This window comes from Streptococcus urinalis 2285-97 (assembly GCF_000188055.2).
Taxonomy (GTDB): domain Bacteria; phylum Bacillota; class Bacilli; order Lactobacillales; family Streptococcaceae; genus Streptococcus; species Streptococcus urinalis.
Map to the genome: position 1 here is coordinate 2,067,501 of NZ_AEUZ02000001.1, position 57,671 is coordinate 2,125,171.

At 36.8% G+C, this 57,671-nt stretch carries 62 protein-coding genes, 1 tRNA gene, 2 rRNA genes and 5 pseudogenes (2 of these 70 cut by a window edge); 9 read left to right on the forward strand and 61 right to left on the reverse strand.

Annotated features, from left to right (window positions below; genetic code table 11):
• From STRUR_RS10630 to STRUR_RS10905, 58 genes and pseudogenes are all read right to left on the reverse strand, one after another.
• Positions 1-341, reverse strand: a 23S ribosomal RNA gene (locus STRUR_RS10630); it reaches 2,563 nt to the left of the window's first position.
• A 153-nt stretch (positions 342-494) separates the two neighbouring features.
• Positions 495-567 (reverse strand) — tRNA-Ala (locus STRUR_RS10635).
• Between the two features lie 52 nt (positions 568-619).
• Positions 620-2,168, reverse strand: a 16S ribosomal RNA gene (locus STRUR_RS10640).
• The 16S and 23S rRNA genes sit together here with 1 tRNA gene alongside, the layout of an rRNA operon.
• A 489-nt stretch (positions 2,169-2,657) precedes the next feature.
• Complete coding sequence (rplQ, locus tag STRUR_RS10645) at positions 2,658-3,044, reverse strand: 50S ribosomal protein L17 (RefSeq protein WP_006739877.1); 387 nt, start codon at positions 3,042-3,044, stop codon at positions 2,658-2,660.
• A 14-nt stretch (positions 3,045-3,058) separates the two neighbouring features.
• A complete protein-coding gene (locus tag STRUR_RS10650; protein WP_006740189.1) occupies positions 3,059-3,997 on the reverse strand; it encodes a DNA-directed RNA polymerase subunit alpha in 939 nt (312 codons plus the stop codon).
• A gap of 44 nt (positions 3,998-4,041) precedes the next feature.
• Positions 4,042-4,425 (reverse strand): 30S ribosomal protein S11, encoded by a 384-nt coding sequence (rpsK, locus tag STRUR_RS10655; RefSeq protein WP_001118387.1) that lies wholly within the window; start codon positions 4,423-4,425, stop codon positions 4,042-4,044.
• Positions 4,418-4,815 (reverse strand): annotated as a pseudogene (rpsM, locus tag STRUR_RS10660) (30S ribosomal protein S13). Before rpsM ends, rpsK begins: the two are co-directional and overlap by 8 nt.
• 19 nt (positions 4,816-4,834) lie before the next feature.
• Positions 4,835-4,951 (reverse strand): 50S ribosomal protein L36, encoded by a 117-nt coding sequence (gene rpmJ, locus STRUR_RS11415; RefSeq protein ID WP_000868345.1) that lies wholly within the window; start codon positions 4,949-4,951, stop codon positions 4,835-4,837.
• A gap of 25 nt (positions 4,952-4,976) precedes the next feature.
• Entirely contained in the window at positions 4,977-5,195 is a 219-nt protein-coding gene (gene infA, locus STRUR_RS10665) for a translation initiation factor IF-1 (RefSeq protein ID WP_001040189.1), read from the reverse strand.
• A gap of 115 nt (positions 5,196-5,310) precedes the next feature.
• The gene (locus STRUR_RS10670; RefSeq protein ID WP_006739631.1) at positions 5,311-5,952 is read right to left on the reverse strand and encodes an adenylate kinase; all 642 of its coding nucleotides are present in this window, start codon (positions 5,950-5,952) and stop codon (positions 5,311-5,313) included.
• A gap of 150 nt (positions 5,953-6,102) precedes the next feature.
• On the reverse strand, positions 6,103-7,407 hold the full coding sequence (gene secY / locus STRUR_RS10675) for a preprotein translocase subunit SecY (RefSeq protein WP_006740302.1): 1,305 nt from the start codon (positions 7,405-7,407) through the stop codon (positions 6,103-6,105).
• A 16-nt stretch (positions 7,408-7,423) separates the two neighbouring features.
• Positions 7,424-7,864 carry a 50S ribosomal protein L15 gene (gene rplO / locus STRUR_RS10680; protein ID WP_006739622.1) on the reverse strand — a complete coding sequence of 147 codons (441 nt, stop codon included), beginning with the start codon at positions 7,862-7,864 and terminating at the stop codon, positions 7,424-7,426.
• Between the two features lie 133 nt (positions 7,865-7,997).
• Complete coding sequence (gene rpmD / locus STRUR_RS10685) at positions 7,998-8,180, reverse strand: 50S ribosomal protein L30 (RefSeq protein ID WP_006740198.1); 183 nt, start codon at positions 8,178-8,180, stop codon at positions 7,998-8,000.
• A gap of 14 nt (positions 8,181-8,194) precedes the next feature.
• A complete protein-coding gene (gene rpsE / locus STRUR_RS10690) occupies positions 8,195-8,689 on the reverse strand; it encodes a 30S ribosomal protein S5 (RefSeq protein ID WP_006738414.1) in 495 nt (164 codons plus the stop codon).
• A gap of 18 nt (positions 8,690-8,707) precedes the next feature.
• Positions 8,708-9,064 carry a 50S ribosomal protein L18 gene (gene rplR, locus STRUR_RS10695; RefSeq protein WP_006738988.1) on the reverse strand — a complete coding sequence of 119 codons (357 nt, stop codon included), beginning with the start codon at positions 9,062-9,064 and terminating at the stop codon, positions 8,708-8,710.
• Positions 9,065-9,156: 92 nt separating this feature from the next.
• The gene (rplF, locus tag STRUR_RS10700) at positions 9,157-9,693 is read right to left on the reverse strand and encodes a 50S ribosomal protein L6 (RefSeq protein ID WP_006739270.1); all 537 of its coding nucleotides are present in this window, start codon (positions 9,691-9,693) and stop codon (positions 9,157-9,159) included.
• Between the two features lie 115 nt (positions 9,694-9,808).
• Entirely contained in the window at positions 9,809-10,207 is a 399-nt protein-coding gene (gene rpsH / locus STRUR_RS10705; protein ID WP_006740330.1) for a 30S ribosomal protein S8, read from the reverse strand.
• 85 nt (positions 10,208-10,292) lie between these two features.
• Positions 10,293-10,562, reverse strand: coding sequence for a 30S ribosomal protein S14 (gene rpsN / locus STRUR_RS10710; RefSeq protein WP_006738440.1), 270 nt, complete (start codon positions 10,560-10,562; stop codon positions 10,293-10,295).
• A gap of 15 nt (positions 10,563-10,577) precedes the next feature.
• Entirely contained in the window at positions 10,578-11,120 is a 543-nt protein-coding gene (gene rplE, locus STRUR_RS10715; RefSeq protein ID WP_006738786.1) for a 50S ribosomal protein L5, read from the reverse strand.
• A gap of 23 nt (positions 11,121-11,143) precedes the next feature.
• Positions 11,144-11,449 carry a 50S ribosomal protein L24 gene (rplX, locus tag STRUR_RS10720; protein ID WP_006739645.1) on the reverse strand — a complete coding sequence of 102 codons (306 nt, stop codon included), beginning with the start codon at positions 11,447-11,449 and terminating at the stop codon, positions 11,144-11,146.
• Between the two features lie 79 nt (positions 11,450-11,528).
• Positions 11,529-11,897 carry a 50S ribosomal protein L14 gene (gene rplN, locus STRUR_RS10725; protein WP_006740246.1) on the reverse strand — a complete coding sequence of 123 codons (369 nt, stop codon included), beginning with the start codon at positions 11,895-11,897 and terminating at the stop codon, positions 11,529-11,531.
• A 24-nt stretch (positions 11,898-11,921) separates the two neighbouring features.
• On the reverse strand, positions 11,922-12,182 hold the full coding sequence (rpsQ, locus tag STRUR_RS10730) for a 30S ribosomal protein S17 (RefSeq protein ID WP_006738952.1): 261 nt from the start codon (positions 12,180-12,182) through the stop codon (positions 11,922-11,924).
• A 27-nt stretch (positions 12,183-12,209) separates the two neighbouring features.
• A complete protein-coding gene (gene rpmC / locus STRUR_RS10735; protein WP_006739716.1) occupies positions 12,210-12,416 on the reverse strand; it encodes a 50S ribosomal protein L29 in 207 nt (68 codons plus the stop codon).
• 9 nt (positions 12,417-12,425) lie between these two features.
• The gene (gene rplP / locus STRUR_RS10740) at positions 12,426-12,839 is read right to left on the reverse strand and encodes a 50S ribosomal protein L16 (protein ID WP_006740412.1); all 414 of its coding nucleotides are present in this window, start codon (positions 12,837-12,839) and stop codon (positions 12,426-12,428) included.
• Positions 12,840-12,842: 3 nt separating this feature from the next.
• Positions 12,843-13,496, reverse strand: coding sequence for a 30S ribosomal protein S3 (gene rpsC / locus STRUR_RS10745; protein ID WP_006738502.1), 654 nt, complete (start codon positions 13,494-13,496; stop codon positions 12,843-12,845).
• A 12-nt stretch (positions 13,497-13,508) separates the two neighbouring features.
• On the reverse strand, positions 13,509-13,853 hold the full coding sequence (gene rplV, locus STRUR_RS10750) for a 50S ribosomal protein L22 (protein ID WP_002986651.1): 345 nt from the start codon (positions 13,851-13,853) through the stop codon (positions 13,509-13,511).
• Between the two features lie 15 nt (positions 13,854-13,868).
• A complete protein-coding gene (gene rpsS, locus STRUR_RS10755) occupies positions 13,869-14,147 on the reverse strand; it encodes a 30S ribosomal protein S19 (protein ID WP_006740384.1) in 279 nt (92 codons plus the stop codon).
• An 81-nt stretch (positions 14,148-14,228) separates the two neighbouring features.
• On the reverse strand, positions 14,229-15,062 hold the full coding sequence (gene rplB / locus STRUR_RS10760) for a 50S ribosomal protein L2 (RefSeq protein WP_006740413.1): 834 nt from the start codon (positions 15,060-15,062) through the stop codon (positions 14,229-14,231).
• Positions 15,063-15,079: 17 nt separating this feature from the next.
• The gene (locus STRUR_RS10765; RefSeq protein WP_006739217.1) at positions 15,080-15,376 is read right to left on the reverse strand and encodes a 50S ribosomal protein L23; all 297 of its coding nucleotides are present in this window, start codon (positions 15,374-15,376) and stop codon (positions 15,080-15,082) included.
• Positions 15,376-15,999, reverse strand: coding sequence for a 50S ribosomal protein L4 (gene rplD, locus STRUR_RS10770; protein ID WP_006738616.1), 624 nt, complete (start codon positions 15,997-15,999; stop codon positions 15,376-15,378). Before rplD ends, STRUR_RS10765 begins: the two co-directional genes overlap by 1 nt.
• A 23-nt stretch (positions 16,000-16,022) precedes the next feature.
• A complete protein-coding gene (rplC, locus tag STRUR_RS10775; protein ID WP_006740138.1) occupies positions 16,023-16,649 on the reverse strand; it encodes a 50S ribosomal protein L3 in 627 nt (208 codons plus the stop codon).
• Between the two features lie 106 nt (positions 16,650-16,755).
• On the reverse strand, positions 16,756-17,064 hold the full coding sequence (gene rpsJ / locus STRUR_RS10780) for a 30S ribosomal protein S10 (RefSeq protein WP_006740369.1): 309 nt from the start codon (positions 17,062-17,064) through the stop codon (positions 16,756-16,758).
• A gap of 200 nt (positions 17,065-17,264) precedes the next feature.
• Positions 17,265-18,494 (reverse strand): MATE family efflux transporter, encoded by a 1,230-nt coding sequence (locus tag STRUR_RS10785; protein ID WP_050934197.1) that lies wholly within the window; start codon positions 18,492-18,494, stop codon positions 17,265-17,267.
• 55 nt (positions 18,495-18,549) lie between these two features.
• Positions 18,550-20,043 carry a threonine synthase gene (thrC, locus tag STRUR_RS10790; RefSeq protein WP_006739166.1) on the reverse strand — a complete coding sequence of 498 codons (1,494 nt, stop codon included), beginning with the start codon at positions 20,041-20,043 and terminating at the stop codon, positions 18,550-18,552.
• A gap of 87 nt (positions 20,044-20,130) precedes the next feature.
• Positions 20,131-20,853: a hypothetical protein gene (locus STRUR_RS10795; RefSeq protein ID WP_006739484.1), complete on the reverse strand. Its 723-nt coding sequence runs from the start codon at positions 20,851-20,853 to the stop codon at positions 20,131-20,133.
• Between the two features lie 300 nt (positions 20,854-21,153).
• Positions 21,154-22,171, reverse strand: a pseudogene (gene adhP / locus STRUR_RS10800) (alcohol dehydrogenase AdhP).
• Positions 22,172-22,352: 181 nt separating this feature from the next.
• On the reverse strand, positions 22,353-25,001 hold the full coding sequence (gene adhE, locus STRUR_RS10805) for a bifunctional acetaldehyde-CoA/alcohol dehydrogenase (RefSeq protein WP_006739640.1): 2,649 nt from the start codon (positions 24,999-25,001) through the stop codon (positions 22,353-22,355).
• 159 nt (positions 25,002-25,160) lie between these two features.
• On the reverse strand, positions 25,161-26,939 hold the full coding sequence (locus STRUR_RS10810; protein ID WP_006739776.1) for an acyltransferase family protein: 1,779 nt from the start codon (positions 26,937-26,939) through the stop codon (positions 25,161-25,163).
• Entirely contained in the window at positions 26,936-27,316 is a 381-nt protein-coding gene (locus tag STRUR_RS10815) for an MORN repeat-containing protein (protein WP_196792584.1), read from the reverse strand. The genes STRUR_RS10810 and STRUR_RS10815 overlap by 4 nt, the downstream gene beginning before the upstream one ends.
• 17 nt (positions 27,317-27,333) lie before the next feature.
• Positions 27,334-27,783 (reverse strand): low molecular weight protein-tyrosine-phosphatase, encoded by a 450-nt coding sequence (locus STRUR_RS10820; RefSeq protein ID WP_006738715.1) that lies wholly within the window; start codon positions 27,781-27,783, stop codon positions 27,334-27,336.
• Between the two features lie 257 nt (positions 27,784-28,040).
• Positions 28,041-29,039 carry a Holliday junction branch migration DNA helicase RuvB gene (ruvB, locus tag STRUR_RS10825; RefSeq protein WP_006740129.1) on the reverse strand — a complete coding sequence of 333 codons (999 nt, stop codon included), beginning with the start codon at positions 29,037-29,039 and terminating at the stop codon, positions 28,041-28,043.
• A gap of 29 nt (positions 29,040-29,068) precedes the next feature.
• Complete coding sequence (locus STRUR_RS12145) at positions 29,069-29,167, reverse strand: quorum-sensing system DWW-type pheromone (RefSeq protein ID WP_006740706.1); 99 nt, start codon at positions 29,165-29,167, stop codon at positions 29,069-29,071.
• Positions 29,168-29,281: 114 nt separating this feature from the next.
• Positions 29,282-30,211, reverse strand: a pseudogene (locus tag STRUR_RS10830) (helix-turn-helix domain-containing protein).
• A gap of 116 nt (positions 30,212-30,327) precedes the next feature.
• Complete coding sequence (gene purB, locus STRUR_RS10835) at positions 30,328-31,623, reverse strand: adenylosuccinate lyase (RefSeq protein ID WP_006740705.1); 1,296 nt, start codon at positions 31,621-31,623, stop codon at positions 30,328-30,330.
• A gap of 208 nt (positions 31,624-31,831) precedes the next feature.
• Positions 31,832-32,437: a hypothetical protein gene (locus STRUR_RS10840; protein WP_006739379.1), complete on the reverse strand. Its 606-nt coding sequence runs from the start codon at positions 32,435-32,437 to the stop codon at positions 31,832-31,834.
• Between the two features lie 20 nt (positions 32,438-32,457).
• Positions 32,458-33,531, reverse strand: a complete 1,074-nt coding sequence (gene purK / locus STRUR_RS10845) for a 5-(carboxyamino)imidazole ribonucleotide synthase (protein ID WP_006740048.1) — start codon at positions 33,529-33,531, stop codon at positions 32,458-32,460.
• Positions 33,518-34,006, reverse strand: a complete 489-nt coding sequence (gene purE, locus STRUR_RS10850) for a 5-(carboxyamino)imidazole ribonucleotide mutase (protein ID WP_006738645.1) — start codon at positions 34,004-34,006, stop codon at positions 33,518-33,520. Before purE ends, purK begins: the two co-directional genes overlap by 14 nt.
• 214 nt (positions 34,007-34,220) lie before the next feature.
• A complete protein-coding gene (gene purD / locus STRUR_RS10855; RefSeq protein ID WP_006740050.1) occupies positions 34,221-35,483 on the reverse strand; it encodes a phosphoribosylamine--glycine ligase in 1,263 nt (420 codons plus the stop codon).
• 603 nt (positions 35,484-36,086) lie between these two features.
• Positions 36,087-37,634: a bifunctional phosphoribosylaminoimidazolecarboxamide formyltransferase/IMP cyclohydrolase gene (gene purH, locus STRUR_RS10860; RefSeq protein WP_006738641.1), complete on the reverse strand. Its 1,548-nt coding sequence runs from the start codon at positions 37,632-37,634 to the stop codon at positions 36,087-36,089.
• Positions 37,635-37,754: 120 nt separating this feature from the next.
• On the reverse strand, positions 37,755-38,324 hold the full coding sequence (purN, locus tag STRUR_RS10865; RefSeq protein WP_006739106.1) for a phosphoribosylglycinamide formyltransferase: 570 nt from the start codon (positions 38,322-38,324) through the stop codon (positions 37,755-37,757).
• Entirely contained in the window at positions 38,321-39,343 is a 1,023-nt protein-coding gene (gene purM / locus STRUR_RS10870; protein WP_006739851.1) for a phosphoribosylformylglycinamidine cyclo-ligase, read from the reverse strand. The genes purN and purM overlap by 4 nt, the downstream gene beginning before the upstream one ends.
• Before the next feature lie 27 nt (positions 39,344-39,370).
• Positions 39,371-40,825 (reverse strand): amidophosphoribosyltransferase, encoded by a 1,455-nt coding sequence (purF, locus tag STRUR_RS10875; protein WP_006740334.1) that lies wholly within the window; start codon positions 40,823-40,825, stop codon positions 39,371-39,373.
• Positions 40,826-41,003: 178 nt separating this feature from the next.
• Positions 41,004-44,729: a phosphoribosylformylglycinamidine synthase gene (locus STRUR_RS10880; protein WP_006738908.1), complete on the reverse strand. Its 3,726-nt coding sequence runs from the start codon at positions 44,727-44,729 to the stop codon at positions 41,004-41,006.
• A 31-nt stretch (positions 44,730-44,760) separates the two neighbouring features.
• Positions 44,761-45,468, reverse strand: a complete 708-nt coding sequence (gene purC, locus STRUR_RS10885) for a phosphoribosylaminoimidazolesuccinocarboxamide synthase (RefSeq protein ID WP_006739520.1) — start codon at positions 45,466-45,468, stop codon at positions 44,761-44,763.
• 123 nt (positions 45,469-45,591) lie between these two features.
• Entirely contained in the window at positions 45,592-45,837 is a 246-nt protein-coding gene (locus tag STRUR_RS10890) for an acyl carrier protein (RefSeq protein ID WP_006740001.1), read from the reverse strand.
• Positions 45,830-46,837: a phosphate acyltransferase PlsX gene (gene plsX, locus STRUR_RS10895; RefSeq protein ID WP_006738979.1), complete on the reverse strand. Its 1,008-nt coding sequence runs from the start codon at positions 46,835-46,837 to the stop codon at positions 45,830-45,832. Before plsX ends, STRUR_RS10890 begins: the two co-directional genes overlap by 8 nt.
• Before the next feature lie 130 nt (positions 46,838-46,967).
• Complete coding sequence (locus STRUR_RS10900) at positions 46,968-48,107, reverse strand: site-specific integrase (RefSeq protein WP_006740386.1); 1,140 nt, start codon at positions 48,105-48,107, stop codon at positions 46,968-46,970.
• A 122-nt stretch (positions 48,108-48,229) separates the two neighbouring features.
• A complete protein-coding gene (locus STRUR_RS10905) occupies positions 48,230-48,748 on the reverse strand; it encodes a helix-turn-helix domain-containing protein (RefSeq protein ID WP_006738569.1) in 519 nt (172 codons plus the stop codon).
• Positions 48,749-48,865: 117 nt separating this feature from the next.
• On the opposite strand from STRUR_RS10905, the pseudogene STRUR_RS12065 reads away from it, so the two are divergent.
• The 9 genes and pseudogenes from STRUR_RS12065 (at position 48,866) to STRUR_RS10955 (ending at position 55,397) form a co-directional block, all read left to right on the forward strand.
• Positions 48,866-49,051: pseudogene (locus STRUR_RS12065) on the forward strand (hypothetical protein).
• An 85-nt stretch (positions 49,052-49,136) separates the two neighbouring features.
• Positions 49,137-49,316, forward strand: a complete 180-nt coding sequence (locus STRUR_RS10910) for a hypothetical protein (protein ID WP_006739495.1) — start codon at positions 49,137-49,139, stop codon at positions 49,314-49,316.
• Between the two features lie 206 nt (positions 49,317-49,522).
• Positions 49,523-49,750 carry a hypothetical protein gene (locus STRUR_RS10915; RefSeq protein ID WP_006739193.1) on the forward strand — a complete coding sequence of 76 codons (228 nt, stop codon included), beginning with the start codon at positions 49,523-49,525 and terminating at the stop codon, positions 49,748-49,750.
• Between the two features lie 199 nt (positions 49,751-49,949).
• Positions 49,950-50,387, forward strand: coding sequence for an HTH domain-containing protein (locus STRUR_RS10925; RefSeq protein ID WP_006739513.1), 438 nt, complete (start codon positions 49,950-49,952; stop codon positions 50,385-50,387).
• Positions 50,380-50,655 (forward strand): hypothetical protein, encoded by a 276-nt coding sequence (locus STRUR_RS10930; RefSeq protein WP_006739416.1) that lies wholly within the window; start codon positions 50,380-50,382, stop codon positions 50,653-50,655. Before STRUR_RS10925 ends, STRUR_RS10930 begins: the two co-directional genes overlap by 8 nt.
• 112 nt (positions 50,656-50,767) lie before the next feature.
• A pseudogene (locus STRUR_RS10935) lies at positions 50,768-51,618 on the forward strand (primase alpha helix C-terminal domain-containing protein).
• A 64-nt stretch (positions 51,619-51,682) separates the two neighbouring features.
• The gene (locus tag STRUR_RS10945; protein WP_006740132.1) at positions 51,683-53,140 is read left to right on the forward strand and encodes a DNA primase family protein; all 1,458 of its coding nucleotides are present in this window, start codon (positions 51,683-51,685) and stop codon (positions 53,138-53,140) included.
• Positions 53,141-53,351: 211 nt separating this feature from the next.
• Entirely contained in the window at positions 53,352-54,125 is a 774-nt protein-coding gene (locus STRUR_RS10950) for a hypothetical protein (protein WP_006739657.1), read from the forward strand.
• 966 nt (positions 54,126-55,091) lie between these two features.
• Positions 55,092-55,397, forward strand: coding sequence for a DUF4298 domain-containing protein (locus STRUR_RS10955; protein WP_006738932.1), 306 nt, complete (start codon positions 55,092-55,094; stop codon positions 55,395-55,397).
• 227 nt (positions 55,398-55,624) lie between these two features.
• On the opposite strand, the gene recO is transcribed toward STRUR_RS10955, so the two are convergent.
• The 3 genes from recO to STRUR_RS10970 all read right to left on the reverse strand — a co-directional run.
• Entirely contained in the window at positions 55,625-56,380 is a 756-nt protein-coding gene (gene recO, locus STRUR_RS10960; RefSeq protein WP_006738489.1) for a DNA repair protein RecO, read from the reverse strand.
• The gene (locus STRUR_RS10965) at positions 56,370-57,548 is read right to left on the reverse strand and encodes a pyridoxal phosphate-dependent aminotransferase (protein ID WP_006740441.1); all 1,179 of its coding nucleotides are present in this window, start codon (positions 57,546-57,548) and stop codon (positions 56,370-56,372) included. Before STRUR_RS10965 ends, recO begins: the two co-directional genes overlap by 11 nt.
• A gap of 111 nt (positions 57,549-57,659) precedes the next feature.
• A protein-coding gene (locus STRUR_RS10970; protein WP_006739983.1) for a ribose-phosphate diphosphokinase crosses the window boundary here: on the reverse strand, positions 57,660-57,671 show its 3' end. 957 nt of this gene lie beyond the right edge of the window; the window shows 12 of its 969 coding nt (coding positions 958-969); its start codon lies beyond the right edge, outside the window; its stop codon occupies positions 57,660-57,662.

The window sequence follows — 57,671 nt, forward strand, 5'->3', positions numbered from 1 at the left end:
CTTCCCAGGTAATTCTTCTATAATCATTAATCCTATATCGCAGTCCTACAACCCCGAGGAGTAAACTCCTCGGTTTGCCCTCCTGCCGTTTCGCTCGCCGCTACTCAGGCAATCGCGTTTGCTTTCTCTTCCTGCAGCTACTTAGATGTTTCAGTTCACTGCGTCTTCCTTCTCATAACCTTAACAGTTATGGATGACAACCATTAGTTGCCGGGTTCCCCCATTCGGACATCTCTGGATCAGCGCTTACTTACAGCTCCCCAAAGCATTTCGTCGTTAGTCACGTCCTTCTTCGGCTTCTAGTGCCAAGGCATCCACCGTGCGCCCTTATTAACTTAACCTTATTAACCTAGTTTCTTTAAACTAGAAAACTCATTAATTCACAGCGTTTTCGGTTTATTTTCTTGTTACTTTTCTACAATCTTTTTCAAGATCGTGGAATTTGATATAGATATTCAATTGTCAATGGACTATCCTAGAGTATCGCTACTCTATGGAGCCTAGCGGGATCGAACCGCTGACCTCCTGCGTGCAAAGCAGGCGCTCTCCCAGCTGAGCTAAGGCCCCCACAAGACCTCTCAAAACTAAATAAGACGACCAATCGTTTCCATTTCCTTAGAAAGGAGGTGATCCAGCCGCACCTTCCGATACGGCTACCTTGTTACGACTTCACCCCAATCATCTATCCCACCTTAGGCGGCTGGCTCCTAAAAGGTTACCTCACCGACTTCGGGTGTTACAAACTCTCGTGGTGTGACGGGCGGTGTGTACAAGGCCCGGGAACGTATTCACCGCGGCGTGCTGATCCGCGATTACTAGCGATTCCGACTTCATGTAGGCGAGTTGCAGCCTACAATCCGAACTGAGATTGGCTTTAAGAGATTAGCTTGTCGTCACCGACTTGCGACTCGTTGTACCAACCATTGTAGCACGTGTGTAGCCCAGGTCATAAGGGGCATGATGATTTGACGTCATCCCCACCTTCCTCCGGTTTATTACCGGCAGTCTTGCTAGAGTGCCCAACTGAATGATGGCAACTAACAATAGGGGTTGCGCTCGTTGCGGGACTTAACCCAACATCTCACGACACGAGCTGACGACAACCATGCACCACCTGTCTCCGATGTACCGAAGTAAAACTCTATCTCTAGAGCGGGCATCGGGATGTCAAGACCTGGTAAGGTTCTTCGCGTTGCTTCGAATTAAACCACATGCTCCACCGCTTGTGCGGGCCCCCGTCAATTCCTTTGAGTTTCAACCTTGCGGTCGTACTCCCCAGGCGGAGTGCTTAATGCGTTAGCTGCGGCACTAAGCCCCGGAAAGGGCCTAACACCTAGCACTCATCGTTTACGGCGTGGACTACCAGGGTATCTAATCCTGTTTGCTCCCCACGCTTTCGAGCCTCAGCGTCAGTTACAGACCAGAGAGCCGCTTTCGCCACCGGTGTTCCTCCATATATCTACGCATTTCACCGCTACACATGGAATTCCACTCTCCCCTTCTGCACTCAAGTTCTACAGTTTCCAAAGCGAACAATGGTTGAGCCACTGCCTTTAACTTCAGACTTATAGAACCGCCTGCGCTCGCTTTACGCCCAATAAATCCGGACAACGCTCGGGACCTACGTATTACCGCGGCTGCTGGCACGTAGTTAGCCGTCCCTTTCTGGTTAGTTACCGTCACGAAGTAGACTTTCCACTCCTACTTCCATTCTTCTCTAACAACAGAGCTTTACGATCCGAAAACCTTCTTCACTCACGCGGCGTTGCTCGGTCAGGGTTGCCCCCATTGCCGAAGATTCCCTACTGCTGCCTCCCGTAGGAGTCTGGGCCGTGTCTCAGTCCCAGTGTGGCCGATCACCCTCTCAGGTCGGCTATGTATCGTCGCCTTGGTGAGCCGTTACCTCACCAACTAGCTAATACAACGCAGGTCCATCTCATAGTGAAGCAGTTGCTCCTTTTAAGTTCCTAACATGTGTTAAAAACTCTCATGCGGTATTAGCTATCGTTTCCAATAGTTATCCCCCGCTATGAGGCAGGTTACCTACGCGTTACTCACCCGTTCGCAACTCCTTGGTCTTGTGCAAGCACATGACCTCAGCGTTCTACTTGCATGTATTAGGCACGCCGCCAGCGTTCGTCCTGAGCCAGGATCAAACTCTCATTAAAAGTTTGAGTATTCCTACTCTTTTCTTTCTGTCGCTGACAGATTTATTTCGTCTTTGACGGGTAATATGTCTCCATATCACCCTCACGTTTGGTTCGTCTTATTCAGTTCTCAAAGGTCTTTCGCCTCTTTCGAGACAACTATTTTATTCTATCAAATCATCACAAGCTTGTCAAGAACTTTCTTTACCTTTTCTTAACTGTCACTCGCCCGCTTCAACAGCCTATTTAGTATACTAAATCTACTTTACCATTGTCAAGGGATTTTTAACATTTTTTCAATTTTTTTATTATAAAAAAGAATTAGTTGACCAAAAACGCCTGCTTACGAAATGATGTTATATAATAATGTCATTTCGTAAACAAGCGTTAGTCATTTTTACACATGATGAGTGTTCCCGCTAGAGAAAATTCTCTAGCGGTAGACCAGAGCTAGACTAAGACTAATTTACATTAATCCACCATCATAACACTCAACAAAATTGATAAAAATTAAACTAATTCAATAATTGCCATTGGAGCTGAATCTCCACGGCGTGGTTCTGTTTTAAGAATACGAGTGTATCCACCATTACGTTCAGCATAGCGAGGTGCAATTTCTGAGAAAAGTTTTTGAAGTGCAGATGTAGAAGTGTATTTATCTGTAGCTTCATCATAGTTTTCATATGCAATTTCGTTACGTACATAAGCAGCTGCTTGACGACGAGCATGCAAATCACCGCGTTTACCTAAAGTAATCATTTTTTCAACTGTTTTACGGATTTCTTTAGCACGTGCTTCAGTTGTTACAATACTTTCGTTAATAAGAAGATCTGTAGTCAAATCACGAAGCATTGCTTTACGTTGTGAGCTAGTACGCCCTAATTTACGGTAAGCCATTCTATCCTCCTCTATTATTTATCGTTTTTTAAACCAAGTCCTAAGTCAGCAAGCTTTACCTTAACTTCTTCTAGACTCTTACGTCCTAAGTTACGGACTTTCATCATTTCAGGCTCAGATTTTTCTGTTAAATCAAATACAGTATTAATTCCTGCACGTTTTAAGCAGTTATATGAGCGAACAGAAAGGTCTAATTCCTCAATAGTACGATCAAGTACTTTTTCATCGTTAACTTTTTCAGTTTCTTTCATAACTTCAGTTGCTTTTGCTACTTCTGTTAAGTCAGTGAATAAGTTAAGATGTTCAATCAATACTCTAGCAGATAATCCTAAAGCATCTTCTGGAATTATAGTTCCATTTGTCATGATTTCAATTGTTAATTTATCAAATCCATCATTACTACCAACACGAGCTGGTTCGACTTGATAATTAACTTTTTTAACTGGTGTGTAAATAGAATCTACAGCCAGTGTTCCCACAGGTGCATCATCTTTTTTATTACCTTCTGCGGGCACATATCCACGGTCTTTGGCAACAGTCATCGTTGCTTTTAGAGAGTGTCCCTCAGCAATTGTAAATAGATAATGATCTGGATTAACAATTTCGATATCGCTATCCGTTAAAATATCTCCAGCTGTAATCTCAGCAGGACCTTCAACATCAAGTTCGACAACTTTTTCGTCATCTACGTAAGATTTTACAGCAAGCCCTTTAACATTAAGGATAATTTGCATAACATCTTCACGTACACCTGGGATAGTATCAAATTCGTGTAGTACTCCATCAATTTTAATTGATGTTACTGCTGCACCTGGAAGTGAAGACAAGAGCACGCGACGAAGAGAATTACCAAGAGTTGTACCATAACCACGTTCTAGTGGTTCAATTACAAATCTACCGTAATCTTTATTTTCATCAATTTTTGTTATTATTGGTTTTTCAAACTCAATCATTTTTTCACCCCTCGAAACGAATCTTGTGTACTATTGTTATTCGATTATACACGACGACGTTTTGGAGGACGAGCACCATTATGTGGCACTGGAGTCACATCACGAATCGCAGTTACTTCTAGACCTGCAGCAGCAAGTGCACGAATTGCAGATTCACGTCCTGAACCAGGACCTTTGACAGTTACTTCAACAGTTTTAAGACCGTGTTCTTGTGCAGATTTTGCAGCAGCTTCAGCAGCCATTTGTGCAGCAAATGGTGTAGACTTACGTGAACCTTTGAAACCAAGGGCACCAGCTGAAGACCATGCAAGAGCATTACCATGCACATCTGTAATCATAACAATAGTGTTATTAAATGTTGCGTGAATATGAGCGACACCAGATTCGATGTTCTTTTTCACACGACGTTTACGTGTTGGTTTAGCCAATTTCTTTACCTCCTATTTTATTTTTTATTTTTTCTTACCTGCAATCGCAACTGCTTTACCTTTGCGAGTACGGGCGTTATTTTTAGTGTTTTGTCCACGGACAGGAAGTCCACGACGGTGACGGATACCACGGTATGATCCGATTTCCATCAAACGTTTGATGTTTAAGTTTACTTCACGACGAAGATCACCTTCAACTTTAATTGCATCAACTTCACGACGAATTGCATCTTCTTGATCCATAGTTAAGTCTTTAACACGGATATCTTCAGATACACCAGCAGCTTCAAGAATTTTCTTAGATGTTGCAAGTCCGATACCATATACGTATGTTAGTGAAACAACTACACGTTTGTCGTTTGGAATATCAACTCCAGCAATACGAGCCATTTTTTCTCCTTTCTAACTATTATCCTTGACGTTGTTTGTGTTTTGGATTTGTTGGACAAATAACCATAACACGACCGTTACGACGAATTACTTTACAGTATTCGCAAATTGGTTTAACCGATGGTCTTACCTTCATTTTTTAATCCCTCCAATTATTTCGATTATTTAAAGCGGTATGTGATACGTCCGCGAGTTAAATCATATGGACTCATTTCAACAGTAACACGATCACCAACTAAAATACGAATGTAATTTTTGCGGATTTTTCCTGAAACAGTTGCAAGAATTTGGTGCCCATTTTCTAATTCAACCGTAAACATTGCATTAGGCATAGTTTCAACAACTTTACCTTCAATTTCAATCACGTCTTCTTTTGCCACGCAAAAGTACCCCCTAAATTTCGATTTGATGTCCTCTGAATACAGAGGTAACAATTATAAGTCAGACTAGTCTAGTATATCATTACTTAAAATATTTGACAAGTACAATAAACAATTATTTTAATCCAGAAATCACTTTTTTAACATCTTCAAAAACAATGTCAATTTCTTGATTACCATTTACATTATTTACTAAACCTTTTTCACTATAATGGTCTAAAATTGGTTGACCTTGTGCAATGTTTACATCAAGGCGACGTTTTACAGTTTCAGGTTTATCATCTTCTCTTTGGTAGAAATCATTTTCGTCGTAATCACCAACTGGTGGATTGAAAACTTTATGGAATGTTTCACCTGTTTTACGGTTGATGATACGACCACTTAAACGTTCAACTAAAGAAGATGGATCGACATCAATATTTACCACACCATCTAAGGTTAAATTTAGCTCTTTTAATGTTTCATCAAGTGCATACGCTTGTTCAATTGTACGTGGATAACCATCCAATAGAAAGCCTTTTTCAGCTATGTCTTGTTTGGCTAAACGTTCTTTAACAATTCCATTCGTCACTTCATCAGGAACTAACTCACCTTTATCAATATATGATTTTGCAAGTTTTCCCATGTCAGTTTGATTAGACATTGCTTCTCTAAACATATCTCCTGTTGAAATATGAGCAACACCAAATTCTTCAACAATTTTAGCGGCTTGAGTCCCTTTACCAGCACCTGGAAGACCCATAATTAAAAGATTCATTATTAACTCCTTTTATAATGACATTAGCTCTATAATTGAGATTATTTTATTCTCAAATAAATCTGTCATTTTTGACAAATTTATTTAAAAACAAAATAGAAGAACAGAGCCTAGATGTCTCTGATCCTCAAATTTGTTTTTTCTACAATCTTATTTTGTAGTGTTCATAAATCCAACATATTGCCTCTTCAATAAGTAACCCTCAAGTTGTTTCATTCCTTCGATACCAGTTGATATTAAGATCAATAAGCTTGTACCACCTAGTGCAATACTAGAAGAAAGATTCAAAGCTTGTTGAGCTACGATTGGTGTCAAAGAAATAAAGGCAAGAAAAACAGAACCTACAGTTGCTAATTTCTTCAATAATGAAGACATATACTGTTCAGTTTCTCGTCCGGGTCTAACACTTGGAATATAAGACGAGTTTTTCTGTAGATTTTCAGCTGTTTTTTCAGGATTAACTTGCACAAACGTATAAAAGAATGAGAATAAAATGATTAATATAGCATAAAATACCATTCCTGTTGGCGTTTGATAATTTAATAGAGATTGCAAAGTTGTTAACCAAGGAATATTCTTTCCATTCTGCAAGAAAGGTAATAGAGTACTTGGAATTGTTGTTATCGAGCTAGCAAAGATAACGGGAATAACGCCAGCTGGATTTACCTTTAATGGAAGGTAAGAACTTGTTGGAGCACCTTGCATTAATTTTGTATATTGAATTGGAATTTTATATTCTGCTTGTTGAACAAATGTTGTAAAGAAAACAATTGCAAGAACAGCGATAATTAGCAAACCTACCACAATATAAGAGTGATTGATGTCTGAAGACTTAATATTAACAAAATAATCTTCTCTAACCGTCGCAATAGCATTTGGTATTGATGAAATGATACCTGCGAAGATAATCATTGAAACACCATTACCAAATCCTTTATCTGTAATTTGTTCTCCTAACCAAGTTACAATAACACTTCCAGTTGTTAATAAAGTACCTATTAATATATAGGTTTTAACATTAGGACTTGAAACTAGGCCTACATTTGATAAGGTATTAAAGGCTGCCGTAATACCAATTGATTGGATAAACGCAAGAACTAAAGAAATGTACCTAGTTGCTTGATTTAATTTACGACGGCCGACTTCACCTTGTTTACCCCATTCAACAAATTTAGGTAAGATATCCATTTGTAACAACTGCACAATAATTGAAGCTGTAATGTATGGACTAACACCCATTGAGAAAACCGAAAAGTTTCTCATGGCATTACCACTTACCAAATTTAACATGTTAAGAAAAGGGAGATCACTTAATTGTTCAAGACTTTTAGCATTAATTCCTGGAACAGTGATGTGTGTACCGATACGAAAGACCAGAATAATGAATAAGGTATAGAAAATTTTATGCCTTACATTTTTGATCTTTAATGCATCTTTTAATATCTTAAAGAACATAATGAGTTACCCCTCATTAGATGACTTCAACAGAACCACCTTTGGCAGTAATTGCTTCTTCAGCAGATTTTGAGAATTTAGCTGCTTTAACAGTCAATTTTTTAGTTAACTCACCATTAGCAAGGATTTTAACACCTGATTTTTCACCATTGATGATACCAGCATTTTTTAATACTGATGGTGATACTTCAGTACCGTCTTCAAAGACGTTTAATTGGTCTAAATTAACAAGTGCGTATTCTTTAGAATTGATGTTTGAGAATCCACGTTTTGGCATGCGACGGAACAATGGTGTTTGTCCACCTTCAAAACCTAAACGAACTCCTCCACCGCTACGTGCTTTTTGTCCTTTTTGACCACGTCCAGAAGTTTTACCATTACCTGATGATGTTCCACGTCCAACACGGTTACGTACTTTACGTGAACCTTCAGCAGCTTTTAATTCATGAAGTTTCATTATTTTATTTCTCCTTATTTGTAAAATGCTAGCGCCTCAATAGAGGGAAAGGACTCTCTATAGAAACTCGCCTATACTATTTTTATTTAATCGACTTTAAGTCGCAAAGAAATCCTTGCGACTTAAGAATCAATTATTTAACATCTTCAACAGTAACTAAGTGTGAAACTGATGTAATCATTCCACGAATAGCTTTGTTATCTTCTTTGATAACAGAACTGTTTAACTTACCAAGTCCAAGAGCAACAACTGTTTTACGTTGAGCTGGAATACGTCCGATTGGAGACTTAGTCAAAGTAATTTTAATTTGAGCCATGATAATCTCCTTTCTTAAGCTAAATCAGAAACTGAAACCCCACGTAGGGCAGCAACTTCATCAGCACGTTTCAATTGTTTCAGACCTTCAACAGTTGCACGAACAATGTTGATTGGTGTATTTGAACCTAGTGATTTTGAAGTAATATCAGCAACACCAGCTAATTCAATGACGGCACGAACAGCTCCACCAGCTGATACCCCAGAACCTTCAACGGCAGGTTTCAACAATACTTTAGCTCCACCAAAGTTTGAAAATACTTCATGTGGAATTGTAGTCCCAACCATTGGTACTTCAATCATGTCCTTTTTAGCAGCTTCAACTGCTTTACGAATAGCTTCTGGTACTTCTTGAGCTTTACCAGTTCCGAATCCAACGTGACCATTTCCATCACCAACAACTACTAAAGCAGCAAAACGTAGACGACGTCCACCTTTAACAACTTTAGTAACACGGTTGATAGCAACTACACGTTCTTCGAGTTCAACTGCATTATCTTTAAATGCCATTATTTTGTGTCCTCCCTATTAGAATTTCAATCCGTTTTCACGAGCTGCATCAGCCAAAGCTTTTACACGGCCGTGATATAGATATCCACCGCGGTCAAACACCACTTCAGAAATACCTTTAGCTACTGCGCGTTCAGCAACAAGTTTGCCGACAACAACGGCTTGTTCTGTTTTAGTTCCTTTAGAAACTTCTTTATCAAGAGTTGATGCACTTGCGAGCGTTACACCCGCTACGTCATCAATAACTTGAGCGTAGATGCCTGTATTAGAACGGAAAATGTTCAAACGTGGGCGTTCTGCAGTTCCAGAGAGTTTTCCGCGAACACGACGATGGCGTTTTTGGCGGATTTTGTTTTTATCTGGTTTCGAAATCACAATTTTCACCTCTTAATTTATTAATTGTATTATACTTTCGTATAACATGATCTATCGTTATGCACACTATAAAAGTATTACAAACAATAGTATTATTTACCTGTTTTACCTTCTTTACGGCGAACAAATTCACCAACGTAGCGAATACCTTTACCTTTATATGGTTCTGGTGAACGTAAGCTACGGATATAAGCAGCAGTTTGGCCAACCACTTCTTTGTTAATACCTTCAACTGTAATTGAAGTTGGGTTAGCAACAGTGAATGCAATTCCTTCTGGTGCTTCTACTTCATCTTGGTGTGATTTACCGACTGAAAGTACAAGTTTTGAACCTTGAAGTTGAGCACGGTAACCAACACCACGCATTTCAAGTTCTTTTTTAAATCCTTCAGAAACACCTACAACCATGTTATTCAAGTTAGCACGAGTAGTTCCGTGGATTGTTTTCATTTCTTTTGAGTCATTTGGACGAGCAACAGTAACTTCAGTTCCATCAACAGAAATTGACATATTTTTGTTGAATTCACGAGTTAATTCACCTTTAGGTCCTTTGACTGTAACAACGTTACCATTTTGGCTAATTTCTACACCAGCAGGTAAAGTAATTACTTTATTACCAATACGTGACATTATAATTCTCCTGTTAAATTGTCAAGCTGCTTAAACAGCTAGTTTTCACGGGGTGGCTAATTCTAGCCTTTTAGTGGATTGATGATTTTATGATGCTTATAAAAGCAACATAAAATTACCAAACATACGCGATAACTTCACCACCAACGCTCTTTTGACGAGCTTCTTTATCTGTCAAAAGACCTTCTGATGTTGAAATAATTGCAACTCCTAAACCATTAAGCACTTTAGGAATGTCATCACGTTTAGAGTAAACACGTAATCCTGGTTTAGAAATACGTTTTAAATTTGTGATAACACGTTCACCGTTTTGTCCATATTTTAAGAAAACACGGATAATGCCTTGTTTATCATCTTCGATAACTTCAACATTTTTCACAAAACCTTCACGTTTAAGGATGTCAGCAATCCCTTTTTTAATATTTGATGCAGGAACTTCAAGTACTTCATGTTTTGCTTGGTTAGCATTACGAATACGTGTTAGAAAGTCTGCAATTGGGTCAGTCATAACCATTTTTTATTTTCTCCTCTTATTAGCAGTTTGAACAATATCACTTGCTAATTAATGAGTCCTTACGGACATTAAAACTATGTTTATATTACCAAGATGCTTTAGTAACACCTGGAATTTGACCTTTATGAGCTAATTCACGGAATGTGATACGGCTCAAGCCAAATTTGCCCATATAGGCATGTGGACGTCCAGTTACACGACAACGATTATGTAGACGTGTAGGTGAAGCATTACGAGGTAATTTAGCTAAACCTTCATAATCTCCAGCAGCTTTTAAAGCAGCACGTTTTTCTGCATAACGATCAACAACTTGTTGGCGTTTAGCTTCACGAGCGACCATTGATTTCTTTGCCATTAGTTTACCTCCTAATTATTTTGCGAAAGGCATTCCAAGCCCTTTTAACAACTCACGAGATTCTTCATCAGTGTTTGCAGTTGTTACGATAACGATATCAAGTCCGCGAGTTTTTTCAACATCATCGAAGTTGATTTCTGGGAAAATTAATTGTTCTTTCACACCAAGTGTGTAGTTACCACGTCCATCAAAAGATTTTGTTGGAACACCATGGAAGTCACGAACACGTGGAAGTGAAACATTCACTAATTTATCTAGGAATTCATACATACGTTCGCCACGAAGAGTTACTTTCGCACCGATCGCTACACCTTCACGAAGACGGAAGCCGGCGATTGATTTTTTAGCTTTAGTAATAAGTGGTTTTTGACCTGAAATCAAAGCTAACTCTGCAGCAGCTTTTTCAAGGTTTTTAGTATTTGAAACTGCGTCCCCAACACCCATATTAAGAACAATTTTGTCAACTTTAGGCACAGCCATAACTGATGTGTAGTTGAATTGTTCTGTCAAGGCAGGAACAACTTCTTTGTTATATTTTTCTTTTAAGCGATTTGCCATTATACTTCTCCTTTCCTTCGTGATTAATCAAGAACTTCGCCTGATTTTTTGTTGTAACGTACTTTTTTGCCATCTACAACTTTATAACCAACACGACCTGCTACTCCATTTTTATCTAACACTTGAACGTTAGACACATGGATTGGTGCTTCTTTTTCAACGATTGCACCTTGAGGGTTTTCTGTGTTAGGTTTTTGGTGTTTTTTAATCATTCCAACACCTTCAACAACAACTTTGTTTACTTTTGGAAGTGCTTTAAGAACAACAGCTTCTACACCTTTGTCCTTACCAGCAATAACGCGAACTTTGTCGCCTTTTTTTACAAACATTTGGTTTTTTCTCCTAATTAATTTCTTACGCCCGAGGGGCACCCTAGATAAAGGAATCTAGGGGACTAGTTTGCTTAAATTATAGTACTTCTGGTGCCAATGAAACAATCTTCATATATCCACCTTCACGTAATTCACGTGCTACTGGACCGAAGATACGAGTTCCGCGAGGCGTTTTATCGTCACGAATGATTACAGCGGCATTTTCGTCAAATTTGATGTAAGAACCGTCAGGACGACGTGCACCAGTTTTTGTACGAACGATAACAGCTTTAACCACGTCACCTTTTTTAACTGCTCCACCAGGAGTAGCTTGTTTTACAGAAGCAACGATTACGTCACCGATGTTAGCGAATTTACGTCCTGAACCACCAAGAACTTTGATAGTCAAGATCTCACGAGCACCGCTATTATCAGCAACTTTCAAGCGAGTTTCTTGTTGAATCATTTCAATTTTCTCCTTTTAGTTTGATTAGATAATAACAGCTTCTTCCACAACTGCTACCAAACGGAAACGTTTAGTTGCTGAAAGTGGACGAGTTTCCATGATACGAACGATATCGCCTTCTTTAGCTACGTTGTTTTCATCATGTGCTTTGTATTTTTTAGAATAGTTGATACGTTTACCATAGACTGGGTGGTTACGTTTAGTTTCAACTACAACTGTGATAGTTTTATCCATTTTGTCAGATACTACGCGTCCAACAAGGCTTTTACGTTGATTACGTTCCATAATAAGAATTTCTCCTTTCCCAATCTATTATTTAGCTTCAGATTGCACAGTTTTAATACGTGCAATTTGTTTTTTAACTTCGTTCAAACGAGCAGTTTGATCAAGTTGACCTGCAGCAGCTTGGAAACGAAGATCAAAAAGTTCTTTTTTGAGTTCGTTTTCTTTTTTAGCAAGTTCTTCTTGAGACAATCCACGAAGCTCTTTAACAAAATCTTGAATTTCTTTAAGTTTCATGTCTTCTCCTTATTCTGCTTCACGTTTTACGAATTTAGTTTTAACTGGTAATTTGTGGCTAGCAAGACGAAGCGCTTCACGAGCTGTTTCTTCAGAAACACCTGCGATTTCGAACATGATTTTACCACGTTTAACTGGTGCTACCCAACCTTCAGGAGCACCTTTACCAGAACCCATACGAACCCCGATAGCTTTAGCAGTATATGATTTGTGAGGGAAAATTTTAATCCAAACTTTACCACCACGTTTCATATAACGAGTCATAGCAATACGAGCAGCTTCGATTTGACGGTTTGTAATCCATGAGCTAGTTGTAGCTTGAAGACCATATTCACCAAATGATACTTCTTTTCCGCCTTTAGCTTCACCGCGCATTTTTCCACGGAATTCACGACGGTGTTTAACACGTTTAGGTACTAACATTTGTTATTTGCCTCCTTTAGTGTTTTTACGAGCTGGAAGAACTTCTCCACGGTAAATCCAAACTTTAACGCCAAGTTTACCATAAGTAGTATCTGCTTCTTCCCAAGCGTAATCGATATCCGCACGTAATGTATGAAGTGGAACTGTTCCTTCTGAATATCCTTCAGAACGAGCAATATCAGCACCATTCAAACGACCAGAAACTTGAGTTTTAATACCTTTTGCTCCTGCACGCATAGTACGTTGGATTGCTTGTTTTTGAGCACGACGGAAAGCAACACGTTGCTCTAATTGACGAGCAATATTTTGACCAACAAGATGAGCATCAAGATCTGGTGATTTAATTTCAATAATGTTGATATGTACTTGTTTTCCAGTTAATTTGTTGAGTTTTGCACGTAGTGCATCAACATTTGCTCCACCTTTACCAATAACCATACCAGGTTTAGCAGTATGTAATGAAACAATAACTTTATTTACAGCGCGTTCAATTTCAATTTGTGAAACAGATGCATCTGCTAACTCTTTATTAATGAATTTACGGATTGAAAGATCTTCATGAAGGTAATCCGCGTATTCTTTATCAGCATACCATTTCGCATCCCAATCACGGATGATTCCGACACGCATACCAATTGGATGTACTTTTTGACCCACGATTTTACCTCCTTATTTTTCTGATACAACTACAGTTACGTGAGTTGTACGTTTGTTGATTGGTGAAGCTGAACCTTTCGCACGTGGACGGAAACGTTTCATTGTTGGTCCTTCGTTTGCAAATGTTTCAGATACTACCAAATTAGCTTTTTCCAATCCAAAGTTGTTTTCAGCATTTGCGATTGCAGAATTGAGAGTTTTTTCAATAACTCTAGCAGCTTTGTTTGGAGTGAATTTTAAGATTGCGATTGCATCAGCAACTTTCTTACCACGGATAAGATCTAATACAAGACGTGTTTTACGAGGTGAAACACGCACTGTACGAGCCATTGCTTTAGCTGAAGTAATTTCTGCCATTGTGTCCTCCTCCTATTAACGGCGTGTTCTCTTATCGTCTGCAGCGTGACCTTTGTAAGTACGAGTTGGTGCAAATTCACCAAGTTTGTGACCTACCATGTCTTCTTGAATGTAAACTGGTACATGTTTACGTCCATCATAAACTGCGATTGTATAACCGATGAAACTTGGGAAAATCGTTGAACGACGTGACCAAGTTTTAATTACTTTTTTCTTTTCGTCATTAGCTTGTGCTTCTACTTTTTTCATTAGATGCGCATCGACGAAAGGTCCTTTTTTAAGACTACGTCCCATTTTGTAGTTTTCTCCTTTAAATAATGTACCACAGCGGCTTGTAAATAAATACTACCGAGTTGGCGGAATTAAGCTAAGTGATTATTTTTCGTTACGACGACGAATAATAAGTTTATCTGATTTAGCTTTTTTGTTACGAGTTTTAAGACCAAGCGCAGGTTTACCCCATGGAGTAGATGGCGCTTTACGTCCAACCGGTGCTTTACCTTCACCACCACCGTGTGGGTGATCGTTAGGGTTCATAACAGAACCACGAACTGTTGGGCGGATACCTTTCCAACGGCTACGGCCAGCTTTACCAATGTTAACTAGTGATTGTTGTTCATTACCAACAGTACCAATTGTAGCACGGCAAGTTCCTAGAATCATACGAACTTCACCAGATTGCAAACGTACAAGTACGTATTTACCTTCTTGTCCAAGTACTTGTGCAGATGCACCAGCAGCGCGAACAAGTTCAGCACCTTTACCTGGTTTTAATTCGATATTATGAATAACAGTACCAACTGGAATATTTGCAAGTGGTAATGCATTACCAACTTTAATATCAGCTTCAGGACCAGATACAATGCGTTGTCCTACTTCAAGACCTTTAGGTGCAATGATGTAAGCTTTAACACCGTCTGTATAATTTACAAGTGCGATATTAGCAGTACGGTTTGGATCATATTCAATTGATTTAACAACAGCTTCAACGTTGTCTTTGTTACGTTTGAAGTCAATTACACGATAATGACGTTTGTGTCCGCCACCTTGATGACGAACAGTAATACGACCATTGTTGTTACGACCAGCTTTGTTTTTTAGTGAAACAAGCAATGATTTCTCAGGTGTGCTTGTTGTGATTTCAGCGAAATCCAAAGAAGTCATATTACGACGGCCATTTGTCGTTGGTTTATAAACTTTAATACCCACGTTATTTCCTCCTTAGATTATTCAGCTTCTGCTGCGAACAACTCGATTGCTTTTGAATCAGCTGTAAGAGTAACGATAGCTTTTTTAGTTTTTGAAGTGAAACCTGTGTAACGACCAACGCGTTTTGCTTTTGGTTTTACATTAACAGTGTTTACACTTGCAACTTTAACTCCGTCAAACGCTGCTTCAATAGCTTGTTTGATTAAGAGTTTATGTGCACGAGTGTCAACTTCAAATGTGTATTTCCCTTCTTCAAGGGCATACATTGATTTTTCAGTGATCACTGGTTTTTTGATTACGTCGTACAAATTCATTATGCAAGAACCTCCTCGATTGCAGAGATTGCTTCTTTAGTAACAAGAAGTTTGTCGCTATTTACGATGTCAAGAACACTTGCAGTTGTTGCTGTTGCAACTTTAACGTTTGGAAGGTTACGCGCAGATAATGCTGCAAATTCATTTCCTTCTTCAACAATAACAAGTACTTTTGAATCAATGCTAAGTGCTGAAAGAACTTTCGCAAATTCAGCAGTTTTTGGTGCTGCGAATGAAAGGCTTTCTACAGCTACAAATTTTTCTTCAGCAACTTTTGCTGAATAAACTGATTTCAAAGCAAGGCGACGAACTTTTTGTGGAAGTTTGTATCCATATGAACGTGGAGTTGGTCCGAAGACTACACCACCACCACGCCATTGTGGTGAACGGATTGAACCTTGACGAGCACGACCAGTACCTTTTTGACGCCATGGTTTGCGACCACCACCAGACACTGCTGAACGGTTTTTAACCGCATGAGTTCCTTGGCGAAGGCTAGCACGTTGGCTAATAACAACATCAAAAACAACTGATTCGTTTGGTTCGATACCGAAGATAGCGTCGTTTAACTCAACAGAGCTAACTTCTTTACCAGTTTGGTCAAATAGTTTAACGTTTGCCATTTTAACTGTTTTCTCCTTTCTTATTATTTAGCAGCTTTAACTGCTGATTTGATAGTGATAAGAGATTTCTTAGCACCTGGTACGTTACCTTTAATAAGGACAACGTTTTTCTCTGGGATTACTTGTACAACTTCAAGATTTTGAATTGTTACACGGTTGCCACCCATACGTCCTGCCAAGTGTTTGTTTTTGAAAACACGGTTTGGTGCAACAGGTCCCATTGAACCTGGACGACGATGGTAACGAGAACCGTGAGCCATTGGTCCACGTGATTGACCATGGCGTTTAATAACACCTTGGAAACCTTTACCTTTAGTTGTACCAGTAACATCAATTACATCACCAGCTTCGAATTGTTCAACAGTAAGTTCTGCACCAACTTCTAAGCCTTCAATGTTTTTGAATTCACGAATGAAGCGCTTAGGAGCAGTGTTAGCTTTAGCTACATGGCCTTTGGCAGGTTTGTTACTCAATACTTCGCGCTTGTCATCAAAACCAACTTGAACTGCTTCATAACCATCTGTTTCAACAGTTTTAACTTGAAGCACAACATTTGGAGTTGCTTCGATGACAGTTACAGGGATAAATTCACCAGCTTCAGTGAAGATTTGAGTCATTCCCACTTTTTTCCCTAAGATTCCTTTTGTCATGAGAAAATATTTCCTTTACTTTATTTATTTGAAAAAGTTTTTAATGAGCGTTTTTTGTGCTCAAAAAAGTTTTTTACGAGCGTTTTTTGTGCTCAGAAGATCAATCTTAAAGCTTGATTTCTACGTTTACACCACTTGGAAGATCCAATTTCATAAGAGCGTCAACAGTCTTTTGAGTTGGGTTCACAATGTCGATAAGACGTTTGTGTGTACGCATTTCAAATTGCTCGCGAGAATCTTTATATTTGTGAGTCGCACGAATAATTGTGTAAAGACTACGTTCTGTTGGAAGTGGAACCGGTCCTGCTACAGTAGCGCCTGTACGAGTTACAGTTTCAACGATTTTTTCTGCCGCTGTGTCAAGCGTACGATGTTCGTATGCTTTCAAACGGATACGGATTTTTTTGTTTGCCATCTTTTCTCCTCTCGTCTATTTACGATAATAGGCTAGCTCCTCAAGAAAACCGATACGCTTTTGCGTGGCAATGCAACCGAGCGTGTCGCAACCTCTTGTATCATAGCTAAAGCTGCTTTTTTTACAGCACCATAATATAATAACAGAAGTTCACTATCTTTTCAAGTCTTTTTTACTAGAAATTAAAAAAAGTTATGAGCTCATAACTTTTTTTGTTTGTAATAGTATTTCAAGATGAACCATCTAGATGTGTTATCCAAAACGGTTGCAATCCACACGCCACTTAATCCTAATTTCAGTGGTATACTCAATAGATAACCAAAACCAATACGAATAACCCACATACCAAATGAAGTTGTGTAAAGTGGTATTTTTGGTCTTCCTAGTCCCTGCCACACTGCAGTATAAATCAAAGTACCTGAAGTTGAAAAACTACCTATTAACGAGAATAAAATAACGATCATACTACTATTTATGACAACAGTATCTGATGTAAATTGTCCACTTAATAGTTTGCCAAATATATAGACAACAAAAGCAATAGCTAACATCATACTACTTGATAACCATAAGATCTGTTTGATTAGTTTTTTCTGTTCACTTCTGTTTTCTAACTCACTTCTGGCTACTAAAATAATCGTAGCTGTCGCCATCGCTAAGCCTGGCATATAGTTGAATTGTGTTATACTTTCACCAATTGCATTTCCAGCTACTGTCTTAGTTCCTAACTTAACCACAATAATTATAGTGACAACATCTCCCAATCTCATCAATAATCGTTCCATCGCTGTTGGAAAAGATAAGTAGAGCAACTCTTTTGATGGCTTAAAGTTAAATTCACTAATTACTCTTTTAATAGGAAGAAAACGAATTAATATCAAACAAGCAATTACTCTTGAAATAACCGTTGCCGTTGCAACTCCAATAATGCCATAATGCCAAACCAAGATAGATAAAGAAGATAAGATAATGTTGATAATATTTGATAAGAGACTGACATACATTGGCAGTTTGGGATAGCCATTTGCCCTAACAATTGCTCCTAATACAACTATTAGGCCTATCGCAAAACAATTGCCACCAATAACACCAAGATAGAGTCTCCCTACTTGAGCCACTTGTTCACTTGTCCCTAAAGATATTAGCATTTCTCTGGCAAATAAAACTGTTATCACACCTAAAAATAGACTAATATAGATTGTCAACGATAGTGATTCCCCAATTTTCCTAGCCTGCTCATTTTCTGATTCAGAAATAAAACTTCTGGCAATAAGACTTGAGACTGCAGCAGCCAGTGCAATGTAAATGGCTTGATAAATACTAATGATATTGTTAGCAACTGACACACCTGTTATAGCAACTATTCCCAATTGTGCTACTAAATAGCTATCTACTAATCCCATTAGCATTTGTAAAATATTTTCGATCATCGCCGGCAATGCTAAGTTTAGAATTTCTTTATAATAACTCTTTTGATTAATCACATTAGTTACTTTCACCTAGAAGTATCGTTTCAACTGCTTTTTGCATCTCAGAAATAGCACACGTGGTATGATGTTTTATTTCCCTTTTTTCAATTGAATCAACGGCCTTTGGCACAGATACTTGGGATATCTTATTCAAAAGGTCAACTGCTTCAAAATCATCATTTGGTCTTTCATTCTCGATAGCAGTCACAACAACACTTGGAAATTTATAGGGACTAGCTGTAGAGACAATTAAAGTTGGTGTGTTGTCTTTTGTTTTTTTAAGATAGTCTTGATAAACAGCAGAAGCAACTGCTGTATGTGGATCTATGGTGTAGCCATATTTTTTAAAGACTCGTTTTATTTCTTCTTTTGTTGCTTCTTCCGTGGCAAACCCAGCATCAAAAAGGTCAAAAATTTCTTGCTTCAAGGCTTGAATTTGATATTGATTATCATTTATGAGTTGGTCCATTAGCTTTTTAGTTGCTTTAGCATCATTTCCCATTAAATGAAAAACTAATCTTTCAAGGTTTGATGACACCAAGATATCCATTGATGGACTTAAAGTTAATTTGAAATCACGTTTTTTATTATAAGTGTGGGATTTGAAAAAATCCGTTAAAACATTATTTTCATTTGATGCACAGATGAGTTTAGCAACTGGAAGACCAATTTCTTTAGCATAATATGATGCTAAAATGTTCCCAAAATTTCCAGTTGGAACAACAATATTAATTTCTTGACCTTTGGTTATGGCATTTGACTTAATAAGCTGTGCATAAGCATAGACGTAATAAACAATTTGTGGCACCAAACGTCCAATGTTCATAGAATTTGCAGAAGAAAATTGGATATTATTAGCCAATAATGTTGACTTTAGAGTATTATCACTAAACAACCGTTTTACTTCTGTTTGTGCATCATCAAAATTACCTTCAATAGCAATCACATGAGTATTTGTTCCAGTCTGAGTAGTCATTTGAAGCTCTTGAATATTACTGACTCCATTTTTAGGGTAAAAGACGATAATTTCCGTATTAGGGACATCTTCAAAGCCGGCCATAGCTGCCTTACCTGTATCACCAGACGTTGCTGTTAATATGACAATTTTTCGGTCTACACCTTGTTTTTTAGCCGCAGTAGTCATCAAATAAGGTAAGATAGATAAAGCCATATCTTTAAAAGCAATTGTTTCTCCATGATATAATTCTAAGTAGTGTTCTTGACCAAAACTCGTCATAGGAGCTATTCGTTCATCATCAAATGATGAGCCATAAGCAGACTGGACACAAAAATTAATCTCTTCCTCTGTAAAATCATCAAAAAATGCTTTTAAGATAAACTGCGCAACTTCCTGATAAGATGCTTTTTTTAGTTTATCAAAATCTAAGTTTAACTTTGGCATTTCTAATGGTGTAAACAAGCCACCATCTTGCGCTAAACCTTGCAATATTGCTTGACTAGCACTTACTTTATTATTTTCTTGACGCGTTGATTGATATAGCATTGGCATAGCACTTACCTACCTTGTAAATTCTTTTTAATATTATAACATATTCTAACTATTAAAAAAGAGAAGCATAGTGTACTTCTCTTTTTATTATTCTTTATGAAATGTGTATTTTTGATGACCTTCAAGTGTAACTTTATTTCCAGATTTATGATAAATCGTATAATCTCCTTTTTGAGCAGCTACTTTTGAAATTTTAATAGCTTTTGAATTTGCTTTTGTTACTTTAATATGATGTGATAGACGGTTAACATTCCCCGTGAACACGGGAGCAGTCATAATACCAGTTTTTTTATGGTAAATCCCTCCAATTTTGACAGATTGACTAAAAGCTTGATCAATAATGGCATCAATTTCTTTTTGAGATGGTATACTTTCTTCAAAAATGGCTTTTTCTTCGTCTGTCAAATCCGAATACTGAAGGTTCTGACTTGATAAATAAGAATTAATGGTTTTAGATAAATAGTCTTCAAAGGCTTTTTGGAAGGCATCCTCATTTATTTTAACTTGAATGGTGACATTTGCTTTGTCTCTTTTGACAGCCATTTTAATACGTGTATCACCAATAATATCTTTTTCGCTTAAATCAAATTCACCTGTTTCTTTTGAAAACTCACCTGCAATTTCTTTTTCTAATTGCTTTTCCATATTTTGTGATTGCCATTTCCCATTAATATCCCCTGTTATAAATGTAAAAATACCAAAAATAACCGTAGCCAAGACTAATAGCCCAACTATACTTAAAATGACTTTTAAAATTTTAGGCTTTCTTTTGTCACTTCCTTGAGTGACATCTAAAACATCTCTCCCCATCATATTCCTCTTTTCTTCTTCTCTTCTTCATTATAGCACTTCTTAACATTCTGTCTATTAGAATCCACTCTTAATCCCAAACAAAAAAGAGATGACCTATTAAAGAAATCATCTCTTTTTATGATACATCTTGTACCCTTTATACTATTTTTCCCAACGAGAATCAACACCAGCAATTGAAATCCAAACTGTTGCTAAAACAGTATATAATTGTTCAGCCATTTTGTTCTAAACCTTCTTTCGTTTTTTTCCGATAATATTATAACGCTGCACTAGTAAAATGTAAACTATTTTTCTACATTAATGTGTGAAATCTAAAACTTTTCGACCTTGGATTTTTCCGGATTCCATTTCATCAAATACAGAAACTGCTGTATCTACTGGGACTTTTTTCGACTACAGGAACGACAAGTCCTTCTGCACCGAAAGCAAAAGCTTCTTCCAAATCTTTTCGCGTTCCAACTAAAGAACCTACTACTCTAATACCATCTAAAACAGTTTTTACTATTGATAACTCCATATACTCAGACGGAAGACCAACAGCCACAACTGTTCCTCCAGCACGCACACTATCGATTGCTTGATTGAAAGCAACTTTTGATACCGCCGTAACAACAGCGCCATGGCAGCCACCAGTTTTATCTTGAATTTCTTTAGAAACATCAGATGACGTCTTACCATTGATAACGATATCTGCACCTACTTTTTTAGCCAGAGCTAATTTATCATCATTAATGTCAACTGCAACAACATGGGCATTAAACACTTTTTTAGCATATTGGACAGCTAAATTACCTAAGCCACCTGCACCAAAGACAACAATCCATTGTCCTGGAGCAGCACCAGCTTCTTTAATAGCTTTATAGGTAGTAACACCTGCACAGGTAATTGAAGAAGCTTGGGCAGGATCCAGTCCATCTGGAACTTTAACGGCATAATCTGCTGTCACTACAGCATAATCACTCATCCCACCATCAACAGTATAACCCGCATTTTTAACACTGCGACAAAGCGTTTCACGACCTGTTGTACAATATTCGCAATGACCACAACCTTCGAAGAGCCATGCAATTGATACTCGATCACCCACTTTAAGTGATGTTACACCCTCACCTAACTCTTCTACAATACCAATACCTTCATGTCCTAATATACGACCAGGAACTTTTCCAAAATCACCATGGGCAACGTGAAGATCAGTATGACAAACACCACAATATTCAACTTTTACAAGTGCCTCTCCATATTGGACAACCGGTTTATCGTGTTCTACAATTTCAACGCCTGTGCCAGTATTATCAACTACAACAGCTCTCATGATTTTACCTCCGAATTTTATTATTTTAGAATTCCATTAAAATGAAATCGTTTTCAATTAGATTGAATATCTTATCACAAACTTTGTCAATAACTTTTAGTGAAAATTTTCAGAAAATACACTTAACCGGTTATGTTTTTAGAAGTCGAAAAAAAGAGGTCTACTGACCTCTTTATAAGGATTATTTTAGTCTTCCCGGACGTTTAGCATAGCCATAATAGGCATCTGCCATAATTTCTTCCATATCTGCTACTAAAGGCAAACGTGGATTTGCTGGTGAACATTGATCTTCATATGCTAGAAGCGCAATTTCATGCAAACTATCTTTCCAAGCTTTTTCGTCAATACCAAAACCTTTAAAACTCATGTCAATTCCAACAGAAACTCCAAGGTCGTAAACAGCTTTTGCATATGCTTCGACTGCTTCTTCAGGAGTTGAACATGGTAACCCTAACATTCGTGCAATATCTTGGAATTTCTCATCTGCTTTCCAGTAATTATATTTTGGCCAAGTCGTTGTTTTAGAAGGTCTTGTCCCATTATAACGAATAACATATGGTAACAAAATAGCATTTGTACGACCATGGACTGTATGATGAACCCCTCCAATTTTGTGAGCCATTGAGTGACTCATTCCTAAAAAGGCATTTGCAAAAGCCATACCTGCCATCGTTGATGCGTTATGCATTTTTTCACGTGCTTCTGGATCTGCTTCTTTCACTGATTTTTCGAGATATTTAAAGACTAATTTGATTGTTTGAAGTGCAATTCCATCAGTGTAATCATTTGCAAAATTTGATGTATATGCTTCTGTTGCATGCGTTAAGACATCCATACCTGTGTCAGCAGCGATAAATCCTGGTACAGATTCAACTAAAGCAGGGTCGACAATTGCAATAGTCGGTGTCAAAGCATAGTCAGCTAATGGGTATTTTCGATTATTGGCTTTATCTGAGATGACTGCAAAAGGTGTTACCTCTGATCCAGTACCTGATGTCGTTGGAATTCCTATATATTTTGCTTTTTTACCAAGCTTAGGAAAACGGAAAGCACGTTTTCTAATATCCATATACTTTTGTGTTAAATCACTAAAATCGATATCTGGTTGTTCGTAGAAGAGCCACATGCCTTTTGCTGCATCCATTGGTGAACCACCACCCAAGGCTATAATGGTATCTGGTTGGAAATCACGCATCATCTCAGCACCTTTGTAGACTGTTGTGATATCTGGATCAGGTTCGACATCAGTGAACACATGAATAGAAACTTTATTTTTTCGTAAATACAATTGGTCAGTGACGCGTTTAACAAATCCTAGTTTCTCAATAGATTTGTCAGTAACAATCATAACACGTTCAATATCTGCAGCATCTTGAAGGTATTGAATTGAATTACGTTCAAAATAAATTTTTGAAGGAACTTTAAACCATTGCATATTATTACGACGTTTCCCTACTTTCTTGATGTTTAAAAGATTAATAGCACTGACGTTATCACCAACTGAGTTTCTACCATATGAACCACAACCGAGTGTTAGTGATGGAATAAAGGCATTATAAACATCTCCAATTCCTCCAAATGTTGAAGGTGAATTCCAAATAATACGCATAGCCTTCATTTCTGTTCCAAATCTTTTAGCAAGAGATTCATCTTTTGTATGGATAGCTGCAGAATGTCCAAGTCCATGGAACTCAACCATTTGTCGCGCTTTCTTTAGTCCATCTTCTGCTGATTCAGCTTTTAATACCGCAATGACTGGTGATAATTTTTCACGCGTAAGAGGTTCTTTTTCACTGACTTCAGCACATTCAGCTGCTAATATATTTGTTTCTTCTGGAACACTAAATCCAGCTTGTTCAGCAATCCAAGTAGCAGGTTTTCCAACAATATCTGGGTTAAGTTTAGCACCAGCACAGTTTTTACTATTTGCTTTAACTCCGAAGCAAAACTCTTCTAAGAGAGCTTTTTCTTTTTTATTGACAAAATATGTCTTGTAAGATTTAAATTCTGCAATAAATTCTTTATAAATTTCTTTGTCTACGATAACAGCCTGCTCTGAAGCACAAACCATACCATTGTCAAATGATTTTGACATGACAATATCATGTGCTGCTTGACGAATATCAGCTGATTTTTCAATGTAAGCCGGAACATTCCCTGCCCCCACGCCGAGTGCTGGTTTCCCACAGGAGTATGCCGCACGCACCATTGCATTTCCACCTGTAGCAAGGATAGTTGCAATACCATCATGATTCATCAATGCCCCAGTCGCTTCCATTGAAGGCTCAGTAATCCACTGAATACAATTTTCTGGAGCACCTGCTTCAATCGCAGCATCACGAACAATTTGTGCAGCATGAGCGGATGATTCTTGTGCTGAAGGGTGGAAACCAAACACAATTGGATTTCTTGTTTTTAAAGCAATTAGTGATTTAAATATAGCTGTTGACGTTGGATTAGTTGTTGGTGTAATTCCACAAATAACCCCTACCGGTTCAGCAATTTTAGTCAATCCTGTAATAGGATCATCTTCTATGACACCAACTGTTTTGACACCACGCATATTGTTTACAACATGTTCACAAGCAAATAAATTTTTAGTTGCTTTATCTTCAAAGACACCACGTCCGGTTTCTTCATAAGCATGCATTGCTAAAATACCATGTGCATCTAAGGCTGCAACTGAAGCTTTTGCGACAATACAATCAACTTGTTCTTGATTTAATTGTCGAAATGCATCTAATGCAATAAGTCCATTTTGGACAAGCTCATCAACATGTTTTTGAGCTTGATTCAACTTTTGTTCAGGTGACATTTTTTTATCAGCCATTCAATTCTCCTCTAGAAATCTTTATTGTTAAAAGTTTCACAAATTTATTTACAAGATTATTATAACAAAAAAATATAATTTGTAAATAGTTTCACAATCTTTTTTGTGATTATTTTAACAATATTTTTTTTAAAAGAAAAAGAAACCTATTAAGGTTTCTTATTTTGGATTTTGTTTTGCAACTTTTCTAACCGCTGATTGTACCGTATCGACATAGAGTGTTGCACCTTTTGTCGTTGAATCACTATAGTGTACACCATCTGTACCATCCCAAATATCAGGATTCTCAACTGCTACTTTATACCAGTCAGCAACGGTTACATAACTGTATTTTTGAGCTAACTTTATTTCATAGTCACGAGCTTCTGCAACTTGAGTAATATTCTTACTATTGTAAGGAGACACAAAGACTAGTCTATGTCCTTTTGGTAATTTTTTAATAAAAGCATTTAGATCCGTTTTATAATGATCAAGTGAATTTACCCCAATGGCTACTACAACTGTTTGAGACAAAGTATTACTTGTTATATGATTAGAAAAAATATCATAAGCTTCTGAGAAGTTACGGCTAACCGCTGCATCTAGTTGAGCTTCTGGCATGATACTTGAAAATGCACTGCTTGATCTTAATGCTACTGAATCACCTATGATAGTGATATCACTCAAGGCATTTGCATCTCCAGCAGCAAGAGTATGTGTACGATTAATACTATTTCTAGCTTGTTCAAGAGAACTAGCTAATAGTTCATTTTCAAATTTTCCGACACTAGGTGCTAAAAAGCCAGTTAATAGTGTTATAACTGCAAGCACACCTGCTAAAGTATATAACCATTTTAGATAAGGTTTTAAATCTAATGACAAACCAAATAAATGTGGTTCTTTTCCAGCAATCAATGGTTCAATAACATAAAAGGATAATGTTGAAAAAATAAATGAGCATAATACTGTTAGAATAACCGCAATCCAATTGGGGCCCAATTGTGAAAAGATAATGTAAAACGGCCAGTGGAATAGATACACTCCATAACTAATATCAGCTATATAAGTAATCACAAAGGGTTCTTTGCTATTAGGTGTCTTCTCATGAAGTACACGCGCTGCATAAATCATGATAGAGGCAAAAAAGCTTGCTAATACAAAGCCAAATAAATAAGTAATCAGTTGGTTAAAGTCAAGAACTAATGTCAAAATAAGCAACATTAGAAAACTACCAATCATCACACTTAAAACTTGCTTCGTTTGCCAATGCTTTACATTCTTTTGAAAACGCGTTGTTGTTTCTTTTATCCCTGTCATTGTTGCAAACATAGCACCTAGGAAAAATGGAAAGCTATGAGCTAATGTTGAAAAATAAATAAGTGAAAAGTTATTAACCAGAAAAGCTCTGATAAACATTGTCAAAAAGCTAATTGCGAAAATACCAGTCGATGCTAGAAAGACGTAGCCTCTAAACTTAGTCGGTTCATAATGTTTTCTAGCTAAAAGCCAGACAATAAGTGCCCAAATTATATAAAAATGAACTTCTATTGCCAAACTCCATGTATGAACAAAGAGATGTGGAATGAACTGGCTTTCATAATTGCCACCGGTCAAAATTTCATAGAAATTAGTTGTGAAACCTATAGCAGCCGCAATCTGTGCCCCAATTCCAGCGATAAAATCTCGTCTTACTAAGAAGGTAAATGGCATGGTAACCAAAACCATAATAATAACTGGTGGAACAATACGATAAAATCGCCGTCTCAAGAATCCAATAATATCAATAGTCTTTTTCTTGGTGTACTCATCAATTAAGAGAGCTGTGATTAAATATCCTGAAAAAGTAAAGAAGATATCAACTCCGATAAAACCACCTGGAAAAGCATGTTTAAAAAAATGGTAGAGCAGTACTAATAATAGCCCTGTCACACGTATAAATGAAAACCATTTTACTCTCATTTTTGATATATCCCCTGTTTAAAGGTTCCTTTATAAACCTTTCCATTCTTTGCTTTTAGTTTTCCTTGACCATCTGGCTGGCCGTTTTTAAAATTACCTTTATAAGACCAACCATTACTTGCTACAAATTGACCCTGTCCATTGAAGACACCGTTTGAGAAATTTCCTGTATAGGTATCTCCGTTAGCATAAGTTAATTTTCCTTGACCGTTCATGCGATGGTTAACGACATAACCAGTATATTTTAATTGACCATTATTTAAAGTTAAACTTGTTTTTTCTTTTATGGTTAAGGTAAAAACAGAGATCCCACAAACAAAAAGGATAATGGTTACCAAAATCTCTATTTGTACTCTTGTTAATTTGATTAACTTCAATTCTTGTCGTTTTTTATTCATTTCTCATTACTCTGTATATTTTTTTCAATGATTTCTCGCCACGTCTGACAACCTTGACTGACTAAGTGATAGGTCTCTTCAAAATCACCAGTATACCATGGATCTGGAACGCCACCTTGGCAAAACAAAGCTATTTTATGATCAAAACGTCCATTTGACATAGCCTTCATATCTTTAACATTTTGTTGATCCATGCCAATTAAATAATCAAAAGTCTCAAAATCTTTTATGGTTAATTCTTGTGAGGCTTTTGAATTTTCAAAAGGAATCTGACTAGCTGTCAGTATTTTTTGTGTCCCAGGATGTATGGGATTACCATGTTCCCAGTCTGATGTTCCACGACTTTCAATCAACCAATCTTTATCAGAAGCCTCTTGTTTCATAACAAATTCAGCCATAGGACTACGGCAAATATTTCCTAAACAGACAAAACATACTTTTTTCATGACAGTCTCCTCGTTTATCATTATATCAAAATTTTGTAGTAAATTTAAGATATAGCCATGATAGATTCTCATTTGTTCGCCTTTTCAATAACAGCAATAAAAAGACAACACTTAGGTGCTGTCACTTAAGACAATTCAAAAATGAACTCTTACTGTTTTTGATAATACAATAAATAGCAACTCCAACTAACCATTAGTAGAGATTTTAGGGTAATTAGAATATTGACTCAATCATTTTTAACAATTTCGGCATTCTTTTACTTCTCTGACAAGGGATAGCCTAAATGTTGATAAGCTTTTGCAGTTGCTACTCTTCCTGTACGAGTACGCATCATAAAACCTTTTTGAATGAGATAGGGCTCATACATATCTTCAACAGTATCTCGTTCTTCAGCAATGTTTATTGATAAAGTCCCAAGACCAACTGGACCACCATTATACATTTCAATCATCGTTCTTAGGATTTTTTGATCGACATAATCAAGTCCTTCTTGGTCTACATCTAACATTGATAGTGCTTGATCAGTGATTTGACTGGTAATAGTGCCATCTCCTTTTATTTGTGCAAAATCACGTACCCGTTTTAAGAGTCGATTTGCAATTCTAGGCGTTCCACGGCTTCGTTTTGCTAATTCTATAGCAGCTTCCTTCACGATGGCCATATCAAAAATATCTGCTGTCCGCTCAACTATCTCTGTTAAATCATCCAATTCATAATATTCCATATGACCTGTAATTCCAAAACGAGCACGAAGAGGATTAGATAGCATACCTGCACGCGTGGTTGCTCCAATCAAAGTGAATGGTGGTAAATCAAGGTGAACACTACGACTTGTATCACTAGCACCAATCATGATGTCAATGTAAAAATCTTCCATAGCACTATATAGGACTTCCTCGACAGCCATGGGCATTCTGTGGATTTCATCGATAAAGAGAACATCGCCAGGCTCTAAATCATTTAAAATGGCAACTAAATCACCTGCTTTTTCAATAGCTGGACCAGATGTTTGCTTTAAATTGACACCTAATTCATTGGCAATCACAAAGGCCATAGTTGTTTTCCCTAGTCCTGGAGGGCCAAAGAGTAAAACATGATCCAACGATTCATCTCTCATTTTTGCAGCTTCAATAAAAATTGTTAATTGATCTTTTACTTTTGATTGACCAATATATTCTTTAAAATATTGAGGACGTAGTGAACGCTCAGAATACTCCTCATCCCCTAATATATCATTATCTAAGATTCTTGTCATAAAGATATTATAGCAGAAAAGAGGTATTATTATCCAATTTTCCACCAATCTATTTCAGACGCATACTTAATAGCAGTTGAAATAAAAGGAAGCATTAAAAGTAGTAAGATAGAAAATTTTTTGTTCATTTTTGAACTCTCCTAATAATTTATTGATTTTGTAAACTTATTATAGTCAAAATAAACAATTAAGAACATGACATTAATGTCATGTTCTTCTCTAAATGACTCATAGTAATTAACCTAATCATCATAGCAAATATTTAATTTTGATAAATCTTTATTCCATTCTTCATTTATTTTCTCTTCTAAGTAGTCGTCTCCCATCATGTTAGCAAACAAAATTGCTTTTGTGTGACAACTTTTTGCTTTCTTAAAATCAAGTAAACAATTTAAGAAATACTTCCACTCCATAATACAAATAATTGGCATCCTGTTAAAATCTTGGATTTAATCTAAAATTTGTTTAGTTAGTTTAACTATATCACAGAGATAATCAAACTCTTCATAATACAAAGACAATAAAAAATATTGTATCAATATTTGTTGAACAATAAATTTTTCTTCAATATGATAATTCTGAACATTTTGTTGGATTATTTCAAATATAGTCTTGTAAAAGTGACTGTCATATAAGTTTCCTTTTTTCTTGGTTATATCTAAACAAGCTAAATAGAGATTTATTAGAATCAAATCATTTATCTGATACTTTTTCTTTTTCTTAGTTTGAATTAAATAATCATTTAAAATACCAATGCCAAAATTAACATCTTTAGTCAAACTTGTATCTAATGTTGCCTGTATACAATCTATAGCTAACTTTTCAATTTCTGGTAACTCATCATAATATATTTCATATATCTCATCAAGTTGTTGTTCACGTAAGTTAATTTTTGAAACATCAGTAAAAACCGGTGTTCTTAATATTAAATACTTCAACTCCTTATAACGCTTAGGCAACTCTATATTTTGACCATCTGTCAAAGAACCAATGCTAACACCCAATTGTTTTGCGATGTAATTGACAGAACTTAAATTTGGTATTGACTTGCCTGATTCTATACGTGCTAATTGCCTTATTGATAACTCTGCTTCATTACCACACAATTCTTCACGAGTAATATTATTTTCTGCTCGTAATCCTTTAACCTTTTCTCCAAACCCCTCCAGCATAAATCCCTTTCAATCGATTTACTTCAATGTCATTATATCATATATTTTCATGTAATTTTTATTTTTTATTAATTTTATGAAAAAGAAAAAGAGCTTATTTTCAAAACTCTTCTTTTTTAGTCTAATCCCAAACGTTTAAAGATAACATCAACTCGTTTTGTATAATACTCAGGATTAAAAATATCATCAATTTCTGCTTGTGTTAATCGATCTGTAACTTGAGGATCTTTTTCTAATAATGGTTTAAAATCAACTTGGTTATCCCACGAGTAGGCTGTTTTTGGTTGTACCAAGTCGTAAGCCTGCTCACGTGTCATACCCTTTTCAATCAAAGTCAGCATTGCTCTTTGGCTGTAAATCAATCCAAAGGTTGAATTCATGTTGCGAATCATATTTTCTGGGAAGACAGTCAAGTTTTTGACAATGTTGCCAAAACGGTTAAGCATGTAGTCAATCAAGATAGTTGTATCAGGTGTGATAATACGCTCAGCTGATGAGTGCGAAATATCACGCTCGTGCCAAAGTGACACGTTCTCATAAGCCGTCACCATGTGACCACGAATCACGCGTGCTAGCCCAGTCATGTTCTCAGAACCGATTGGGTTGCGTTTGTGAGGCATAGCAGAGCTACCTTTCTGACCTTTGGCAAAGAACTCTTCAACTTCACGTTGTTCTGATTTTTGCAGGCCACGAATCTCTGTCGCCATGCGTTCGATAGATGTTGCGATGCTTGCAAGCACTGCAAAATATTCTGCGTGAAGGTCACGTGGAAGAACCTGAGTTGAAATTTCTTGTGGGCGGATGCCTAATTTGTCACAGACATATTCTTCCACGAATGGAGGAATATTGGCAAAGTTACCAACGGCACCAGAAATCTTACCAGCTTCTACACCTGCGGCAGCATGTTCAAAACGCTCAATATTACGTTTCATCTCACTGTACCAAGTTGCCAATTTAAGACCGAAAGTCGTTGGCTCAGCATGAACACCGTGGGTACGACCCATCATGATGGTGAACTTGTGCTCCTTAGCCTTGTCAGCCACAATATTTGTGAAATTCTCAAGGTCACGACGGATAATGTCGTTAGCTTGTTTGTAGAGGTAACCGTAGGCAGTGTCCACCACGTCAGTCGACGTCAAACCGTAGTGCACCCACTTGCGCTCCTCACCAAGCGTCTCAGAAACCGCACGCGTGAAAGCCACCACATCGTGACGCGTTTCCTGCTCAATCTCAAGAATGCGATCCACTTCAAAATCGGCATTGGCACGAATCTTAGCCACATCTTCTTTAGGAATCTCACCCAACTCAGCCCATGCCTCGTCAGCCAAAATCTCGACCTCCAACCAAGCACGGTATTTATTTTCCTCACTCCAAATGTTCGCCATCTCAGGACGTGAATAACGTTCGATCATGTTTCAGATATTAAGGGCGTTAAGCGGACACAGCCAAAATAGGAGTTTTGACGAAGAATCTCATGATTCTAGGAAAAACTATCTTTTTGGCAAAGTCCGTAGCCCGTATTCAGTTTAGCGAATACGGTAGCCCTTGTTCCTTTCTATTATATTAAAAGTATGGAAGTTTGTAAGTTAGAAATAAAATACACTCACAAATAAGATATCATTAACTATCTTCTCCCTCAGGTTCAATGGAATTTAATTTGAATGAATTATAATCACTTTGATAAAAGTTTCCCAAAGTATCTTGAACTATTATATAAGTCTTTTTAAAATCAATGTTAGATTCTCCGTTGAACTTTATATTAAAAATATGTATCTGACCTATATCTAACAGTACTGGATATTTTATATTAGGGTGTCCTCTAACTGTTTCAACACTTATATCCTCATCTTTTATATTATATGTATAAATTTCATGAGGATTAATTCCTAGATCACGATATGTTGATTCATCTAATTTCCTTCTAAGGTACGATGAATTAGCCCACTTTATTAAGTGATTATTTTTTCCATTCACAGCTCTAATAGCGTAAATTGCTGTGGGGCGATTTCCAAGGTTTGTTACTGTTAATTTAATGAAACTCTCGTTGCTATTATTATATTCAACCATTGACTTTATATGTAATTTATAGTTTGGTCTTTTTTGCAACCTATCATAATATATTTGATAAGCTAAGGCTATGAAGGCAACAGGAGTGGAAAGTGCTGATAAAATATCCCACATACTAGTTTCACTCAATTTTGATATTGCTTCTATTAGTTCACGCATTCTTTTTCATACTCCGTCCCCTAAAACTCCTCCACCTCATCAGGCACATCACTAAACACCGTCACATGTCCCATTTTGCGGTTATGTTTTGCTTCTAGTTTACCATACATGTGGAGGTGGGCGCTAGGGTTTTCGGCAACATAGTCAGTTGCCTGTTGGATATGTTGTCCTAGGACGTTAAGCATGACGGCTGGGGCGTGGAGCTGAATCTGAGGAAGCGGTGCGCCCAGTACACCCAAGATGTGGGTGTCAAACTGTGAAAAGTCACAGACTTCGATAGAGTAGTGCCCTGAGTTGTGAGGGCGTGGGGCGATTTCATTTACGATGATATCATCTGCGGTCGCAAACATTTCCACACAGAGAGTGCCTGATAGCTGGAGTTTCTTGGCAATCTGCAATGCCATTTCCTTAGCCTTATCAGCCAGTTGGTCTGAGATGCGAGCTGGTACGATAGTTTTTGACAGGATATTGTTGCGGTGGATATTTTCTTGAACGGGGAAGACCGTCACATCCTGACCATTTCCAGACACGATAATTGAGATTTCAAGGTCAAAGTTGACAAACTCTTCCAAGACACACTCGGCTGAGTTGGCTAATTGTTGCGCCTCTGGTAGGTCTTCTGCTGAGCGGATAACCTTTTGCCCATGACCGTCGTAACCACCTGTCGCTGTCTTGAGGACATAGGTCTTGGTCAAATCAAGTCCCTCAAGGTCAAGGCTAGACGTCACCACCTTGTAAGGAGCGACAGTCACACCAGCCTGGTTTGCCAGAAAGTCTTTTTCAAAGATACGGTTTTGAGAAATGCGGAGCAAATCAGTCCCCTGCGGTAGCTGACCAGCTGACACTACAGCATCCAGACCATCTGCATCGACGTTTTCAAATTCATAGGTCAAGATATCACACCGTTCAGCCAGTTTCACCAGTGCTACTTTATCATCATAATCAGCTTCAATAACTTCTGAAACACGCGAAGCTGGACAATCCTTGTTTGGGTCCAGAGTAATGACCTTGTGACCCATGTAGATAGCAGAAATAGCCATCATTTGTCCTAATTGACCACCGCCAATAATCCCAATTGTTTTAGTTGAGTTCATCACTTGACTCCTCTGCAATTTTTCCTTGTTCCTCATGAAAATGAGCTAGCTCTTGAGCCAAATTTTGGTCCTCAATGGAGAGGATACGGAGGGCTGTCAGAGCAGCGTTAGTCGCTCCCGCTTCTCCGATAGCCATGGTTGCCACAGGCACACCGCCAGGCATCTGCACAATCGAATAAAGCGAATCTAAACCTGAAAGGGCACGTGATTTGACAGGCACACCGATGACAGGCAAAGTTGTTTTAGCTGCCACCATGCCAGGCAAGTGAGCTGCTCCACCTGCTCCAGCGATGATGATTTTGATACCACGATCTCGTGCCTCCTCAGCATGCTTGAACATGAGGTCAGGCGTGCGGTGGGCTGAAATGACTTTCTTTTCATAAGCAATGCTAAATTTGTCTAGAACTTCGGTCGTTTTTTGCATGGTTGTCCAGTCGGATTTGGAGCCCATGATAATAGAAATAATTGGGTTCATATATACTTCTTTCTTTTTTCTTTATGATACTTTTCTGAGGTGGCACGGACGGCAGCGAACCTTTGGTTCCAGTGCCTAAATTTTGAGCCCAAGGTCTCAAAATTTCCGAGACAAACAATTATAAAATAATTGTTTGTCTTTTTGCCACAGCGAAAAGTATCAGATTAAGCTCGCTACGCTCGCCTTTTAGTAAGTTTTAGCAAATTTAAACTTATTATTTAATAGATTTGCTTCCGATGTCGTTTCTGTAAAAGAGACCCGTGGTGTCTTGTTGGGCGAGTTGGGTATAGATTTTGTCTTGTCCTGCTTTGACGCTGTCTTCTGTGGTGACGAGCATATAGACACGTCCTCCGTTTGAAAGCAGCGCTTTACCATTTTCTGTAAACTTAGCACCTGCATAGTAAGTGATAATGTCGCCGTCGGTCTTTTCAGGCAGTACCACACCTTTCTCGTAATTGAGCGGGTATCCTTCTGAGGCAACGACAACTCCCAGAGTCACGCCGTTCTTTTGCCAAGTGATGTAAGGCTCAATACCCGTCATGATGTCATCGATGTTCTGAGCAAAATCGGAAGTCAGTCGAGGAAGGATAACCTGAGTTTCAGGGTCACCAAAACGTGAGTTAAACTCGATCACCTTAGGGCCATCAGCCGTCAGGATAAGTCCCGCATAGAGGACGCCTAGATAAGGACGTCCTTCTGCAATCATACCCTCAAGGACAGGTTTAACGATAGTTTCGACTGCTGTATCCACTACTCTATGAGGCAAGTGAGGAACTGGAGCATAGGCACCCATACCACCAGTATTTGGGCCCTTGTCACCATCGTAGGCACGCTTGTGATCTTGAGCTGTCGGCATAATGTAAAACTTATCGCCATTTGCGAAAACAAAGAGTGAGAACTCCTCGCCATCCAAAAATTCCTCGATAACCACACGCGCTCCTGAGTCACCAAATTTGTTATCCAAGAGCATCTCATGTGCGGCCTCTACCGCCTGATCAGTGGTTTCAGCCACGACCACACCCTTACCTAGCGCCAAACCATCAGCTTTTACTACGATTGGTGCACCATGCTCCTCGATATAGGCTTTTGCTTCTTCAAAATCTGAAAATGTGCCATAGGCTGCTGTTGGAATATTGTATTTGACCATGATTTCCTTGGCAAAGTCTTTAGACCACTCTAGCTCCGCTGCTGCCTTACTTGGACCAAAAGCTCTGAGACCAGCACTATTGAAATCATCGACGATACCAGCTGCTAACGCATCGTCAGGACCAATGAAGGACCAAGCAATCTCATTCTCTTTAGCAAAGTCAATCAACTTAGAATGTTCGGAAATTACAATGTTCACTAATTCTAAACCATCCAAGGTCATACCATCATTACCAGGCGCTACAAAAACTTGTTCTACATTATTAGATGTCAATAGTTTCTTAGCAATCGCATGCTCACGGCCACCAGAACCTACAACTAAAAGTTTCATAACAAAGATACCTCATTTTAAGAACGATAAAAAGCACTAGTCTTTTTTATTTACGAATTTTATAAAATTATTATAACATATTTGTTCGTCATTCTATAAATGAAAATTAAATTTCAAATAGTAAAAGTCATCACAAATATGATGTGAGAGATTGGTAATTTTTAAAATCAAATAAAATCGCTAATAGTTAATATTTGTCAAAAACTGTTGTGTTTTTGAATCATTTTTTACTAAATTAAGTCTTGTTTAAGAATAATAGCTTATATTATAAGCATCCTAAAAAACTTTTCTTTTTCATAAATCTCCCAAAGAAATGTAGCAAAAGCTGCATTTCTTTTTGTGTTTTTAAAGAGTTATTTTAGAAAATAACCATGTTGATTGTAATACTAATTTCACTGCATGCTATTTTTATAAAGTTTAAATCAACTTGTTTACTTTGATTGCCTTTGAGTTATTTCTTTTTAAATCATTATAGTTTCTTTGAAACAAAATGAAAGGACCTGACAATTTTCAGGTCCTTTCATGAGATTTATGAAAAAGAAAAGTTTTTTAGGATAAATTCAGTATAACCGTCACACCTTAAAACAATCTTAATCAACTTTTTTAATGTCTGAAATGTCTTACACCTGTAAAGACCATAGCAATCCCATATTTATTAGCGGCATCAATTGATTCTTGATCACGTACTGATCCACCTGGTTGAATAATCGCTTTTATGCCTGCAGCTGCAATTTCTTCAATATTATCCGCAAATGGGAAGAAAGCATCTGATGCTAATGCTGCCCCTTCAAGACGGTCTTTTGCTTGATCAATAGCAATGCGAACAGAAGCTACACGGTTAGTTTGACCAGGTCCTACTCCGAGTGTCATATGATCGTTTGCAATCAAAATACCATTTGACTTAACATATTTAATAGCTTTCCAAGCAAATTGAAGGGCTTCTTTTTCTTGTTCTGATGGTTTACGATCCGTCACTACTTCCCAATCACTTGTTTTTTCTTTGATTACATCCTGATTTTGGACTAAAAGGCCTCCAACAACACCTGTAAACTCTTTTTCTTCCTCACTAGCATCTTGTGCTTCAAAAGGAAGTTCTAGTAGTCGTAGATTCTTCTTTTTAGTCGTTAAAATCTCTAATGCCTCTTTAGAGTAACTTGGAGCAATAATAATTTCAAGAAAGATCGCATGCATCTTTTTGGCAGTTGCAGCATCAACTTGTCTATTCAGAACTATAATCCCACCAAAAATAGAAACTGAGTCTGCTTCAAAGGCATAATCCCAAGCTTTTTCAATGCTATCAGCCTGACCAATACCACATGAATTCATATGTTTTAAGGCAACAACAGTTGGTTTTTCTTTGAAATCACGAATAATACGGATAGCCGCATCTGCATCACGAATATTATTAAAAGAAAGTGCTTTACCATTAAGTTGTTTAGCAGAAGCAATGGAATAATCTGTAGGCAAAGCTTTTTGATAAAAATCTGCATCTTGTTGTGGATTTTCGCCATAACGCATTGCTTGATTTAGATCATAAGTTAATGTTAATTTCTCTGGCTTTTCTTCACCAACTGCTTTAGTAAAATATTCAGCAATTAAAGCATCATAAGCAGCTGTATGTCTAAAAACTTTAGCAGCCAATTTTTGACGTGTTTCAAATGTCGTCTGACCAGTATCAGCCAATTCTCCTAAAACAGTTGTATAGTCAGCTGGGTTAACTACGACAGTAACACTGGTATGATTTTTAGCTGCTGAGCGAAGCATTGAAGGACCACCAATGTCAATATTTTCAACAGCATCAGCATAAGTTACATCCGGTTTTAAAATGGTTTCTTTAAAAGGATAAAGATTAACGACAACCAAATCAATCAATTCAATCTGATTGTCTTTAGCTGCCTGTAGATGACTTTCACTGTCTCTTCTAGCTAAAAGTCCGCCATGAATATTGGGATGTAGGGTTTTAACACGTCCATCCATCATTTCTGGGAAACCAGTTACTTGATCAATGGCAATTGTACTTATACCAGCTTCCTCCAAAACAGTTTTCGTTCCTCCTGTTGAGACAATTTCCCATCCTAGTTCTACTAATTGTTTTGCAAAATCAACTAAATTTGTTTTATCTGAAACTGAAATAAGGGCTCGTTTTGTCATTTTTATCCTCTTTTCTATTAGGTAGCCATTCAATTTTTCCTCTTTCCTATTGACTATTATTAGTCAAATTATTTTACTTTCATTATAGTAAAATTTCGAAAATAGTGAAAGCGGTTTATTTCATTGATTATTTCTTAACTTTTTTGAAACACCAAGCTGAATTAAGACTTCAGGATAGAGGCGATACTCCATTTCATGAATTCTAGCTTCAAATGTTTCTCTTGTATCTGTTGTAAATCTTGGCACGCGCTCTTGTCTGATAATTTGTCCAGTATCAATCCCACTATCAATCAAATGAATAGTTACTCCAGATTGATCAACATTAGCATCCCATGCATCTTGTATCCCATGAGCACCTGGAAATTCAGGTAGGTAAGCTGGGTGGATATTAATGATGCGTCCTTCATAGGCTGAGAGCAAGGTTTCCCCAACAATCTTCATATAGCCCGCTAGACAGACTAAGTCAATCTCGTACTTGTCCAACAAATCAACAATAGCTTGCTCGTAAGCTACCTTGTTGCCAAACTCTTTGAGTTCAAAAGCGAAGCTTGGAATGGACAGATTTTGAGCACGTTCCAAAACATAGGCATCACGGTGATCTGAAAAGACAAAACTAACCGGAAACTGCTCTGCAATAACCTGAAAGTTTGAGCCATTACCAGAAGCAAAAACAGCGATTCGTTTTATCATTTGATTACCACACTTGCGTCAGCTTTTTTCACAATACGACCGATTTCATAGACTGGTTCGTCCAAAAGCTCTTTGACACGGTCAACATTTTCAGTACTGACAGCCAGCATAAGACCGACACCCATATTGAAGATTTCAAACATTTCTTGATGTTGAATATTACCATATTTTTCAAGAGCTTTGAAAATAGGTAAAACTGGTATTTTATCTTCTTCTATCTCAGCTGCCAGATCATCCGCAAACATCCGAGGAATATTTTCAATGAAACCACCACCTGTGATATGAGCAATACCATTAACGAGTTTTCCTTTGATTAATGGCAGAACAGACTTGACGTAAATACGTGTTGGTTCAAGTAGAACTTCTTTTAGCTGTTTACCTTCTAATTCAGGTAGATATTCATCACCAGTGTAATCAGCAAAGACACGACGAACTAATGAATAACCATTAGAGTGGATCCCACTTGAAGCAAGACCAAGAAGAATATCTCCTTCTTTCACTTTTGAACCATCAATGAGTTGTGATTTTTCAGCAATACCTACAGAAAAACCTGCCAAATCATAATCATCATGACCATACATATCAGGCATTTCAGCTGTTTCACCACCAATCAAAGCGGCACCAGCTTGAACACACCCTTCAGCTACACCAGAAACAACTTCTTCAAGTTTTGCTGGATTGTTTTTACCCGTAGCAATGTAATCTAGAAAATACAGTGGTTCTGCACCAGCAGCAATAATATCATTGACACACATGGCAACACAATCTTGACCAATCGTATCATGTTTATGATATTTAATTGCTAACATGAGTTTTGTCCCAACACCATCGGTCCCTGAGATCAAAACAGGCTCTTTAACACCTATTTGTGATAGGTCAAACATCCCTCCAAAACCACCAAGAGCTCCGATAACACCTGCTCGCTCTGTACGAGCAACATGCTTTTTGATACGTTCAACAACTTCATATCCAGCTTCAACGTCAACACCAGATTGAGCGTATGCATTTTTTTCAGACATTTTTTCTCCTTTGTTACATTGTAGAGCTTATTTTACTTTTTGAATGTAAAAACTTGTCTTTTCTTCCAGACTTCTTAAATATTCTTCTTCATAATCATAAAGAGGTGTTGGATATTGCCCATCAAAATAAGCAATACAAAGACCGCCATTTGGCTCTTTTGTTTCCAATCCAATTGATTCAACTAATCCATCTATAGATAAATAGGTTAGACTATCAGCACCAATAATCTCACAAACTTCTTCAACTGAGTGATTCGCTGAAATTAATTCTCTTCTGGTCTGTATATCAATGCCATAAAAGCATGGGTATTTTAATTCTGGACTAGCAATAGCAACATGAACCTCAGTAGCTCCTGCTTCTCTCAATAACCCTACTATCCTTCTAGAAGTTGTTCCTCGGACAATTGAATCATCAATCATAACAACACGTTTTCCTTTAACAACACCAGACACTGCTGATAATTTCATACGAACGCCTTGTTCCCTTAATTCTTGTATCGGTTGTATAAAAGTTCGTTGAGTGTATTGATTTTTCACAAGACCCATTTCATTTGGCAATCCTGACTCTTCTGCAAAGCCCATAGCGGCAGATAGAGAAGAATTTGGAACACCAATTACAATATCAGCATCCTGTTTAAATTCTTGTGCAAGGCGTTTTCCCATATTTTTACGAGCAGTATGAACGTTCACACCATGTATGGTTGAATCTGGTCTTGCAAAATAAACATATTCCATGGAACAAATAGCTAATTGAGTCTCATCAGTGTAACGATCGCATTTTAGTCCTTTATCATCAATAATGATAACTTCACCAGGTTCAACGTCTCTGACCCACTTAGCACCTACTACTTCAAAAGCACATGTTTCGCTAGAAATGACCCATGCACCGTTTTGCATTTGACCAATTGAAAGAGGTCGAAATGCATTTGGATCAAGTGCAGCAATTAACTTATCTTTTGTCATTAACAAATAAGCAAAGCCTCCCTTTACTGTATTTAAAGCCTCTTTTACTTTTCCCATAAAAGAAGGATTATGACTACGACGAATCAAATGCATTAAAATTTCAGTGTCTGAGGATGCATTGAAAATGGCACCTTGATTTTCTAATTCTTTTCTTAAGGAAATAGCATTTGTCAAATTACCATTGTGGCATAAGGCAAATTGGCCATCGTGAAATTTGTAAAGAAAAGGTTGAATATTTCGAATATCTGCAGATCCTGCTGTTGCATATCGAACATGACCAATGGCAGCACTACCTGTCAGTCTATCTAATTCTGATTGATTTTTAAAAACTTCTGATAAGAGACCAATATTGCGATAGCCGTATAATTTCCCATTATCATTTGAAACGATACCTGCTCCTTCTTGGCCACGGTGTTGAAGACTGTGAAGGCCAAAGTAGGTGACTTGCGCCGCTTGAGGATGTCCCCAAATACCGAAAATCCCACATTCTTCATTTAGTGATTTTACTTCGTATGTCATTTTTACCTCGATACAAAGGCCATCAAGTCAAGCGAAAATAGAATTTTTGACGAAGAGCACCAACTCTAGAAAAAACTATTTTTTCGCACAACTTGTTGCCTATGTTTACTATCGCTCAAAAAATGAGCGAGTTTCTATCTAACCTCGCCCTCACTATTTCGAGGCGAGGGCTAAAATTTTACTTCCCTGTAAAGTAACGGACTGCACTTACAAAGAGACCTTGGTCTTTGTTGCCAGGGATATTTTGGAAGAGTCCGTCTTCCCAGCGTTCTGAATGTCCCATCTTACCGATGATTTGACCATTCTTGCTGGTAATTCCTTCGATAGCATTGACAGAACCGTTTGGATTGTATTTACTATCCATACTTGGTTGTCCGTCAAAGTCCACATACTGGCTCCAAATTTGGCCATTATCTCTTAGCTCTGCAAATTCAGAAGCGCTAACGACAAATTTACCTTCACCGTGTGACACTGGGATGGCATGAATATCGCCGACCTCAACGCCTGCCAACCAAGGCGAGTTGGTATTCGCGATACGAGTCTCAACCATCTTAGCAACATGCTGATTAGCATCATTATAGAAGAGGGTTGGACTTGTCTCACCAGCTTCCTCGAAGTTTCCGTATGGAAGAAGACCTGATTTGACAAGGGCTTGGAAACCATTACAGATACCGATGATAAGGCCACCTTTTTCGATGAAGCTGTCAATAGCTGCGCGAACTTTCTCGTTAAGTAAGATATTGACGATAAACTTAGCAGACCCATCTGGTTCATCAGCCGCTGAGAAACCACCAGCAAAGAAGATGATATTTGCCTTAGCAATATTAGCAACCATAGTGTCAACTGACTCAGCAATAGCAGTCTCATTCAAGGTTACAAATGGGACCAAGTTGACGCTAGCTCCAACCTGTTCAAAGGCTTTAGCTGAATCGTACTCTGAGTTAGTACCAGGGAAGACTGGAATATAAACTACAGGTTTTTCAATGACTTCCTTAGCCTTGATAACAGCATCTGATTCCACAGCAGGAACTTCTTCAAGAGCATCTGCCTGTTCAAATTTTGTTGGGTAAACGTCTTCCAATTTGCCTTCGAAGGCTGCTAGAAGGCTTGCGCCAGCTAGGTCATTTCCATTGACAGTGACTGTAAAGTCTGACTGAGTTTGACCGATTTTTACAGCTCCTGCAATTTCCTCAGCTGATGTAAAGACAAATCCTCCAAGTTGCGCTGTCAAGCTGCTATCAAGCTCTGCAATTTCAACACAAGCACCGATACGGTTACCAAAACTCATGAGAGCAAGACTTTCTAAGATACCACCATATTTAACGGCTGAGGCAGCTGTAATCTGATGCTGAGCTTGAATAGACTCAAACTGGCTGAAGTTAGCCTTGATAAGATCAAAATCAATCTCTTCTGAAATCGCTTGACCTGGAATATAGTAGATAGTCTCACCAGCTGCTTTAAATTCAGGAGAGAGAACCTTGCGACTGTCCGCTGTTGTCACACCGAAAGCTACCAAGGTTGGTGGCACTGTCAATTCTTCGAAAGTACCAGACATAGAGTCCTTACCACCGATTGATGGCAAGCCAAATTGAATCTGAGCCTCAATAGACCCAAGAAGAGCTGATACCGGCTGACCAAAACGCTCAGCTTGCTTATCCATACGCTCGAAGTACTCTTGGTAAGAGAAGCGTGCACGAGACCAATCAGCACCCGTTGCTACCAAGCGAGCTGTCGCTTCAATAACAGCATAGGCAGCACCGTGGTAAGGTGACCACTCTGCAATGTAAGGATTGTAACCTTGAGCCATAACAGACGCTGTTCTTGTCACACCATGTTGAACTGGCAATTTTTGAACAGAGCTTTCTGTCGGTGTAATTTGGTAACGACCACCGAGTGGATGATTAACTGTTGAACGACCAACAGAGGAGTCAAAGATAGTTTGGAGACCTTTTTGGCTCGCATGGTTGAGTTCAGACAAGACTTTAAGCGTATCTGCTTCAAGTGTCTCTGCTGAAGTTGTGCGTGCTTCAGGAACTGTCAAGTCCTTGTCAACAACTTTAGCATCAACAACGACACGGACACCATTGGTATCAAGGAAGCGACGCTCCAAATCAACGATAGTTTCACCATTCCAAGTCATGACAAGATTTGGTTTTTCAGTAACGGTCGCAACAACGACTGCATCGATATTTTCCTTGTTGCAGGCTGCGATGAAGGCATCCACATCACTAGGACGAACAACGACTGACATCCGTTCTTGAGATTCTGAGATAGCAATTTCAGTACCGTTAAGCCCTTGGTATTTAAGTGGTACTTTGTCTAAATCGATTTCAAGACCGTCAGCCAATTCACCGATGGCAACACAGACTCCACCGGCACCGAAGTCATTTGATTTCTTAATTAAACGAGTAACATTGCCATCACGGAAAAGACGTTGAATCTTACGCTCTTCGATGGCATTCCCTTTTTGTACCTCTGCGCCAGCTGTTTCCACAGACTCTGCAGTTTGAACTTTAGAAGAACCCGTTGCTCCGCCGACACCATCACGACCTGTTTTACCACCGAGCAAGATAACCATATCGCCTGCTTCTGGCTTTTCACGAACCACATTTTCTTTAGGTGCAGCACCAACCACAGCTCCAAGCTCCATACGTTTAGCTACGAAACCTGGATGGAAGTACTCACGCACATAAGTTGTCGCAAGCCCAATTTGGTTACCATATGAAGAATAGCCGTGCGCTGCAGTCTTAGAAATCACCTGTTGTGGCAATTTACCAGCGCGTGTTTGCGCAATCGGAGTCGTAATATCGTCTGCGCCTGAAATACGCATAGCCTGATAAACATATGAACGTCCTGACAAAGGATCACGAATAGCTCCACCAATACAAGTAGCCGCACCACCGAATGGCTCGATTTCTGTTGGGTGATTGTGAGTCTCGTTTTTAAACATGAGGAGCCAAGGTTCTTTAACACCATCAACATCTACTTCAATTTCAACTGAGCAGGCATTGATTTCATCTGAAACTTCCATATCATCCAGACGATCATTGGCACGTTCATAACGACCAAAAATAGTCGCCATATCCATAAGTGTCTGTGGCTTTTCAGAACGGCCAAGCTCATCACGCATGGCGATATATTTGTCATAAGTTGCTAGCAATTGTTTTTGGAATTTAGAAGCTGAAAAGTCAATGTTCTTCAATTCCGTTTCAAAGGTTGTGTGACGGCAGTGGTCTGACCAATACGTGTCCAAAACTTTCAACTCAGTCTCAGTCGGCACACGCCCAATTGATTTGAAATAATCTTGGATGAAGAGAAGGTCATCAACCTCCATGGCCAAGCCCTGCTCTGCCTTATAGACCGCAAAATCATCAGCCGTATAAGTTTCAAAGAAATCAAGATTAGGAATCGTCTTGTCAGACACAGAGAAAGCCTGCTCTTCAAGTGGCAAGGTAATGTCCTTGAAACGTGAATCAACTGGATTCAAAAGATAGTTTTTAACCGCTTCAAGCTCTGCTTCTGCAATATCCTTATTGACCAAGTAAAGCTGAGCTGTGTTAACCTTAACCTGGCTATCACTTCCAAGCAATAGCAAAGTTTCTTGCGAACTAGCAGCACGTTGGTCAAATTGACCAGGAAGCGCCTCAATGGCAAAAAAGACAACCTTATCAAACTCTGCAGTGATTTCAGCTTCCGTCAAAAGACGGTCTGTCACCTGCTCAGAGAAAATATGCTTCTCAGCACGCGCTAGCAAATCCTCAGCCAAATGAAAGACATCATAGACCTGCACAATACGCAACTCCTTCAAAGTCGTCAATTGCAGATTATGTGTCAACTCTTTCACAAGGCTAGCTGACTTGATCCCAAAATCAGCCTTCTTCTCAACAAAAATACGTTTATTCATTAATAAATCCTTTATCTATTAAGTGTGTTTTTTAATCAAGTTCTTTCAACTTCTCAAGTACAACCTGATAAACATCTGTCAAACTACCTAGGTCTCTTCGAAAAACGTCCTTATCCATATGGTTCCCTTCAGCATCCCAAAGACGGCAGTTATCTGGTGAAAATTCATCAGCTAATAAAATCGTGCCTTCTTGATCAAAACCAAATTCTAATTTGAAATCTATCAATAAAAGACCAATTTCTGCAAACCAAGATTTCAAAAGAGTATTAATCCATCTCGTTTCTTCTTTTAAATAAGTAATTTGTTCTTCAGAAATCAAATCTAAAAACAAAACATGTTCATCATTAATAAAAGGATCATCCAATTCATCTTTTTTGTAATAAAATTCGACAATTGGTTTATTCAGAGTAATTCCTTCAGAGATACCAAAACGTTTTGCAAATGAACCAGCACTAACATTTCTCAACACAACTTCTAATGGAATAATGGATACTTTTTTGTTTAATTGTTCATTTTTTGAAAGTGATTTTATAAAGTGCGTTTTGATACCAGCTGAATTTAATTTTTCAAAAATCAATGCTGAAATCTGACTATTTAGTTCACCTTTCCCATCGATGGTCTCTTTACGAGCTCCATTCAACATTGTAGCTTGATCTTTATAGACAACTCTGACAACCGAATCATCTTGCGTGCTAAATAAATCTTTTGCTTTTCCCGAATAAATTAATTCCTCTGACATTAAATCGTTCGCCTTTCAATTGTTTATTTTACTTGATTATAACATATGCTATATTTTTTACAACAGAAAACATATATTTATTAATAGCAATAAAAAAACATTCGTTAAATAACGAATGTTTTTTTATTTGTTTAACTTACCTTGCAAATAATCAAGCAAATCTTCCATAGAAGTCATATTGTCAACCTCATCATCTGGAATTTCAATATTAAAATCATCTTCAATATTAATGATAAATTCAACAAGTTCAATTGAGTCAACACCGAGGTCATCTTTTAAACTCATATGAGGTGTCACATCCAAACTAGAGTCTTGTCTCTGCTCTCTTATTAAAGTAACTAATCTTTCAAAAATAGCTTCTCTAGTCATCCGCTCTTTCCTCCTTTGAAAAAGTTTCAACCAATTGATTCACTACATCTGTTTCAAGCATACTACGAATTTGTTTAATAGTATAAAAAATAGCTTTTTCATCACTAGAACCATGTGATTTAACAACAGGAGCTTTCAAGCCTAAAAGTACCGCTCCACCTGCACTTGAGTAGTCAAGTGAGTCTTTCAATTGATATAAACTGTCTTTTAAAAATAAGGCACCAAGTTTAGACTTAAAACCACCATCGTTAACAGCTGATTTCAATTGTTTCATAATGCCAATCGCTGTACCTTCAATTGATTTCAACACAGCGTTTCCCGTGAAACCATCTGCCACGACAACATCTGCCACTCCAGCCATCAAATCACGAGCTTCAACATTACCAATAAAATGAAGTGTGTTATCATTTGACAACAGCTCATAAGTAGCTTTACGCAAAGGATCACCTTTAGTTGATTCTGTTCCATTATTTAATAAACCAATTCTAGGTTTTTTAATACCACGAACATTTTTGGCATAAAAAGAGCCTAAAATAGCATACTGATGTAAATGATCTGCTGTATTTTCAGCATTAGCACCTAAATCAAGCATATCGTAGCCAGCCCCATCTGTTGTTGGAAGTGTCGACATTAGGCCAGGACGATCAACACCCTTAATACGACCAACAATAAATAATCCTGCAGCTAATAGAGCCCCTGTATTCCCAGCAGACAAAACGGCATCAGCTTCACCATCTTTAACAGCTTTAGCTGCCAATATCATAGAAGCTTGTTTTTTCCGCCTAATAGCCTTAGCAGGTTCATCATCTGAATTGATCTTCTCATCTGTATGTATAATAGAAATACGATCAGAGTCTTTTAGATAAGTTTTAATTTTTGCTTCATCACCATATAGTTGAATTTCAATATCTGAAAATGTCTCAATGGCACGATTAACACCATCAATAATAGCTTTAGGCGCATTATCGCCCCCCATTGCATCGACAGCAATTTTCTTCATTATGATTCTCCTTTAGCTTTTTACAGTTTAATGCCTAAACCTGTAAAAACAACGTTTATATTATAGCATATTCAAATAAACCCTATAATATCAATGTCGTTGAACTATTATACTCTTTTTTCCATAAAATTTACAGAATCGCCATTGCATTCTCAAAAATTTCAGCCGTTTCTTTGTCTCTATCTTTTGACAAATGGGCATATAAATTTAATGTCATAGATATATTTGCATGACCTAATCGATGAGATATTTCTTTGTAACCTACTCCAGCATTTAATAATATACTGGCATGGGTATGTCTAAAAGCATGACAAGTAAAAAATGGAATATCAGTTTTTTCAGTTACTCTTTTTAGGTTCCTTATAATAGTAGAATATGTTAAATATTCTGGTAAACCAAAGCTAAAAACAACATCATTATGAACACCAATTTCATTATAATACTGCATTTGTCTCATTCTATGTTGTTTCAACTCCAATAATGTTTTATTATCGATTGTAATATCTCTATATCCGCTTTTGGTTTTAGGCTTACCTATTTTGTATTGACCATTAACGTATGACTTATTAATATAGACAACTCCATTTTCTAAATAAATATCAGACCACTTAAGTGCTATTGCTTCACCTATTCTTACACCAGTTGCCAATAAGAAACGGAACAAGGTACTATATAGATTGTTTTTATATGTTTTTGAAAGTTGATCCAAAGCATTAAGAAATTGTTTTACTTCATCATTATCAAGATAAAACTTTTCCTTTTTCTTTTTATTTTCCTTTTTAGGTTTAATGATACAGTCATAAGGGTTATATAATAGTAGTCTTAATTGACAAGCGTATTTGATTATTGATTTATTATAGGTATTTGCCAGTATATATCGGCTACTTGTTTCCTTAGACATCTTATCAGTAAAATCTTGAATAAGAACTACTGATAAGTGTTTTATTTTATAGTGACCAAGATTAGGTATCAGATACTTATCTAATACCACACGGGTATTCTTTACAGTCTGAGGCGTTACAGTCTCCTTATAGTGGTTAAACCATTTATTGGCTAACTCCTCATAGGTATCTATTTTTATGGCCTTACGTCTAGTATATCCGTTTGACTCAAAGTCTTTGAATTTATCACGCTTCTTCTTTTCAAGGTCTCTTTTAGTTTTAGCAGTAATTGACGTGTTGACTGGCTTACCAGTTATTGAATCAATACCAAGATAAATATTTTCACGGTACACAGTTGTACCATTTTTATTTTTGATTTCTTTAATCATAACTATCCTCTATCTAACCACCAACAGGCAAGTTAAGGAATTAGATAAGGTTTAATCAATATAGATATAACTGAAATATAAAAAAACTGCATAATTGATTACAAGAAAAATTTCTGATATTTTCATTTTAATTTTTTTCTTCTATGTACCCTTTCAGTTATTTTATCTAAAAGCTCAACAAATTCAACAAGTTTCTCTTGGGTATTATTAATAACTGGATAAGTTGATTCTATATTATCCATATTAACTTTTACAGTCTCTAACCATTGTAGTAATAGTTCTTTATTTATCTCATCATTTTCAATCACTAATTTTTCAAGGAATTCTGATGTTGACTTTACTTTATTTACACTACCAGTGATCAAATTTATTGCTGACTTATTAGCTTCAATAAACGAAGGTATATCTTTCTCAGTATCAGTCTCTACCATAGTATCTGCTTCTAAATCCTTTTCATTTCCCAACAAAAATGATAAGGATACACCAAAATGATCAGCAAGCTTTTCTATATATTTTGGTTTTATTTGTAGTGATTCCTCTTTTTCCCATCTTGAGATGGTCATCGGACTAACATTCAACAAATCAGCAATTTCACTCTGTGAATCACCAGATTTTTCTCTTAATTCTTTCAATTTATTCATAATTACACTCCAGTATCATAATAACAAAAAAAAATGAAATTGTATATAATCATTATCAAAAATGTTAAAAATGTTAGTTCAGCACTTGAATTAACTAAAATGTTAGGAGGTAGACAAATGGAAATTACAATTGATCAAGCAAAAGCTATCAGGCGTAAACAAGCAGATATGCAGCTTACTGATAAATAAACAGCTTTGCAAATTGGCATCACTCCACATACCTATGCAAAAATCGCAAAAGGTGGAAATGTTAAAAATACCATTTATGTTAAAACCATGCAATGGCTAGTTAAAGATTACTGATTTATTAGATTTTTTAACTATTCAACCTAATTTCTGAATTGCTCTTAAAATAGCAATCTCGAACACAAAAAAAGGAGAATGAAAAATGAAAATAATAGAATTCAAAGAAAAATACAATGATTTAATTACTGAAATTGATGATCGTCTTGCATACAACAATATGAGAGGTTCTTATGGCTATTCAGTTGATGGAGAATTACTTGAAAAACTCATCGATGTAATGAAACATGAGTATCTAATCGAAGAAGCTGAAAGCGAAGAATAAAAAAAACAACAAAAAAGCCTTACTTAGTCGGCAAACTACACAAGGCTTCAAACCTATGAATTGTAAATCCACCAACAGGCAAGTTAGGGAGTTAGCATTTTTATTTTCATGTTTATTATAGCATGAAATACACGAAAGCACAAGCTACAATGGGAGTTTGCCAGTATCTAACAACTGGTTACAACAATAATTAAGGAGAAATAAAAATGAGAAATGAAGTATTTGACGTAAGAGATTACTTAGTACAAAACAACTACCCTCAATCATTAATTGATCTGTTAGATGATGTGTTTACACACAATCTTGTATCAAAAGAGGAACAAGATAAAATCATGGCTATGCCGACAGAGGAAATAAATGAATTTGTCTTGAATTACAAAAGAAGAAGTCCAAAACGCCAACTAACTTTCAGAGAGGCAATCAATCATGATTAATGAATTAAACCTAACACCACACCAATATATCATTGTTTTTGTGGTACTACTTCTATTGGGTGTTACTATCAGTAATATCCATAGCTATATTGAAATTGATATACCTAAACACGATAATCATAATTCAAACGAATTAACTAATCCAAATTATGGGGCTTATCTACAATCACAATCTAAATATTATAACTAGGAGGAAATTATGAAAGAGAAAATTTTACTTATTAAGAGTGCTGGAAAAGAAGGTAATTTTACAATGGCACCAAATAGAACTGTCAAACCACTTGAATCAATGTCAGAGCGTACCAAAAGAGTTTTACAACTTATCCCTTTAGGTACTGAAAGAAAAATTACCACCAAAGAAATTGCTGATATCCTGCACGTTGACAGACGTATTGTATTTGAAGAAATTGAACGTCTAGTAATGGACTACGCCTTTCCTATTGTTGCAACAAGAACGGGTGATAATGTTGGTAATTACATTCCAACTACAGAAGCAGAATTGAATGAAGGTTTGGAAGCTTTTACAAGACAAATTATTCAAAATCTTAGACGTAAAGAAAAACTACAAAACATTGACTTAAATCATGTTAAAGAACGCTTAGACATGGTTGCTAGGGAGGTGGAATCTCATGACTGATACTTATATTGAGAAACATGACAGAGAGATTATTAATAAAACACTCCAACAATTCTCTGATTTCTTAGACCTTCAAAAGAAACGACTTGAAGCTGACCCTTTGAATCTGATATCCCAAAAGAAAATTATGGAACAGTTACATATTACTGCCCCTACTCTTTACGAGTGGGAAAAAATGGGACTTAAAAAATTTAAAGCTCCAGAGGGTAGAAAAGTATGGTATTTAAAAGAAGATGTCTTAGCATTTCTTGAAGAAGGTGGTAAATAATGACATTTGCAGACCTTGAGAAACGAATAAACAAGCTTGAATTAGATTTAATCACTCTTTCAAAGAGGCTAGACGAATTTGAGAAGTGGTTAACATTATTGGAGGGAAACAAATGAGTATATATGAAAGTAAAGGTTTCACCTCTTCTCTATTCAAATATAAGGGCAGTTTAGAACCTTTTGAATACATTGCCCAATTTAAACCGTTGAAACCGCCTGAGAATGGCAATATAGAACACTATAAAGAGCATGAAGCTCCATATATTATAAGCGGAACGATTAAACCTGAAAACAATGGTTCTTATAAGCGAAATAATAAAAGTCTTATTAGTCGTGACCTTATCTTTCTTGATTATGACGATTTAGAAATAGGCATAAACTTCCCTAAAATCGTTTCTAAGAGACTTTCGGAGTATAGCTATATTATTTATCCAACTATCAAGCACACGGCTGACAATCCACGTTACAGGCTTGTGGTGAAGCCTAATATGTCTATGAATGAGAATAGTTATAAGACCACTGTAAAAGAAATTGCTGACTTAATCGGATTGCCATTTGATGAATCAAGCCTTACATGGTCACAATTACAAGGGGGTTACCAGTCAGAGGAAATCTCCTCGTCAATTATGGTCAAGACTATCCAATTACTACTAATCGATCAAAACAGAATAATACTCCGACATTTACTAGCAATAAAATCAAGAATCAAAAATCAATGACAATGAAATTCTTAGATTACCTATTACATGGCTTAGGTGAAGAGGGCGGCCGTAATGTCTCACTGACTAAGTTTGTAGGATTACTTCTGAATAAATGGGTTGATTGTGATATTGAGACTGCTTATGAACTGTCTCAAATTGCAAATAACGTTACTCCTACCCCTTTGCCATTAGAAGAATTTGATAAAACCTTTTACAGTATTGTGAAAGCAGAAAACAGAAAGAGAGGTATTCAAAACGGATAAGGAAAAATTAAAAGAACTTCAAGCTGAATTTGAACAAACTAAAGAATCAACAGAGCCAAAAAGCATGAAGGAAGCTTATGACTTACTTTATAACTTAGGTGAGATATGGCGGGAAGAAAACACGATTGAAAAAGAAATAAAAAAAGGCGACCGAAAAGGAGAGACTGATAAAAAAGTACTAATGCCAAGTGTTTCTGAAGCTGGGAACAACATTAGAAAAGCATTCTATTTCACTTTTATTGGTAGAGGTTTAACAACAGACACCAGTCATTTGTATATCTATCATTATGATTTAGGCTACTACATTGCCAGTGATGATCTGCTTAGAAAGATAATCTTGAAATTTGATATCAGATTGACCAGCACTCGTATTCAAAACGAAATTAAAACTTTCCTAAGAACTGTTACTAAAATAAAGACCCCATTTAATCGTTATGACATTATACCTGTACAAAACAGCTTATTTAATATCAGAACTAAGCAATTGGAACCATTTAACCCTAATTATGCTATCACTAGTAAAATTAAAACAGCTTACAATCCAACCATTAAGAAGCCTATTCTAAATGGTTGGTTTGACTTTGATGAATGGCTTAATAGCTTAGCTTGTGGTGATGAAGAAATTGTCACACTTCTATGGCAAGTGTTGAATGAAGCAATTAACCCAAACAGAACACGCAAGAAAATGGTTATCATGCTAGGAGAAGGTAACAATGGTAAGGGCACATTTCAAGCATTATTGGAAGGATTAATAGGACGTGACAACATCAGCAATCTAAAACCTGATCAGTTTGCAAAGGACTTCTATACGCAAGCCTTAGACGGTAAAACTTGTAATATTGGTGATGATATTTCTAGTAAGTATCTTGATGAAGTTTCTGATCTTATGAGTGTTGTCAGTGGCGACCCTATTCAAGTTAACCGCAAAGGTAAGAATACTATTGAAGCAACGTATAAACTATTATGTATCTTTTCAGCCAATGAAATGCCAAACGCTCGTAATAAGACACAAGGGTGGTATCGTCGTTTGTGCATTGTCCCTTTCAATGCAGATTTTAATGGCCAAAAGGAAAGACCTGAAATAAAAGATGAGTTTATGAAAAATAAGGAACTCATGGAATATGTACTATTTAGAATTTTAAATATGAATGACTTTGAAAAGTTTATTGAAGTTAAATCTATCAAGCCAATGCTTGAAGATTACAAGAATAACAATGATTTTATTCTGACTTGGGTAAACAGCTTTTACATTCCAAATGGTTGGCATGAAATTAATCATGTACCAATATTTATAGCAAGAAATAAACTAAAGGAATTTGTAGAAGATTTAGGTATCGATAGACCCCAACTTGGTAACTTTGGCACAAGACTCATTAAAATATTGGAAAAAGAAACTGCCAATAAGTATAAAGCTTCAAATGGTACTGTAAGCCCATTATACTATGATGCCTTAGACCCTCACGGCTTTCAAAGGGAAAGAATTTCAAAAGGCGGAGTTTGGGAAATTAAAAAGAAGGGTTAGGTAAGGTTAGTTTTAGGTTAGGAAAAATTTTAAAACCTAATCTAAACCAAACCATTGGTATTGTTGAGGTTGACCATGTTTACATTAGGAAATTAGGTTTTTTATATAAGTTTGTATAAAGAAAAAAGAAATAAATATTTTATCTTTTTATACACGAGCGAACTTAAAAAATTTCCTAATCCTAATGTAAATACAGAAATGGAGAATAAAAATGATTAAACAATTATCAGATACACCGAAAACATATCAATTCACTTATAAATGTCAGAATGCACAAGAAATTAGTAATGCACTCATTGGCTATATGATTGGCACTTATGACCAGTCAGCTATTGAAATCACTTATATTGGTAACGGGAATCTTAAGGCAGAGTATACAAGTGATGAAGACTTAACAGAAAGTTTTGAACGAATCACCAAATCACTAGACCACACAGACGATTATGAAGACTATGAAGACGACTTTGAAGAAGATGAACTAACTATCAAAAGTGACCTAAACACTTATACCGCTTTAATTGGTTCATTTAACACACTAGGAGAGGCGCAGGCATTCACTGAGAACTTAGATGACGACTTAACCAATGGCAATAACTTTATCTATGAACAAACCCCTGACACGGTTGCCTTATACGTATCACCACAGGACACAATTGCAAACAGTACAATCCAAAAGTTAGAAGAAGCTTACGTTAAGCATGAGGGAGAATATGAGCCTGATACCTTTAGATTAAGTTATCATGATATGCGCGTGCAACAGTTGCAATCATTGGATAAAGATACTTTGATTAATGACACTATCAATTATGAGTTAGAGCTATTAGACTATACTGATAGATTGCTAAGTGATGAACCGTTACCATTAGACAGTCTACACGGTTATGAAACCATTGAGCTGTTAGGTGATGAAGTCATTGACCTAGTTAAGGAATTAGACACTAACAAAAAGTTTGACGGAATCCATGATTATATCATTGGTGAATAACATTAAGGGGAGTAACTTCGGTTACTTCCTTTTATCGTCCATATAAAGCGATATGAGGCATGTTATCTATTAGATATATAAATTTATTCACATTTCCTAGTGAAGTGTCTTAGAACGCAAGCTAGAGCCTCTCACAGTGTAATAAAGCAATTCTGTTTCATTGCTCGATTATCGGAAACAATCGGAACTATTTTGTGTTATCTAAATCATACAATAGTATTATTATGATATTGTTTTTGTATATATACATAACTTTATTCATAGCATAATACCAGAGTACCCCACTTCTTTTAATTGGGGCTATGTTTAAGATTAAACTAAAGAACGCTAGTCAATTCCATGCTAAAAAATCCCTTTTTAAAATTTCCAAAGAAATGAAAAGCCTATATTGTCGGGGTTTATTGGCATTTTTTAACCAATATACTACCCCAAAGAACATAGCTTTATATTGCTTACCGTTTCAAATTACACCCCGCCCATATATGAGCCATAGCACAACGAGGTGTCCTCTTACAAAAATATCCAATTTTTTCAGATTTTTACTAGGTGGCATGGTCTTTATAATCATTGATATAACAGATTTCTTTAAAATATATTAGTGAAAAACGTACCTGTTTTAGAGCATAAGAAAAGCCACTGATTAACAGTGACCTAGACATAAAAAGCGACCCACAAGCCACAATGATAAAACTATCTAATAAAAATATTATACCATTTTCTATTTTTATTTTTTGGAATTTCTCCCTAAAGACATTATACCATGAATGGCTAATAAATGCTAACTTTCACCCTCTTTTTAATTGCTAGAAAGCTAGTCATATCAACCGATACGGACAATCAGTCACTTGAAAACTTTACCTTTTCTTAGAATGGCAATGTCAACAATAAATATAACTTTATTAAATACTAATGATTGCATAAAAAATTGCTTTTTGAGATAATTGCTAAAAAAGAGAGGATTCTCAAATGGATAACAAAGATATAGAGCTGATTCAACAAATGGAAAACAAATATGACAATTTTATGCCAGCCTTAACTAATTTAATTGATAGTGTTGAGAAATTTAACTCAATTTACAATAACTATATTGAATTAAACAATTTTTATGGTAGTGAAAAATGGTTTGAATATATGGAAATTGAAAAAATCCCAGTAAAATGCGGTGTTTTATCAGAAGACCAATTATATGATATGATTGGTGAACATAATGAACTTCTTGGAGCATTGCTTGACCTAACTTCAAAAATGTACAAAAATTTTTTACAAAAATAAGCACCACTCTAGGTGCCTTTTTTTCTTGCCTGCTGAACTCATTTTTTCCATAAAATTTACTGAATTATTCTGTAAAAAGTACCATAATTCACTTTAGTAATAAACACTTATAAATGCCTATAAATCAAGGTTTTATAGGTTTATTTAATAATAAGAAAAACCGCCTTGAAACAACGTTTATATTATAGCATATTCATATTTTTATTTCATGAACAAGCAGATTAGACCTACCTCATTATATCGCCCCATTTTGCTAAATCATCTATAAATCGTTTACTTTTAAGATGAATTCCTACGTACTCATCATAAATAGAATCAATAAAAAGTCTAAGTTTAACTTTCATATCTGTCTTTATTGAGATTGTTTTCAAATCATCAAATTGAATATTTTGAAAACGATTAATTAGATAAATAACATTAGGATCGACATGTGCCCGTCTTTCATCTTTTGAAAAGTGTTCTGGACAAATGACACCTGAATAACGATAGGAGAAATCAAAAGCTTGCGCTTTGCGGTGACAAAATAAGCAATCATCAAAATTCAACTGAACACCGAATCGATCTAATAACTGAATTTCGAAAATATTCGTTAATACATCATAATCAAGACCTTCATTCATTAATGTCAACGTTTTCTGTAAAAATTGGAATAAATGAGGATCAGGTTCATTATCTGATATAGCAGCATCAGCTAAAGCCATGATATAAGAAGCATATGCTAATTTAAAAATATCTTCATTAATGGATTTATAGGTTTCGACTTCTTTGTAATCATCAATGTAAGAGAGACCTGAATCACTTAATTTTAATAAGAAATTTGCTTGAGTTAGCGGTTGAATAACAGATGCCAAAGTTGACTTCCTAGCTCGCTTAACAAAAAACATCTTTTTCCCAGATGTTTCTGTAAAAATCTTGACAAGCATATCATCTTCTCTGAAATCTTTGTTATAGAGAACAATTCCTTGTGACTCTTTAGTTTGCATACTCTTCCATAAATTCTTCTAAACGATCCATTGCAGCAGTAATAGTATCCATACTTGCTGCATAAGAAAGTCTTAAGAAACCTTCACCATATTGACCAAAAGCAACACCTGGAATAATAGCGACAGCTTTTTCCCTAGCAAAATCTTGACAGAATTTGAAAGAATCATCTTCACCATAACCCTTTGGAATTTTAGCAAAAATGTAAAAAGCACCATCAGGTTCAATAATATGGAACCCTAGTTTTGTCATTCTTTCAATAATAAAATCACGTCTTTTTAGGTATTCATCTTTCATAGCCTGAGTATCATTCTTACCAACTGTCAAAGCTTCAACTCCCGCAAATTGAGATATGGTTGTAGCAGCAGTCACCAAATATTGATGACTCTTAACAATTTGGCTAGCTAAAGACTCATTTGCAAAAATCAAACCTAAACGCCAACCTGTCATTGCATGAGATTTTGAAAGACCATTAATAACAATAGCTTGTTCAGGTAAATATTCTGCAATAGAAACATGTTTTTCTTCTTGATAAGACAATTCAGAGTAGACTTCATCACTCACTACAAAGATATCGTATTTTCGTAAAACTTCAGCAAATGATTTTATCTGTTCACGAGTATAGGTTACTCCCGTAGGATTTGTTGGATAATTAAGTAAAACAGCTTTTAATTTTTCACCTTGTTCTATAATAGCTTCTTCCAACATTTCAGGTGTTAATACAAAGTCATTAGAAGTAGTATCAATTTCTACTATTTCAGCACCTACTAAAGTAGCAATTGGTTCATAACCCGGATAAGCTGGTGCAGGTAATAATACGGTATCACCAGGTTCTAAGATAGCAGTCAAAACTGCTGAAATAGCTTCAGTTGCACCAACTGTAACCATAATTTCAGTTTCTGGATTATATTTTAAGTGATACTTCTCATCAACAAAAGCTGAAGCAGCTTCTCTCAGTGCAAGTAAACCACTTATACCAGTATAATGTGATTGATTATCATCTATTGCAGCCTTAGCGCTTTCTTTTACGTGTTCAGGCGTAGGAAAATCTGGCTCTCCTAAAGTTAATTTTAAAATACCCGGAACGTCAGAAATAGACTGATCAAATTTTCTAATAAGAGAGACTTCTATTTTATCTAAATTTTTATTGAAACGTTTTGTTAAATCCATAGGTCACCTCATTTTCTATAAAGTCTATTATACATAAAATTCTGATAATTTCCAGACTTTTAAAAATAATAATGAGCAAAAAGAGCTAGGGATTTCCTTGCTCTTTTAAAATTAATTCAATTT

Excerpts from the sequence above, each read along its gene's own strand:
- STRUR_RS10950 (WP_006739657.1), top strand. The coding sequence starts at position 53,352 with ATGATTAAACAATTATCAGATACACCGAAAACATATCAATTCACTTAT.
- rplX (WP_006739645.1), bottom strand. The coding sequence starts at position 11,449 with ATGTTTGTAAAAAAAGGCGACAAAGTTCGCGTTATTGCTGGTAAGGAC.
- rplN (WP_006740246.1), bottom strand. The coding sequence starts at position 11,897 with ATGATTCAACAAGAAACTCGCTTGAAAGTTGCTGATAATAGCGGTGCT.
- rpmC (WP_006739716.1), bottom strand. The coding sequence starts at position 12,416 with ATGAAACTTAAAGAAATTCAAGATTTTGTTAAAGAGCTTCGTGGATTG.
- rpmD (WP_006740198.1), bottom strand. The coding sequence starts at position 8,180 with ATGGCTCAAATTAAAATTACTTTGACTAAGTCTCCAATCGGACGTATT.
- rplQ (WP_006739877.1), bottom strand. The coding sequence starts at position 3,044 with ATGGCTTACCGTAAATTAGGGCGTACTAGCTCACAACGTAAAGCAATG.
- STRUR_RS10965 (WP_006740441.1), bottom strand. The coding sequence starts at position 57,548 with ATGGATTTAACAAAACGTTTCAATAAAAATTTAGATAAAATAGAAGTC.
- purE (WP_006738645.1), bottom strand. The coding sequence starts at position 34,006 with ATGAACCCAATTATTTCTATTATCATGGGCTCCAAATCCGACTGGACA.
- plsX (WP_006738979.1), bottom strand. The coding sequence starts at position 46,837 with ATGAAGAAAATTGCTGTCGATGCAATGGGGGGCGATAATGCGCCTAAA.
- STRUR_RS10810 (WP_006739776.1), bottom strand. The coding sequence starts at position 26,939 with ATGAGAGTAAAATGGTTTTCATTTATACGTGTGACAGGGCTATTATTA.
- purF (WP_006740334.1), bottom strand. The coding sequence starts at position 40,825 with ATGACATACGAAGTAAAATCACTAAATGAAGAATGTGGGATTTTCGGT.
- STRUR_RS10930 (WP_006739416.1), top strand. The coding sequence starts at position 50,380 with ATGACTGATACTTATATTGAGAAACATGACAGAGAGATTATTAATAAA.
- rpsN (WP_006738440.1), bottom strand. The coding sequence starts at position 10,562 with ATGGCAAAGAAATCAATGGTCGCTCGTGAAGCTAAACGCCAACAAGTT.
- STRUR_RS10670 (WP_006739631.1), bottom strand. The coding sequence starts at position 5,952 with ATGAATCTTTTAATTATGGGTCTTCCAGGTGCTGGTAAAGGGACTCAA.
- rpsH (WP_006740330.1), bottom strand. The coding sequence starts at position 10,207 with ATGGTTATGACTGACCCAATTGCAGACTTTCTAACACGTATTCGTAAT.
- rpsQ (WP_006738952.1), bottom strand. The coding sequence starts at position 12,182 with ATGGAACGTAATCAACGTAAAAGCCTTGTTGGACGCGTAGTATCTGAC.
- STRUR_RS10900 (WP_006740386.1), bottom strand. The coding sequence starts at position 48,107 with ATGATTAAAGAAATCAAAAATAAAAATGGTACAACTGTGTACCGTGAA.
- STRUR_RS10915 (WP_006739193.1), top strand. The coding sequence starts at position 49,523 with ATGAGAAATGAAGTATTTGACGTAAGAGATTACTTAGTACAAAACAAC.
- STRUR_RS10890 (WP_006740001.1), bottom strand. The coding sequence starts at position 45,837 with ATGACTAGAGAAGCTATTTTTGAAAGATTAGTTACTTTAATAAGAGAG.
- purC (WP_006739520.1), bottom strand. The coding sequence starts at position 45,468 with ATGTCAGAGGAATTAATTTATTCGGGAAAAGCAAAAGATTTATTTAGC.
- STRUR_RS10955 (WP_006738932.1), top strand. The coding sequence starts at position 55,092 with ATGGATAACAAAGATATAGAGCTGATTCAACAAATGGAAAACAAATAT.
- STRUR_RS10765 (WP_006739217.1), bottom strand. The coding sequence starts at position 15,376 with ATGAATTTGTACGACGTAATCAAAAAACCAGTGATCACTGAAAAATCA.
- STRUR_RS10795 (WP_006739484.1), bottom strand. The coding sequence starts at position 20,853 with ATGGGGAGAGATGTTTTAGATGTCACTCAAGGAAGTGACAAAAGAAAG.
- STRUR_RS10905 (WP_006738569.1), bottom strand. The coding sequence starts at position 48,748 with ATGAATAAATTGAAAGAATTAAGAGAAAAATCTGGTGATTCACAGAGT.
- purK (WP_006740048.1), bottom strand. The coding sequence starts at position 33,531 with ATGAACTCAACTAAAACAATTGGGATTATTGGCGGTGGTCAATTAGGA.
- STRUR_RS12145 (WP_006740706.1), bottom strand. The coding sequence starts at position 29,167 with ATGAACAAAAAATTTTCTATCTTACTACTTTTAATGCTTCCTTTTATT.
- rpsJ (WP_006740369.1), bottom strand. The coding sequence starts at position 17,064 with ATGGCAAACAAAAAAATCCGTATCCGTTTGAAAGCATACGAACATCGT.
- rplE (WP_006738786.1), bottom strand. The coding sequence starts at position 11,120 with ATGGCAAATCGCTTAAAAGAAAAATATAACAAAGAAGTTGTTCCTGCC.
- rplP (WP_006740412.1), bottom strand. The coding sequence starts at position 12,839 with ATGTTAGTACCTAAACGTGTTAAACACCGTCGTGAATTCCGTGGAAAA.
- STRUR_RS10650 (WP_006740189.1), bottom strand. The coding sequence starts at position 3,997 with ATGATTGAGTTTGAAAAACCAATAATAACAAAAATTGATGAAAATAAA.
- rplV (WP_002986651.1), bottom strand. The coding sequence starts at position 13,853 with ATGGCAGAAATTACTTCAGCTAAAGCAATGGCTCGTACAGTGCGTGTT.
- recO (WP_006738489.1), bottom strand. The coding sequence starts at position 56,380 with ATGCAAACTAAAGAGTCACAAGGAATTGTTCTCTATAACAAAGATTTC.
- rpsE (WP_006738414.1), bottom strand. The coding sequence starts at position 8,689 with ATGGCATTTAAAGATAATGCAGTTGAACTCGAAGAACGTGTAGTTGCT.
- STRUR_RS10925 (WP_006739513.1), top strand. The coding sequence starts at position 49,950 with ATGAAAGAGAAAATTTTACTTATTAAGAGTGCTGGAAAAGAAGGTAAT.
- rpsS (WP_006740384.1), bottom strand. The coding sequence starts at position 14,147 with ATGGGACGTAGTCTTAAAAAAGGACCTTTCGTCGATGCGCATCTAATG.
- thrC (WP_006739166.1), bottom strand. The coding sequence starts at position 20,043 with ATGCCAATGCTATATCAATCAACGCGTCAAGAAAATAATAAAGTAAGT.
- purM (WP_006739851.1), bottom strand. The coding sequence starts at position 39,343 with ATGTCTGAAAAAAATGCATACGCTCAATCTGGTGTTGACGTTGAAGCT.
- STRUR_RS10910 (WP_006739495.1), top strand. The coding sequence starts at position 49,137 with ATGAAAATAATAGAATTCAAAGAAAAATACAATGATTTAATTACTGAA.
- STRUR_RS10880 (WP_006738908.1), bottom strand. The coding sequence starts at position 44,729 with ATGAATAAACGTATTTTTGTTGAGAAGAAGGCTGATTTTGGGATCAAG.
- purN (WP_006739106.1), bottom strand. The coding sequence starts at position 38,324 with ATGATAAAACGAATCGCTGTTTTTGCTTCTGGTAATGGCTCAAACTTT.
- purB (WP_006740705.1), bottom strand. The coding sequence starts at position 31,623 with ATGATCGAACGTTATTCACGTCCTGAGATGGCGAACATTTGGAGTGAG.
- rplD (WP_006738616.1), bottom strand. The coding sequence starts at position 15,999 with ATGGCAAACGTTAAACTATTTGACCAAACTGGTAAAGAAGTTAGCTCT.
- ruvB (WP_006740129.1), bottom strand. The coding sequence starts at position 29,039 with ATGACAAGAATCTTAGATAATGATATATTAGGGGATGAGGAGTATTCT.
- rpmJ (WP_000868345.1), bottom strand. The coding sequence starts at position 4,951 with ATGAAGGTAAGACCATCGGTTAAACCAATTTGCGAATACTGTAAAGTA.
- purH (WP_006738641.1), bottom strand. The coding sequence starts at position 37,634 with ATGACAAAACGAGCCCTTATTTCAGTTTCAGATAAAACAAATTTAGTT.
- STRUR_RS10945 (WP_006740132.1), top strand. The coding sequence starts at position 51,683 with ATGAAGGAAGCTTATGACTTACTTTATAACTTAGGTGAGATATGGCGG.
- rplO (WP_006739622.1), bottom strand. The coding sequence starts at position 7,864 with ATGAAACTTCATGAATTAAAAGCTGCTGAAGGTTCACGTAAAGTACGT.
- STRUR_RS10840 (WP_006739379.1), bottom strand. The coding sequence starts at position 32,437 with ATGCGTGAACTAATAGAAGCAATATCAAAATTGAGTGAAACTAGTATG.
- rplC (WP_006740138.1), bottom strand. The coding sequence starts at position 16,649 with ATGACAAAAGGAATCTTAGGGAAAAAAGTGGGAATGACTCAAATCTTC.
- STRUR_RS10785 (WP_050934197.1), bottom strand. The coding sequence starts at position 18,494 with ATGATCGAAAATATTTTACAAATGCTAATGGGATTAGTAGATAGCTAT.
- secY (WP_006740302.1), bottom strand. The coding sequence starts at position 7,407 with ATGTTCTTTAAGATATTAAAAGATGCATTAAAGATCAAAAATGTAAGG.
- STRUR_RS10820 (WP_006738715.1), bottom strand. The coding sequence starts at position 27,783 with ATGAAAAAAGTATGTTTTGTCTGTTTAGGAAATATTTGCCGTAGTCCT.
- adhE (WP_006739640.1), bottom strand. The coding sequence starts at position 25,001 with ATGGCTGATAAAAAAATGTCACCTGAACAAAAGTTGAATCAAGCTCAA.
- purD (WP_006740050.1), bottom strand. The coding sequence starts at position 35,483 with ATGAAACTTTTAGTTGTAGGTTCTGGTGGCCGTGAGCATGCGATTGCT.
- rplF (WP_006739270.1), bottom strand. The coding sequence starts at position 9,693 with ATGTCACGTATTGGTAATAAAGTAATTACTTTACCTGCTGGTGTAGAA.